The sequence below is a fragment of the Streptomyces sp. NRRL S-31 genome (assembly GCF_000718775.1).
GTDB lineage: Bacteria > Actinomycetota > Actinomycetes > Streptomycetales > Streptomycetaceae > Streptomyces.
Genome location: NZ_JOCB01000061.1, coordinates 1 through 48,392 on the forward strand (window position 1 = coordinate 1; position 48,392 = coordinate 48,392).

A 48,392-nucleotide genomic window follows, 5' to 3' on the forward strand; every position below is an offset into this window, starting at 1 on the left:
GGCCGGCGCCCCGGCCGGAGCCGCGCCGGGCCGGCGCCCCGGCCGGAGCCGCGCCGGGCCGGTGCCCCGGGCCGTTGTCACGGCGCGTGTCCGCCGATGACCTCGTACTGGCGCGTGCCCGCCGATGGCCTCGTACATTGGACACGTGGGCGCCACTGGCTCCGGTGAGCAGCTGAGCGGGGGGCGGGTCGACTACGCCGCCCTGTTCGCCGCCACTCCCAGTCCCTACCTGGTCATCGATCCCGGTCTGGTGATCGTCGGGGTCAACGCGGCGTACTGCCGGGTGACCGGCAGGACGAGCCGGGATCTGCTCGGGCAGTACCTCTTCGACGCGTTCCCCGACAACCCCGAGGATCCGGATGCCGACGGGGTGCGGAACCTCACGGCCTCCCTGGAGCGGGTACGGGCCACGAAGCGGGCGGACACCATGGCCGTCCAGCGGTACGACATCACCGTCGCCGGACAGCCGGGCGTGTTCGAGGAACGCTGGTGGTCCCCGGTGAACACCCCGGTGCTCGGACCGGACGGCGAACTCGCCTGGATCATCCACCGGGTCGAGGACGTGACCGCCTTCGTACGCACCCGGTACCGGCAGCGGCAGGAGGACCTCGTGCACCCGCGACGCCGGCCCGATCCGGGCGTGGAGGCCGAGCTGTACGCCCGGGCCAAGGAGCTGGAGCGGCTGAACGAGGAGCTGCGGCGGGCGCACGCCCGGGAGCGGCAGGTGGCGATCACCCTCCAGGAGGCCATGCTGCACTCGCCCGACCTGGCACGGCACTCCAATGTGGCGGTCCGCTACCTGCCGGCCATCGGCTCGCTGAACGTGTGCGGGGACTGGTACGACGCCGTCGACCTCTCCGACGGCCGCTTCTTCGTCGCCGTGGGCGACGTGGTGGGCCATGGCCTGGAGGCCGCCACCGTCATGGGGATGCTGCGCAGCGCGCTCTCGGCGGCCAGCCGGGCCGTCGCGGGCCCGGCCCAGGCGCTGGAGGTGCTGGGCCTGTACGCCCGCTCCGTGGACGGCGCACTGGCGGCCACCGCCTTCACCGCCCTGGTCGACACCCGGTCGCAGCTGATCATCTACTCCAGCGCGGGGCATCCGCCCCCCGTCCTGATGCGCCCCGACGGCACCTGCCAACTGCTGGACCAGGCCGTCGACCCACCGCTCGGTGCCCGGCCGACGCACGTCCCGCGCCCCCAGGCCGGCACCGCCTACCACCCGGGCGATAACCTCGTCCTCTACACGGACGGCCTGATCGAGCGCCGGGACGAGGACATCGACACCGGACTCCAGCGTCTGACCGACACGCTGCGCCAGTGCCTCGGGCTGAGCCCGGAACGCCTGGCCGACGCCTTGCTGGAGAGCCTGGGCGTCAGCCACGGCGCCCGGGACGACATCGCCCTGGTCGTGGTCGGGCTGTGAACACCTCGCGTGCCGCTCGCCGTTGAGGCCGTCCCCGGACGGCGCCAGCGCCGCGCCGGACGTCGGGTCGGCGTGAGCCACTGCGGGGTGTCAGGGGCGTACCAGGCGGCGCAGGGCCAGGCGCGCGAGTGGTGCGTAGGCCACCAGGACGGGCAGCGCGCCCCGCATCGTGAGCCGCGTGCAGCTGCCGTTCGGGGTCGCCCGCACCTCGTGGTGCAGCAGCAGTCGCGCCGGTCCGCAGCGCACCCGCCAGGTCCAGGCCCGGCGGTCGGGGTCGACGTGGTCGACGACGAACGCGGCGCGGATGCCCGCCACCGACTCGACGGTGCCGCTCAGCCCGGGCACCAGGGTCCGGCTGTGTGCGTGTTCCTGGTGTTCCTGGTGTTCCTGGTGTTCCCGATGGTCCGTATGTTGCCTGTGTTCCGTGTGTACGGCCTTGATCTGCGGTGACCAGCGTGACCACTGGTCGACGCAGGCGTAACGGCGCCACACCGTCTCCGGCGGGGCGGCGCCCGCGGCGCGCAGGGTCAGCCTGCCCATGGTCCACCGGGTCCCCACCGCGCCGGACGGACGGCGCGTGCCCCGCTCATCCGATCTCGTCGCGCAGGTACTCGGTGAGGGCCTTGCCCGGCCGGAACGCCGCCGTACCGTCACCCGCGTGGAAGCTGCCGAAGCTGCCGAGAGTGACGGTCTGCCCGGCCTTCAGCGCCTCGGCGATCGTCCCGGGGTGCTCCACGGTGCCGAAGAGCGCGTCGAGGACCCGGCCGATGTCCTGCGGGCCGAACTGCCGGCCGTCCGGATGCCCGGCGGCACGGCGAGCGGTGGTTTCGATCAGTCGCGACCTGTCCATGATCACATTCCTCGGTGACATCGCAGTGGTAACGCTCCAACTCCTCCCCACCATCGAGGCCGGCACCGCCGATCGCATCTCGCCGACGGCCCGGATCCCGGGCGGCCCGCCGGGGCGACGCGTCCTTGCGCGAGCCTCCCGCCCCCTCCATCCTGTCCCGAGTACATGACAAGGAATTCGTTCGAACGCCACCTGGAGGGGGACGCACATGGAGGACATCCGAGCGACGAAGCGTGTCAGGGCGCGAGCCCGGATGCCGCGCGCCGCCTTTCGCGCCGCGGCCGCGCTGGGGGTCGCCGTCGCGGCCTTGATCGAACTGACGACACCCGCCTCGGCCGGAGGCAACCTCCTCTGGGCGTCGGCCGGCAGTGTCGGCAAGCGCTGGACCGTCTGCGCGCATGACCTCGCGGTCCGTTCCAGCCCGAACGGCCCGGCCTTCGGCTACCTCTACGGCCCTGACCAGTCGTTCACGATCTACGATCCCGGGAACTTCGAGTTCGGCGGCGAATGGGTCCGCGGCCACGCCTGGGGAGGCGTCAACGCGGACGGTTACGTGCAGAACGGCTGGTTCTGCCTCAACAACAGCTGACACGCGCGGCCGGCGCGCGGCGCTCCCTTCCATCGGGCACCTGGAGGCGGTGCGGCAGCGCCGTGCCTGGTTCGAACGGCACGTCGAGGCGCACCTGGTGCTCTGGTGGGTCCCCGCCGGACACCGCCCGACCGTCGACGGGGCCCTGGAGCGACCGGCGCACCTGCGGGCCCACGGGCCGTCCCCGCGCGCCTTCACCTTCGCCTCCCCCTACAACGGCCACCGAAGCCGCCCGGCATCCGCAGGCGGGCGTGGCGACGGTGCAGGGCCCGCCCTTCCTTCCGCATGCCCCGGCCGATGCCCCTCGAGCACGTGGGGCCCGGCCGTTGCGACCGGGCCCCACGCCCACTTCACGTCCGGTGCTCCGCGCCCGGGACGTCCGCGTCTACCAGCGGTACCAGCGACCCTTGCGGCCACCGCTGCCCGCGGGCCGCACGACGAAGCCGAGGAGCCACAGGACCAGCACGATCACCGCGATCCACCACAGCGCCTTCAGCGCGAAGCCCGCACCGAACAGGACCAGAGCCAGCAGAAGAACCAGTAGCAGGGGAACCATCGTCATCAACCTCCTGGCCACCGGATGCCCCTGCGCCGGCCCCGCAAGCACACGCACCACGCGTTACTTCCACGAGATGGAGGGAATCCGCGCGCCGCGCACGATGCCCGTTCCCCCGTACGTCACGCACCACGGCCGGGCATGTCCGCTCACCCCGCGACCGCCTCTCCGGCCGCGGTTCACGGGCCGCCGTTCACGGGCCGCGGTTTACGGGCCGCGGTTTATGGGCCGCGGTTCACGGGCCGTGGTTTACGAACGGGGTGAGAGGTCATGCGACCGCCAGTACCGAATGCCGGAAACCGAGGAAGGTGAACAGCATGTCCGCCAGCGAGAAGGCCCGGGCCAAGGCCGAACAGGCGGTCGGCAAGGCCGCCCAGGCGGCCGGACGCGCCGCAGGCAACGAGAAGCTGATCGCCAAGGGCCACGCGGCCGAGGCCGCCGGCAAGGCCCGCGAGGCCAAGGAGTCCGTCAAGGACACCGGCCGCCCCTGACCGGCGCGCAGCACCCCCACGGCTGAGGGGCGGGCCCGGCACCGGGACCGCCCCCGCCCGACGTCCTCGGCTCGGCGCACGACCGTAAAGCTCGCCGTCACGACAGGATGGTGCGATAACCTGTGACGATGGACGAGGTGTCGGACGAGGGACCGTTCTTCCACGGTACGAAGGCCGAGTTGCAGGTCGGGGATCACCTCGTCGCCGGTTTCCGCTCCAACTACCGGCCCGAGATCGTGATGAACCACATCTACTTCACCGCGTTGCGCGACGGTGCGGGACTCGCCGCCGAACTCGCCGCCGGCGACGGGACCCCGCGAGTGTATGTCGTCGAACCGACCGGGGAGTTCGAGAACGATCCCAACGTCACCGACAAGAAGTTCCCCGGCAACCCCACCCGTTCCTATCGCAGCAGGGAACCGCTCCGGATCGTCGGCGAGGTCACCGACTGGACGCGACAGACACCCGAAGCACTCCGGATGTGGCGAGACCGGCTGGCCGCGATCCGCGCGGACGACCGCGCCGAAATCATCAATTAGTGGCTCGGCTCCCATAGTTGGCTGGGTAATCGACGTGCCGTCCGGTAGTCAGCAGACTGTCTCCAGGGGTCTGATCTTGGAGGTGGTCGTGGAACGTCGGTCGAGTGTTTTCGTCCGTTAGGTCAGCATGGAGGAGGGCTGCCGGTTGCAGAAGATCAGCCGTACCGCGAAGGATCCGGTCCGGCTGCGGCGAGCGATCGTCGTGCTGATGTCCGCCCAAGGACATCACCTCGCTGATGCAGGTCGGTGAGGACTACGTCCGCGATGTCATCCACGCCTGCGGGTTCGAGTGCCGTCCGGGGTCCAGACCCGCCCCGTCACGGTCGCGGTGGGTCTGCTCGCAAAAGCCACCCCTCACCACCGGCGAACTCAATGCCCTGAAACGAGGCACCCACCGTTACCTGGTCGAATCCGAGTTCCCGATGCAGGTCGAGCGAGGCACGGTTCTTAGCGGAGATGAAGCACCAGACTGCCGAATCCCGTTCCCAGATCCAGTCCATGCGCCGCCGGGTCAGCAGCCTCGCTATGCCACGACGTCGCCAGTCAGGATCCACCGTGACACCGGTCAGGTAGTAGCCAGCCGGAGCACCATCCTCAGCATGCTCAGGCAGAAAAGCCGCATTCGCGTACCCGACAACTTCACCGGATACCTTCGCGGTGATCACCAAGCTGCCCTCGCTACGAAGCGCCCGATGGATGCGGTCTGCCCATTCGCCCGCCGAACCACCGCGCGCCCGGGCCTGCAACAAGGCCAGCATCGGCACGTCGTCCTCGGTTGCCTCCGCCACCACCGCGGTCACCGGAGCGTGGCGCTCGGCCGGGTGCGGAAGGTAAGCGGCGAACCGCAAATCCATCCTTGCCATGTCGCCCCTCTCGCCCGCCCGGCGCTGTCCCGGCCCACCACGCTATCGCGGCCGGCGTGGGGCCGATGCCCGGCCAACGATGCGAGCCAAGTCACTAGTTCAGCGGTTGTCGTAGGCCGTGCGAGCGGCGTCGATGTGTGGCAGGTGCGTGATGCTCCATTCGAGCAGCGGCGCGGTGGCCTCGCGCAGGCTCCGGCCCATCGCGGTCAGTTCGTAACTGACGTGCGGCGGCATGACGTCGCGGACCGTGCGCGTCAGGATCCCGTCGCGTTCGAGGTCGCGCAGCGTCACGGTGAGCATGCGCTGGCTGATGCCGTCGATGGCCCGCTTGAGCTCGGTGAAGCGCAACGGCCCGTCCTTGAGCATGCGCACGATCAGCAGCGCCCACTTGTCCCCGACGATCCCGAGGACTTCACGGGCCTGGCACGGGTCCTGCACGGTTACCTCCTGAGAACCGAGGCACCGAAAAGTGCCGTATTGCCCGGGGAGCGTCGCGGGGTCACGATGTTCGCGGTTACCAAAGAGTACCGAGGCACGAGGAGGAACCACACGACCATGGCCACATTCCTGCTGGTACACGGCGCCTGGCACAACGGGCGAAGCTGGGACCGGGTGGTCCCGCTGCTGGAGGCGGCCGGGCACCGGGTGCTCGCGCCGTCGCTATCCGGCTACGGCGACAAGGCACATCTGCTGAGCCCCGAGATCGGGCTCGGCACCCACATCGACGACGTCGTCGGCCTGATCGAAGACGAGCACCTCCACGACGTCGTACTCGTCGGGCACAGCTACGCCGGGATGGTCATCTCGGGAGTAGCCAACCGGGTCCCGAAGCGGATCGCGCATCTGGTGTTCCTCGACGCGATGGTCCCCGAAGACGGCGAGACCGCTGTCGACGTCCTCCCTGTCACCAAGCAGCTCATCGACCTCGCCGTGGACGGCTGGCGGGTTCCGCCGATGCCCGAGTCGCCGCCGCCGCTCGGCTTGTTCGGCGTCACCGATCCCGACGACCTCGCCTGGTTGCGCTCGATGCTGTCGGACCAGCCGGTGCGCTGCCTGCGGGAGCCGGTCCTGCTGGACGAACCGGCCGCGCGCACGATCCCGCGCACACACATCCACTGCCTCGAGGGCCGGCCGGCGGACATCACCCGGCGTCCCGTCCCGGCAGGCGAACGAGTACGCGAGCTGCCGACCGGCCACGACTGCATGATCACCATGCCCGTCGAACTCACCGCGCTGCTGCTCGAGACGGCCTAGAGGCCGCACCCCCTGGGGTGTCATCGGCGTGGGCCTGGGCCACCAGAGCGGTGAACACCCGCTCCCACGTGTCGTCCACCGCCCACATCCGCAACCGGTTGCAGACGCTCCGCCGGTTGCCGTACCTCTCCGGCACAGGCGTCGCCGTCCGGGCCGGCCCTGCCTACACGAAGTGGACCACGATGCGCCCTTCGTTGGCCGAGTCGACCTCGTAGCGCTTGTAGAGCCTCTTCAGGTGGGCCTGGCCGAGCATCGCCAGTACCCGGGCCTTGAGCTGGCCCTTCCCCTTGCCAGGGATGATCTCCACGCGTTCCGCCTTGGTTGCCGCGGCCTTGAAGATGACCTCACGGACAGCCCGGTCGATGTCTCGCTCGTTCCTGAAGAGCGGGTGCAGGTCGAGCGTGAGTGTCATCGAAAGCCTCCTGTTGTCGCGGGTCGTCGCCGGCACCCTCCACCGCGTCGGGAACGAGTACCAGGGTGGAGTAGCTGTGTCAGGGACGCAAAGTACCGCACCGCCCTGGTCCGGCGTTCGGCAGCGTCGTTCGGGGACCGCCCACGGCTATATGTTGCTTGCTCATGACACACGCAAGCATGCCCGACCTCGTCCAGCTCACCGACGCCCGCGACATCACTCCCGAGCTCCGGCGTCAGCTGATCGACTGCTGGATCGCGGTCACCAACTCGGGCGGCGCCGCCGGCTTTCCCTTCCCGCCGGTCCGGGACGACGACGTCGAGCCCGTCGCGGACAAGCTCCTCAGCCGTCTTCACCCGCGACACAGCCGACTCGTCACCGCGAGATTCGACGATGTTCTCGTCGGATGGGTCGTCCTCAACCGCGATCCCCATCGGCTCGTCGGACACTGGGGCACGGTTCACCACCTGCAAACCCACCCCGGTTTCCGGGGTCTTGGCGTCGGCTCCGCGCTCATGCGTGAGCTGCGGAAGATCGCCCGCAACGACTTGGGGCTCGAACAACTCCGTCTCGCGGTCCGGGGAGAGGAGGGACTGGAGGACTTCTACAGCCGACTCGGGTGGCGTGAGGTCGGTCGCTGGCCCAGGGCTCTCCGCCTCGCGCCCGACGACACCCGGGACGAGGTCTTGATGCTCCTCGATCCCCTTTGACGTGCGGTGCCGCGCGGGCCGCCCGCCGGCTACTGGGGCCGTGGGGTGTCGTGGGCGGCCGGGCCCGTCAGGGTGATGACGCCGTTCAGTCCCAGGCGGGTGAGCAGGGCGTACAGGTGTTCGTCGAGCCCGGTCACGGCCAGTGAGCCGCCCAAGGGGTCCAGGCGCTGGTACCAGGCGATGAGCGCGGTCACGCCGGTGGAGTCCAGGTGCAGGGTGCGGGAGGCGTCGAGCGTCAGGTGCCGGCAGCCCTCGTCGATGATCCGGTCGGCCACGGCGCGCAGGAAGGGCGTGGAGTACAGGTCCACGTCCTCCGGCAGAGCCGCGACGACGTGGTCACCGGTGCGCGCGACGATGTGGAGCACCGCTGTACCTCCTGGGCACGGGCTTCACCGCGCTGATGAGAACACGCCAGCGAATTCTCGCTGAGCCGAGTGACCAGGCTACTGGCGACGACGTCGAAAGCGGAGCTGATGCCCGGATCCGGATAAGTTCGGTTCGGCCTCCCGGCGGGCTGTTTGTGGCGTTTGCGTGTGTCTTTCCCAGGCGGGTTGCCACGACGGCGGGCGATGCGGGACGGTTGCCGGAGGACATCTGTTCCCCATGGCAGGAAGGTGGTGAGGTGCGCACCGTGCGTGCCTCCGTTTGTGTCTGCTCCCCGCGGTTCTTCCGCCCGTCCGCCCCTCGCCGGCCAGCAGGTCGGCGCGACGTGGACTGAGGCCCCGTATCCCGTGCTGGTCGTCGACCGGTACGGCCGTCTCGTGCGTGTCAACGACGCCGCCCGGCTGGTGCTGCCGGCCGCCGCGAGCGGCGTCCGGCTGCGCGAACAGGTGCCGGACTGGCTGTCCGACGCCCACCAGCAGATCACCGAGACCACCCCTCCCGGCGCCGCCGGGGACCTACCGCACGGAGACATCGGCGGCCGGTTCTTCGAGGCGCATCCCACCGTCAGCGTCGAGGGCGACGTGGTGTGGTGGCTGGTCGACGACACCGACCGCCGTCTGGCCGAGAGCGCGCTCAGCGACACGCGAAGGCGCTCCGAAGTCCTCTCCCAGGCGTCCAGCACGCTGCTGTCCACGCTGAACGTGCCGCGTTGCATGGAGGTGGCCGCGTCGATGGCCGTGGAGCATCTCGCCGAAGCCGCCGTCCTCGTCGCGCCGCCCCAGGGGCGGCGCTGCCCACTGACGTACGCGCGCCGGGGCGGACCCGTCGTACAGACCACCCGGCAGGTCGATGTCTCCGGAGTGCCGGGGCTGGCGGAGGCCCTCCAGGGCTTCCCGCCCGTGCCGGCCCGCTGGATCAACCCCGACGAGATCCCGGACTGGTTGCTCCCCGAGGGCTTCGCCGGACCGGTCGGGTCCGTGATCGTCGCCCCGCTGCCCGGCCACGGCGTGCCCGCCGGGGCGCTGGTCCTGCTGCGCGCCGGCACCGAGCAGGCGTTCACCGAGGGCGAGGAGGTCTTCGCCCGCCTGTTCGCCGCCCGGGCCGGTGCGGCGCTGTCCGCCGCCCGGCTGTACAGCGAGCAGGCCACGATCACCGCCACGCTGATGCGGGACCTGCTGCCGCCCGCGCTGCACACGGTGCACGGCGTGGAGTACGCCGGCAGCTACCGCGCGTCCAGGGACCACGAGCGCGTCGGCGGGGACTTCTTCGACGTCCACCCCGGAGCCGGTCCCGCCGAGGAGACGCTGGTGGTGCTCGGTGACGTCGCGGGCAAGGGCCTGGACGCGGCGGTCCTGACCGGCAAGATCCGCAACACCCTGCATGCCCTGCTGCCGCTGGCCGAGGACCACCAGTACGTCCTCACCCTCCTCAACGGCGCCCTGCTCACCTCCCACCACACCCGCTTCGCCACCTTGGTGCTGGCTTCGGTGCGCCGCCGGGCCGGCCGGGTGCGGCTGCGGCTGACCAGCGCCGGGCACCTGCCCCCGCTCATCGTCCGCAACGACGGCACGGTGGAGGAGGCCGCCACGCGCGGCACCCTGGTCGGCGCCCTGCCGTCCGTCACGGCGAGCACGGTGGAGACGGTGTTGGCGCCGGGGGAGACGTGTCTGCTGTACACCGACGGCATCACCGAGGCCCGCGGCGGACCGCTGAACGACGAAATGTTCGGCGAGGACCGTCTGAAGCGCGCGCTCGCCGAGTGCGCGGGCATGCCGGCGGAGGCGGTGGTGGAGCGGGTGCAGATGCTGGCCGCCCAGTGGCTGGGCAGCGGGCGGCACGACGACATGGCCGCCGTGGCCATCAGCGCTCCGAAAACCGGTGCGCTGACGGTGGTCGACGGACGAGCGGGCAGTGGACGGACCGGAAGGAGCCGGCAGTGAGTGTGCCCACCGCGACGAACGGTGTGGTCGAACGGTTGTGGCAAGCGGTGGCCGACGGCGACGAACACAGCGCCGCGGCCGTCGTGCACGACGCGCTGGACGAGGGAATGAGTGAAGAAACGCTCCTGCTGGAGGTGATCGCACCGGTCCAGGAGAGGGTCGGTGCCGAGTGGGCCGCCGACCGCATGAGCGTCGCCCAGGAGCACGCCGCCACCGCCATCAGCGAGCGGGTCATCGCCTCCCTAGCCCACCGCCCGGACAGGGACAGGGGCCCGGTGTACCGGGGCCGGGTCACGGTGAGCTGCGTGGACGGGGAGTGGCACGCCCTGCCCGCCCGCCTGGTCGCCGAGGTGCTCACCCTGCACGGCTGGCGCGTGGACTACCTCGGCGCCCAGACGCCCACCCCCCACCTCATCGCCCACCTGCACCTGACCGACCCCGCCGCGGTGCTGCTCTCCGGCTCGCTCCCCACCCACCTGGCGACCGCGCACGCCGCCATCACCGCCTGCCAGGCCGTCGGCGTCCCCGTCCTGGCCGGCGGACGCGCCTTCGGCCCCGGTGGCCGGTACGCGCGCGCCCTGCGCGCCGACCGGTGGGCGGCCGACGCGCGGGCGGCGGTCGCCGTCCTGGAGGAAGGCATACCGCGGCCGGACGCCTCGGCGATCCGGCAGGTGGTGGACGACCTGCCACACCTGGCCGACCAGGAGTACACGATGGTCACTCAGTCCCGGCCCCAACTCGTCAAACAGACCCTGGTCGACCTGGAAGACCGCTTCCCCGCCATGCGCGCCTACAGCGACGCCCAGCACGAACGTACCGCCGAGGACCTGGCGCACATCGTCGACTTCCTCGCCACCGCCCTCTACGTCGACGACCCCGACCTGTTCACCACGTTCCTGACCTGGACCGCCGACATCCTCACGGCGCGCGGTGTGCCCGCCCGTTCACTGCCGGCCGGCCTCGACGTCCTGGCCGGCCGGCTCCGTGACTTCCCCCGCACCCTGAAGCTGATCGAGCAGGGCGTCACCGCCCTGGCCGAGCACGCCACCCGTCCTGTCCCCGGCCCCGACACACGCGCATGACCCATCTGCCACCCACCGGGTTCACCCTCGCCGTCCGCCGCGAGCCGCTCACGCTGACCGTGCGCATCCACGGCGAACTCGACCACGAAACCAGCGACGACCTGCTCGGCGAAGTCACCGGACGGCTGACGGCCGACGGGACACCGCCCCGCCACGTCCACCTGGACTTCGGTGAGACGACCTTCATCGACTCCTCCGGGCTGACGGCCCTGCTGATGATCCACCGCCGTACCAGTGCCGTCGGCGCCGTCCTGCACCTGGACAACCGGCCCGCCCGGCTGGAGCGCATGCTCCAGCTCACCAACGTCCTCGACCACCTCACCGCCCCACCGGCAGCCGCCACGGACCGGCGGGCGGAGCGGGGGGAGCGGGTGCAGCGGGCGGAGAGGGCGGGGAGGCCGAAGCGGACGGAGGGGGCGGAGGAGGACGACGGCCTCACCGGTGCGGGCGTCCCCTGACCCGTGCCCGGCCCTGATACCCGGCTCCCGCACCCGGACCGCCGACGACCGCGCGATGCGCCTCGCGGCGATCGCGCGATGGGCCCGGCTACGGGCGGCCGGCCCCGCTCCCCAGGGCCCTCAACGCGTCGTCCGTGAGCCGGTACACCGTCCACTCGTCCTGGGGACGGGCGCCCAGCGCCTCGTAGAAGTCGATCGCGGGGCGGTTCCAGTTCAGGACCGACCACTCCAGTCGCTCGTAGCCGCGAGCCACGCAGATGCGGGCCAGCTCGGTCAGCAGGGCCTTGCCGTGGCCGCCGCCGCGGGCCTCCGGGCGGACGTACAGGTCCTCCAGGTAGATGCCGTGCACACCCCGCCAGGTGGAGAAGTTGAGGAACCACAGCGCGAAGCCCACGACCTCGCCGTCGGCGTCCTCGGCCACGTGCGCGTAGGCGGCCGGGCGCTCGCCGAACAGGGCTTCGGCGAGTTGCTCCTTCGTCGCCCTGGCCTCGGCGAGCGCCTTCTCGTACTCGGCGAGTTCGAGGATCAGGGTGTGGATGACGGGGACGTCGGCGGGGGCCGCGGTACGGATCATGCCCCGAGTCTCACACGCGGTGCCCGCCGGGCTCCACGCCGGGGGCGGAGGCCGGGACCGGGCGCCGGGTGCTCCGCCGTGGGAAAACGTGTCCCGTTGGGCGTCTTCGTCGTCCCAGGGGGCACATCAGGCCCTTCGGTGACCTGCCGGGAGCCGGTTGTCAGCACTCTGTCGTCAGCTTCCTTTGCGCACCACTGAACGGAACGGAGAACGTCATGAAGCTCACCTCGAAGGCGGCCCGCAAGGCCTCCCTGGCCATCGGTGCCGTGTCCTGCCTGGCCGGCGCGGTGCTGGCGGGTACGGCGGGACCGGCGTCGGCCGCCACCGCCCACACCTTCAAGGTGTGCGCGTACGGCAACTACACCGCCTACGCCACCCTCCCCCAGCAGGGCGGCATCTCGACCGTGCTCATCGCGCCCGGCAAGTGCGAGCAGCTCTCCCTCTCGTCCGGCAGCACGTACGGGAAGGTGTACGGCATCTACAACACCAACCCCGGCAAGAGCTTCTACGTCGGTACCGCCCACTTCAGCTCGTCGACGGGCTGGACGGGCGCGGCGAAGGGGACGACCACGAGCCCCTACCTCGCGAACCTCGGCTGACGCACCGCCCGCCGCGCGTGCGCGGGTGCCCGGCGCTCCTTCGCCCCCGGGCACCCGCGCGCCCCGTCGGCCGCGGCTGCGCCGGTCGTTCTTCGCATGCGGCGCCGCGCGCGTTCCGCAGCCGGACTTCGGGCCGGTCGCCCGGCGGATAATGACGGGGACCCCGATGTGCACTGGTGTTCCTTTGTGGCACAGGACCTCAGAACGCCACTACGCGGGTGGTCCTCCGCCTTGCGATGCACCGAAACCCCCTAGCCCCGCACCGGCAGGGCGAGCCGGCGCGGGCCCACGGTCCCGCGCCGGCCGCCGCGTCGCGCCCCGTCAGAGCCCCTGCCGCAGATACTGCGCCCCGCAGGCGCGGCAGAAGGGATCGGCCTCGGCGGTACCCCACACGTCGGGAGGCCGGGCCTCGGCGGCGGGGTCCAGCTCACGGCCGCACATCGCCCGGGTCTCGCCCGCTCTCACCATGTGCCAGGCTTCCACCTGGGCACCGTCCGCCCGCGGTGCGGCACCCGGCGCGTACTCCGCGCGCACTTCGTATTCCACGGCTGTCCTCCGTTCGCGCGCCCGGTGCCACCGGCCAGACTCGCCGCCGTCAGCCCGGCCCAGGCCCCGGCGCTGACGACCGCTCCGGCACGGCGGAACCAGCCGGGCAGCGCGGCGCCGAAGAAGAGGGCGTCACCGACGTCCGAGGCGATCCGTACGGCGCCCGCCGTGGCCAGCGCCGGGCCCTCGGGCGCGAGGACCATCGCCAGACCGGTGGCCGCGTCCCGCCACGCCAGCGGGCGCAGCACCGTGACGGTGTGGACGCCGACGGCGCCGTGCGGGTCGACCAGTCCCGTGGGGCGGGCCAGCAGTGCCGGCCGGTACGCGGTCGCCACCCCGTAGACGAACGTCACCGCCCCGATGATCCGCAGCAGTCCCGTGCGCATCGTCGCCACCTCCGGAATCCGGGGTCGTCACACACCGTGCCGTCGAGCGGGCCGCGCCGGGTCGCGAGCAGCCGCCACAGGGCCCACCAGGTCACGGCCGCTGGTCGCAGGAGGCCACGATCCCGTAGGTGGTCACTCCGTACAGCAGGTGCGGTACCACGTCCGAGGCCCAGTCCTTCGCCGACCAGCTCGTGGGGTCGCTCACCCCCAGCCGTGCCATCGGCAGGTCGGTCGCGGCCATCGCCAGGACGCCGGTGACCACCCCGCCCAGCCACCACGGCATCCGGATGCCCGTGCCGCGCGCCAGCGAGACGGCCACGCCGATACCGCAGCCGACGGCGATGCCCGACAGCGCGCCCAGCCCCGAGAGCCGGTTGTCGTGCTCGTCACCCGCCCCGGGAACCGGATGCCCGGTGTCCTTCGCGATCCTGTCCACGGTCTCGGCCGGGGTCTGGCTGGACGGTCGGCCCCGCAGCGCCATGTCGGCGTAGGTCACGGCGTTCAGTACGGTGGTGCCGGCGGCACCCGCCACACCGCCGCGCACAATGCTTCGCATCATGCCGGGCCGAGTTCCCCCGCGGCCGGATGCGAACCGGGCCCCGAACTCCTCGCTCCCCGGCCCGGAGCGCCGTCAGCTCGGTGGTGCGGGCCGCACACCGCTCCAGCGGAGTGTGACGTCGAGGTGGGCGCTGGTGTTGGCGCTCGCCAGGACCGCGCCGAGCCTGGCGTCCAGGACGACACCGAAGGTGACCTCCACCTCGTCGGGCCGTTCGGCGACGCTGCGGAACTGGTCGATCATCTCGGCGGCGGCCGCGGTGATCGGCGCCAGCGCCGCGCGCAGGCTCTCTCCCGCGCTCTCCAGACGGGTCCCCAGGCCCACGGCTCCGGTTCCGGTGCGGGCGGGCGGGGCTACGAGGACGACGGTCCCGTCGTCGAGGGAGAACTGGATGGCGTCCGCCATGAAGGCTCCTGGAAGGACTGGAAGGACTGGAGGGACGGGAGGGAGGGACTGGAGGGACTGGCGAGAGCCGGAGGCATCACGGAGGGTTCGGGATGCTACAGAGCGGTCTGGGCGTCGGCGGGGACTGCGGGGAGGAGTACCCCAGTTCCTTCTGGACCTTGTCGAGCGCTGCCAGCAGGGGGGTCAGCTTCCTGCCGTTCGCGTAGTCCAGGACCGCCCGGTAGAAGGCGGCGGACACATCGGGCTCCATCGCGTCGGCGGCGCTGAAGCAGAGCGTGTAACGGGAGGAGCGGAGTATCTCCGCTATCCGGCCCTGGACGGCGTTGTCGTACTGCGTGACCCCCTTGTGGGCGGAGAGGGCGAAGCCGGGTTCGTTCACCCACGTCCGCTGGGCCTTCGTGCCCGCCAGGTACCTCAGGAACTCGTCGGCGGCCTTGTTCCGGGTGAACTTCCCGACGAAGTCCGCCGAGGCCTCCAGGGCGTCACGGGAGGACGGTACGTAGGTGTACCGGCTGTCCCGCACCTGGGCCGACGCGAACGGCATCGCCGACAGGGCACCGTGGCCCAGGGAGCACCCCTTCCCGGCCATGCCCCGGGCGGCGTCGCGGAAGTTGCGCGTCGAGGCGTCTTCGAGGGCGCCCGCCACCGTCCGCCCCCACATGGTCCAGGCGTCCTTCACGGGTCGCTCGTTCCACCCGGCGCGCCCTGACGCCCAAGCGGTGTACGCGTCGATGCCCGCGTCGGAGAGCAGGATGTCGGCGATCCAGTCGGCGCCCGGCCAGCCGGAGGTCGGTCCCGACTCCAGCCCCAGGCACCAGCCGGACCGGGACCGCAGGGCGGCCCGGTTCTCCCCGGGCCGTGCGGTGTGCCTGGCGTCGTACCAGAGGAGGCTCTTGACGTCGGCCTTGACGGGAACCGCGTAGACGTCCCCGTCGTTCATGCCGAGCCCGCGGAAGGGCTGCACGTACGCGTCGGTGTCGATGTCGAGTTTCAGCAGCACCTTCTCCTGGCGGTACTTGGCGATCGCCCCCACCGTGGGCAGCACCGCCAGGTCGGGCTTCGCGTCCGCGGTGGACGCGGCGTCGAGCTGCTGGGTGAGGGCGCGGGTGACCTGCGGTTCGACGTCGATGCCGGGGTGCTCGCGCTCGAAGTCCTTGACGACCGCGTAGAACGCCTCGAACTCGGTGCCGGACCAGGGGACCATGATCGTCACCTTCTCCCTGCCCGGTTCGTCGCACGCGACCGGCGCCAGGAGCAGGGCGAGGACCAGGGCGCAGCGCACGAGTGGTGCCGTGAGTCTTCTCATGGGCGGGGGAACCTGTACTCGGCGAGCCGGGGACGGTAGGCGAGGTACGCGAGGACACCGGCGGCGGCCAGCACGGGCAGCACGATCGCCGAGTGGGGTGGTGCGGCCGTGCACATGGAGACGCCGACCGACGCGGTGGCCAGCAGGGCCACCACGAGCGCGGGGTGCGGGTACCGCCGGAAGCGGTGGACGACGATGTGGCCGGTCGCACAGACCAGCAGCAGCATGACCGCCACCGGTCCGGTGAACAGGGGCCAGAGGAGGCCGGGGTCGCGCCAGCCCGAGTGGCGCTGGTCCTCGTTCGCCCTCTTCTCCAGCGCCGACAGGTCCCGGAGCGACTGTCTGAGGCCGCCCGTGAAGGGGACGGGCTTCCCGCCGTCGTACTGCGGAGGGGTGTCCAGCGCGGCGCGCGCCCTCGCCAGACCCGGCGGACCGTCGAGGACCGCCGTGTCGGCCAGCTGCACACACGTGGCCAGCTGGCCCTGGACGAACTGGATGTGGCTCAGGCCCTGTTCACCGGCCGCGTTGCCCTCGGTCGCCGAGGTGAGGTGGGAGCTGACGCGGGCGGTGGCGTTGGCGAAGCCGCCGCTGGTGCCGATCAGTTCGATGGCGCCGGTCCGGGACACCGCCTTGAGCGCGGCCTCGGCCTCCTCGGCCTGCTCGGACGCCTTGTCGATGTGCCGGATGGCGGCCAGGGTGCGGTCGGCGGCGGCGATCTGCCGCAACGCGCCGTTCGCCACCACCAGATACAGCACCGTCGTCACCGCCACCATGCCCAGCACGCCCGCCCTCAGCCACCGCAAGCCCACGACCGGGTGCGGCGCCCGCGGCCGTCCGCCGGTCACAGCGCGTCCACCGGTCCGCCGGCCGGGCCCGCGTCGTCGAGGCGGTGTCCGCACGCCTCGCAGAACGCGGCCTCGGACGACGCCGACGCCGTACCGCACAGCGGGCAGGCGCGCGGCGGACCGGGGTCGGGGAGCGGCGGGTCGTGCGGGTCGGCCCGCCGGCTCACGGTCTTGGTCGAGTCGACGCCGATGCCCAGCATCTGCCCCCGGGTGACGTCCCGCCGCAGCCGCAGCCGGCCGTCGGGGCCGTCGTCCGCCACCGCGCGCAGCAGCCGCAGGCGCGTGGTGTCCCGCAGGGATTCCGCCAGGCCGACGGCGAGGCGCAGTTCGCGGTCCGCGCCGTAGAGGTCTCCGCGGAACCAGGCGTCGGCGCAGGCCCGCATGGCCATCCCGAGTTCGCGTTCGTTCTCGACGCGGGTGAGGTCGGCGGAGCGGGCGATGCCGAAGCCGGGCGTCGAGCGGCGGCGCACGGTCATGGCCGCGGTCTCGGAGCAGGGCCGGCGGGTGCCGTCGGGGAACTCGGCGTGCAGCGTGACACGGGCGGCGCGCAGGACCTCGTCGACGGGCAGAGTGCCGGGGTCGAAGCGGAGGGAGACCTGGTACTGGCGGGTGTCCGGGGGCCATGAGCCCAAGGGGACGTGCGTCCAGCCGTCGAGCTGTTGGCGTGCCGTCAGCTCCGCCTCGGCCGGGCGGATCTGGCGTACGAACGCCAGCCGGAAGCGGCTGTTGGGACGCAGGGCCAGATAGACCCGGGGCACCACGATCCGCTGGGCGTCGCGCACCAGGCGGGTCAGGTCCTCCGTGAGGTGGGAGACGGTGACGACGGCCTCGGCGGTGCCGTGCAGCGCCTCGGCGATGCGCAGCAGGTCCGTGTAGCGCCACTCGTCGCCCAGGCCCCGCGCGTCGCAGGTGAACCGGTCGACGCACGACGTGAGGACGTCACCGAGCTGCTCCGGCGTTTCGTGTTCGTCCTTGCCGTCCGTGTAGAGGACCGCGTGGCACACCGTGCCGGGGGTGTCCACCGAGGCGAAGAGGGCACGGGCGCGGTCCAGCCACCGGCCGATCGCCGTGCCGCCCTCCGGGAGCTGGCCGATGACCCGGAGCTTGGCCTCCTCCCGGGTCCGGGCGTCGACGGGAGCCAGGCCGCCCGTCGCCGGGAAGATCACCTCGGCCCTGTGGTTGCCCGCGACGATCGCCAGGAGGGTGCCGTCCCGCAGGGTGTCGACGGCCGCGCACAGCGCGTGTTTCGCCTCGTCCAGCTTGCGTCCGCTCATGGACAGCGAGCGGTCCATGACGAGGATCTCGGCACTCGGCACCCGCGGAACCGAACCGGCGGCCCACTCCGCCGTGACGGTGATCAGGGCGTCCGCACGGGCCTCGTCGTAGGGCAGGTCCGGGGGCGAGTCCAGTTCCAGGGCGAAGCTGAGTCCCAAGGGTGACCTGTCCCCCACCGGCACCACCCGATCGTGTCGCTGCGTGATCCGCTACCCAGCGTGCTCACGTCCTCGACGGAACGTGCTACGAGTCTAGCCCCGCGGATGCCGCTCCGGAACGGGAATGACCCGGTCCGCCACGTTTTCGTGTCCACCGCCAACTCAGCGGCGGGCGCAGCCGGTTCGCCAGGTCCACCAACGCCACGTAAGCACGCTCGGTGGACGCGTGCGGGCCCAGGGCACGGATCGCGTCGGACAGTTCCAGCCGTTCACGGGTGCGCAGGAACTCCGCGTACTGGATCTCGGCACGCAGCGCGGCGGCCGCCGCCTCGCTCAGGTCGAGGCCGGGCAGGGCCGCCCTGGCCCGGGCCACGTCGTCCTCGGTCGGCGCCGGGTGCGGAGTGGGCAGGACCATGACACGCAGGCGTACCGCCGCCACCCGAGCCTCGCGTTCGTAGCGGAACTCCCCGGCCAGCCGCTCGGCGACCGCCACCGCCCGCGCGCGCTCGCCGTCCCTCAGCAGCACGCGGGCCAGGCCGAAACCGGCCGCGCCGAGGGCGGGGGTGGTGTCGAAGACCGTGCCGTAGTGCGACCGCGCGACGACGAGGTCACCGCACAGCTCGGCGCAGAGACCGAGGGTGAGAGGCGGGATCAGCTCACCGGGAAGTGCCCTGCGCACCCGGGTGAGCACGGTGGCGGCCCGCTCCGGGTGCCCGTCCGCCAGCTCGATCAGACCGCGGTACCAGTCGGCCAGCCAGTGCCGGCCGGGCAGGTCGGCCGCCTCCAGCCGACGCGCCGCCGCCGTGGCGTCCTTCCTGCGCAGGGCGAGCCGGCTCTCGGCCAGCGCATGGCCGGCCGCGGCCCCGACGCGGGAGTCGTCCGGATCGGACAGCGGAGCGGGCAGGGCGGCCGCGACGTCACCGGGCTCCGGTGCGGAGAACGGCGGGGGCATCCTCAAGCGACCTTCCTCGTCGGACCGCGCCTCCACCCAGTGGGCGAGGGGGCGGGCCGTGCCCAGGCCGCCGTGCAGCGGGTCCGGCGCCGGGCCGAACAGAGCGGAGGGCCGCGCCACCTGACGGCCCGTCGGGGGCGCCGCCACGACCTGCCGGATGACACCGCTGAGCTGCTCCGCGAACTGCCGTGCCGACCTGAACCTGCGCCCCTGCTCGGGGTGGGTGGCACGGGCCAGCAGCAGATGGAGGGAGTCGACGCCCGGTGCGGAGCGGTCCGTCCAGCGGGAGCCGCAGATCCTGCGCAGGGTCTCGCCCAGTCCGTAGAGGTCGAAGCCGGGGCCGGGGCGCTGGTGGTCGGGATCGGTCTCCGGCGGCGCGAACTCCCTCGTGTACTCCGCGACCGGCCCGGTGTCCTTCCGGCTGCGCACCGCCCCGAAGTCGATGAGCCGCACCCGGTCCAGCCCGCCCGCCGGGCTCTCCTCCCGGAAGCGGATGATGTTCTTCGGCTTGACGTCGCAGTGCAGCAGACCCCGGTCGTGCAGGTAGTCGAGCGCCTGGAGCAGGCGGATGCCGTGCGCGAGCAGGGTCTCCAGGCGGTCGCCGTCGCGGGCCTCGAGCGGCACGCCCGGGACGTACTCCAGGACGAGGTGCGGACCCTCCTCCTCGTAGCCCAGGATGCGGACGATGCCGTCGTGCCGGAGCCCGACCAGGACGTCCCGTTCGTGCCGGGCGGTTCTGGCGACCGACCTGCGCAGGGCCTTGAGGACGACGTGGGTCGCGAGGTTGCGGTCGTGGGCGAGGTAGGCGGTGCCGGACGACCCCGAACCGAGGCCGCGGGTGACGACGTAGCGCCCGGCGATGGTCAGTCCGCCCGGCCGGGCGAAGTCGAAGCGGGTGCCGCAGCGCGGGCAGAAACCCTCGATCCGGCCCGGCTCACCGTGGTGGCCGCGGCCGACCGGCCGCCCGCAGGAGGGGTTCGGGCAGACCCGGTGCGCCTCGGCGACCGGTTCCGACGGCTCCGGTGGTTCCGGCGGTTCGTCCGGTGCCTCGGCGGTCCGCACGGAGTCGACCAGACCGAGGCCGTACCAGGGGTCCGGGAGCACCTGCGCCACACCGACGCCCGCCCCGCCCGCCGCCGGCGGTTCTGGGGCGCGGTCCGCCGGCCCGGCGCCGTCGCGCGGCAGCGGCCGGCGGTCGCACACGTCGCAGAAGCCCTGTTCGTCGATCACACCGCGCCCGCAGCCGGGGCGGTTGCACCTCGTACGGCTCATCCGTCGTGTCCCCTCTCCTCGAACCGTCGGCCGACCTCGTCGATGTAGTGCCTGACCAGCTTGCCGGCGGCTCGGAGGTCGATCGGCTCGGTCTGGAGCGCGCGGGCGGCGGGGGCGTGCCGCTCGGCGAGCCGCCGGTCCTCGTCGCCGAAGTACCGCGCCGCCCGGACGCGGTGCAGTTCCAGCAAGGCGCCGAGGTCCCGGTAGGTCGTGATCATCCGGCGCAGGTCGTGCTCGTACCGGGCCAGGGCGGCGCGGGCGTCACCGGCCTGGTCGTGGATCGCGGTCAGCTCGGGGTCGGGCTCCGTCGCCCGGGCCACGGCCAGCCGGACCCGCAGCCGGGGGGTGGCCAGGAGCGGCAGCCGGGGGGCGCCGAAGAACCGGGCGCCCCACTCCCGCTGCAACGCGAACGCGGCGCGCTCCCGCGCGGCGAGCTGGTCGAGGAGCGTCCCCACCTCGTCGGCGTCCACGTCCCGGGCGGCGCCGCCCGGGAGTGGTTCGGGGTCGAGGAGGACGTCGTAGGCCAGGCCGGCCGGTGGCGTGCCCTCGAAGCCGAGGACCAGGCGGATCCCGCGCGACCGGGCCCGCGCGGCCAGTTGCCCCAGCGGCTCCCGCAGGAGGTCCGCGGGGTCCCGGGCCCGGTCGACGCCGCCCACCACCAGGCAGGCGGGCGGCCTCCGGTGCAGCAGTTGCCGCCGCACCTCGGCGGCCGTACCGCCGGGCAGCCCGAACCGGCCCGCGAGGTAGTCGCTGAGGTCGCGGGCCGACTTGCCGCGCGCGTCGTAGGCCGCGTCGATGCTGCCGAGCCGGAGCACCGTGTCCCCGGGGGCGCCGGTCAGCTCGGCGTCCGTGACGCCGGCCCGGGCCGCCGGGTCGGCCGTCCGCACCAGCCGGACGAGCCAGGAGTCGCCCACGGCCGCCGTGCCGCCGGTGCCGACGGCGACGGTGCCGCACCAGTCGCTGTCGAGCAGCCGGGTCAGCTCCTGGGTCAGCGCGAGCCGCAGCGGGTCACCCAGCACATCCCCGGGCAACTCGCCCCGGGAAGCGCCCAGTTCATCGCTGCGGTCACCGCCGGTGAACTCCTCGATCCGGGGCAGGTACGTCAGGATCGTCTCGGTCGGCAGCATCCAGGCCGCCCTCGCGCTCTCGTTGACGTAGTCGGCCACCACGATGCCGATGACCCGGCCCTCGAACTCGCCGTCCCCGGCCACGGCCCCGGCGCCCGAGTATCCCGGCTCGATCCACGGGCCGCCCTGGTCCACCCGGTTCAGCAGGATCCACTCGCCCTGCCGGTGACCGGAGCCCGCCAGCCGCGCCTCCACCCCCATGCCGAACGGCGCGTCCTGCGGGAAGCCGTACATCCGGACCGTGCCGCCGGAGACGGGCGCCTTCCACAACGTGGTCCGGGTGCCGCAGTCGACCGGTTCGTCGAGGACGAGCAGCGCCACGTCGCCGCGCTGCGTGTCCCGGTCGTGCACCCAGGTGCCCGGGACCACGCGTGCGGTACGGACCCACTCCGGACGGCACGCCACACTGCTGATCCGCACGGGGGAGCCGGCGTCCCCGGGTGCCCCTCCGGCGTACCGGACCACATGCGCGCAGGTGAGCACGTGCCGGTCGTCGAGCAGCACTCCGGCACCCTGGGGCGTGCCCTCCCCGTCGTCCACCCGTACACGCCACGGTCGGTCACTGTGCTGATGCAGCGCCATCCGCCCAAGGTAAGGCAACCGGCGCCGCACGGACCCGGGTCGACGTCAGGCGGTCGTCTCCCGCCGTCACCTCCGAACGTCCAGCCCGGCCGGCGCCGCCGCGCCGCGCACGCTCACCCGCACGTACCGGACCGCGCTGCCGTCCGCCCGGTGCCGGCCCCGGCCGTCCGCCGAGACCTCGACGGCCGCGGGGGCGGGAGCGGGACGGAGGCCAGGAGCGGGGCGATGACGCGGGGGCTCTTCACGGGGTGACGATGCGGCGGGAAGGAGGACGACGGGCGGAGCCGGGGGTTTCGTTCGAATCGGGTCGGATCAGGCGGGGGCGTCCGGTGGCCGGAACAGCGTGCGCAGTGCCAGGCCGGCCACCTGGCGCAGCTGGTCCCGGCTGTGACCGCTCGCGGCCTGTACGGCGATGCCATCGAGGACGGTGTGCACCAGCTGGGCGAGGACGGCCGGATCGGCGTCCGCCGGCAGGTCGGCCGCCCGCTCGAAACGCCGGCGGAGCGCGGCCTCGCCGGCCATCCGCCGTGCGATCACCTCCTGGCGGATCGGCTCGGAGTCCGGACCGCAGGCATGGACGCTGTTCACGCTCAGGCACCCGTGGGGCGTGTGCGGCCCGGTGGTCAGCTCGACGGCCCCGAGGACCAGTCGCTCCACGACCTCCCGCGCGGTGGGTGCCGCCAGTGCCTCGGCGGCGAAGGCCCCCGGGCTGGTGAAGTACCGGTCGAGCACCGCGCGGAACAGCTGCTCCTTGTTGCCGAAAGCCGCGTACAGACTGGGCCTGTTGATGTCCATGGCCGCGGTCAGGTCCGACAGGGACGTCCCTTCGTAACCCTGCCGCCAGAACACCTCGAGCGCCCGGTCGAGCGCGATCCGCGGGTCGAAGGCGCGCGGGCGACCACCTGCCATGGCTGCCTCCTGGGGTTTTTTACCTATCGGTACGTTACCCCTTGAACTCCCGCTCCCGCCCCTCTAGTTTTTTACCGTTCGGTATGGAACTGGCTGGGGGACACATGATCAAAGTCGGGGTCGTCGGCGCCAGTGGCTGGGCCGGCGTGTCACATCTGCCCGCACTCGCCGGACTCGACGGGTTCGCGGTGACCGCGGTCGCGACGACCAACCAGGCCAGCGCCGACAAGGCGGCGGCGGCACACGGCGTACCGTTGGCCTTCACCGACGCCCGCACGCTCGCCGCCCACCCCGAGGTCGACCTGGTCGTGGTGTCGGTCAAGGCGGCCGAGCACGCCAAGGTGATCAGGGCCGCGCTGGAGGCGGGCAGACACGTGCTCTCCGAGTGGCCGCTGGGCGTGGACGCCGCCGAAGCGGACGACCTCGCCCGGGCGGCCGGCGCCGCCGGCGTCGTGCACGCCGTGAACCTGCAGGGACACCAGTCCCCGGACGCCCGGTACGTCGCGGAGCTGATCGCCGACGGAGCCGTCGGCCGGCTCGAATCGGTCGCACTGGTCGCCGCGGGCGACCCGCTGGGCGGCCCCCGCATCGCGCCGGAACTGGCGTGGTCCACCGACCCGTCCCGCGGCACCACGCTCCTGACCGTCATGGCCGGCCACTTCCTGGCCACCCTGGACCGGATGGCGGGCCGCCTGACCGAGGTCTCCGCGCGACTGCCAAGCCCCTACGACCACGTCGAAGTCACCGGAACCGGCCGTACGGTGCCCAACGGAGCGCCCGCGCAGGTGCTGCTCCACGGCATCCTGGAGAACGGCGCCACCGCGTCCGTCGCCGTGCACGGGGGCAGCGGCAGCCCGGACGGATTCCTCGTCAAGTTCGTCGGCTCCGAGGGCACCCTGACGGTGACTCCCACCCAGCCGGGCATGTACATGCACTGGACCGACTGGGACATCCGGGTCGACGGCGAGCGGGTGGCGGTGCCGGACGCCTACCGGACCGCTCCCTTCGACCCCGCCGCCGGACCGGTCGCCAACGTCGCGGCCGTCTACCAGGAGATCGCCCGGTCGATAGCCGAAGGCCGCCCGCCCCACCCCGACTTCCACACCGCCGCGGCCCAGCACCGGGTACTCGCGGCCATCGAACGCGCCGCGCGGAGCGGCGCGGTGGAGCGGGTCGGCTGACGCGTCCGGCCGCCGGCGCCGGCCGCGTCCGGCGCCGACACCCGGCTGTGCCACCGCGCCGCGCCGCCGGCGAACGGACAACACGCGACCAGCCAGTGCCGCAGCCGCACGAGGAACTCCCGGACTCCGGGCCCTTGAGGGGGCTGTGTGGTGATCCTCCGTCATGGGGAGACACATGCGGGGACTGGCCCTGACCTTGGCCGCTGCGAGCGGCTGCACCAGCACGTCGAGCAACGAAGCGAAGTCGGCCGCCAGGCCGAGAAAACCGTGAGCGTGGCCAAGGCCACGAAGGACTGCAAGGACGTCATCGACGACTACGACACCACCGGTTGCGAGTCCCAGGACCGCGGTACCTGCTGGGACCAGATGCAGAAGGTCATCGAGCCCGCCCGGACACTGCGGAAGGCGATGAACGCCGACAAGGGCGTCGGCCCGGAATTCTGGAGCGGGGCATACGTCCAGATGGACAAGATGGAGAAGGGCGTAGCGGTCGGCGAGGACAAAGGTGCGACCGCCTTCTCGAAAAAGAAGCAGCGGCCCCGATCGCCGCCGCGGTGTACGTCCACTGCCCGGACCAGAAGGGCAAGCTGCCGGTCGGGTGACGTCGGCCCCGTACTGCCCTTGCTCATGGCTTCCCAATCGGCGGAGGTCACGACCAAGGATTCCGTAGACGATACAGTTGCGCAGTGGAATCACGCGGAATGGCCGGACCAGGCCGAGAATTCATAGTTTCCGCCGCGGCTGCCTGAGCCCCGGTGCTCCTGTTGGTGTGGTCAGGAAACGGGCCACCACTCTCGTTCGAGGATTCCGTGCACGACGGAATCTCGCCACTTTCCCGCCTTCATGACGTGCTCACGAATCAGCCCCTCCTCCACCATGCCGACAGCCGTCATGGTCCTGGCAGAGCCAACGTTGAGTGGCGACCGTGCACCCCAGATGCGGTGAAGTCTCAGATCGTCAAAGCCGACGCTGAGGAGAAGCCGCACCATTTCTACGCCGTAGCCCACGCCCCATACATCGGGGCGCAGCGCGAAGCCTATGGTGGCTCCGCGCTGCTGATGAGGGTCGAGGGCCAGGCGACCGAACCCGATCAACTCGGTTCTATCCCGCTCTGTGACAGCGAGCGCGTACTCTGTGCGGGGCAGTTCAGCGGCTGCTGAGATGGACCGCGTCACCATCCGCTGCACCTCCTCGCGGCTCCGTGGTTCGAAGCTCAGGTGCTCCGTTGCCTTGGGGCTTCCGTAGATGGCAAACACGCCGTCCACGTCGTCGGGGCCGAGTTCCCGCAGAGCCAGGCGCGCGCTTGAACGGTTGATCGGGTGCATGCCGCGGACTCTACCCGCGGGGCAGAGCCGGCCGAGCGCGCGGGAACGCCTCGATCTCCGCGCCCAGGTCCCTCGCGGCGACAGCCGTTCGCGCCGGGCTGCTCATCAGGGCGTGCCGGACCCTCATCGCAGACACGATGATGCCGTTGTTGCGGTGTGAGGCGGGAAGGTCCAGCACCGGGCGGATGGCTTCCGCGGCGCCCTCCACGTCTCCGTGGAAGAGGCGGATGAGCGAGAGGTCGCACTGAGATCCCGCAAGGTCGCCGAAGGCCCAGTTCGGCGCGTCGGGGTCGCTGAAGCCCCTTACGGCCTGCTCCGCCTGCGCAACGAGCTGGGCATCCCCGTGGCGCAGGAGTGCCTCAGCCTCGACGGCGTAGTAGAGCTGCTTCTCCGGGGCGTAGGTGAACAGCCCACCCAACTGGTCGAGGTCGTCATGGACGACGCGCTCTCGGCGATCGGCTGCCTCCTGGTTGGCTGCACGCACGGTCTCCTCGTCGCCGAGCACCGCGGCTGCGCGCGCTTTGAGACCGAGCAGCCACAGGCCGACGGTCCCGCGCAGATCCACCGCCGTCTCGGCGCCCTTGTCGGCGTAGTGGTAAGCGTCCGCCGGCTTGTCCGCCCAGTAGGCGATCAGACTCTTCAGGCCGTCGGTGAGAGCGATGAGCCCGGGGTGCTCGGCGTCTCGGGCGCACGCTGCGGCGACCCGGGTCATGACCAAGGCCTGATGCGGCTCCTCCATGTCGTTGAAGCCCTTGGCCACCAGGAACGACAGCACCGCGGCCTTGACGTTCAGGTCGCGCAGCTGCGAGGGACGAACTCGGCCGCCCTCCAGCAGACGGAACGTCTGATTCTGGGTTTCCAGCAGGTCGGGCCATATGGCCGACAGGGATACGCGCGGGTATTCGGTGACGAGGCGCTGCACCTCGTCGTCAAGCAAGCCGAGCGTGTCTTCACCCACCCGCTCGCGATCGGCTCCCATGAGGAACTCTTTTGCGCGTTGCACTGCCATCGCGCCCGTCCTTTTCATCTCGCGTAGACCCACACCAGGGTCGGCATGGGGTGCGGCCGATGACATGTCAGCCATCGGCGCGCAGTGCGGCTCAGCGCCCTCGGGAACTTCCGTCCACAGCTCGTCGATGCTGTAGCCCAGCATCTTTTCGATGACCGGACGAAAGGCACGCTGTGGTCGGCGACCCTCGTAGAGCCATCCTTCGACTGTCTTTGAGGCCGGCTCTACATCCTTGTGACCGAGGTGCCGGGCAACATCTCTGTACTCAGGAAGGAAGTCCTCCGGACTTCGTATGCCGCGCGTTCTGAGGACGTATCGGAAGAACAACACGGCAGCCTCCCAAGCCATCTGCCTTGCACTTGAATGCTCCGACAGTAGAACGTCTACCCGCCATTCTGCCCCGGTTGAACGGTACTTGAGGCATCCGAGGTTAGTCCGGGGAAGATCCGAGGGAACCCCTCAACTTGCCCGTCAAACCCGAGGTCGGTCTGGGGGTAGATCCGTCTGCGCGTGGTTGCAACGCTCGTCTCAGACCTAGCTGAGAGTGCACGACTGAGCACACACACAGGAGTTCCCGTGAAACCGCCACCCACAACCTCGCGCCCCGAGAGCGGCGTCGCCTCCGGGTCAGCGGCGCTGGCGCAGTGGCTGCCCGGGACACCGGGACAGCGTCGTCAGGCCGCGCAGACCTGTCTGCTGCGATCGGCTGCCGACCCGGGGAAGGCAGCCGGGGAGTGGAGGAGCTGGGGCTTTGCGCTGTTGACTGCCGGCGTCACCTGGGACGCCGTCCGGGCCGACTACGACGTGCTCCACCCGGCCTTCGACCGCAGCACGGACCGCGACCGGCTGGCCGAGCGAGTAGACGAACTGGACCTGGTTGGGCCGGTGTTCTGCGACCCCTACCGGCCTTGTGCCTACTTCCTCGTGCCCCCGGGCACCGACGAGTGGTGGCCCGAGGCCAAGACCCTGACCGTGGAATGTCTGGGAGGCACCCGGACGTGCATCCGCTGGGTGGGTGTCCCGGTACTGGATCGCCTCGCACCGCCGAGCTACTTCTGGCTCGTGCCGCCGGACTGTGCCGCCCGCCAGTACGTGGACCCGAAGCATCTGCACAAGGTGCTGCGCGCCGCCCAGAGCAGCGAGCTGGTGCAGCAGATGGCCGAGGGGGTCCGATGACGGCCGCGATGGCGCGGTGGGACCGCGGAGTCGAGCGGTGGGCGCCGCCTCTGGCCGCCGCCGACCTGGCGCGCATCGTGGAGCGGATGCGGGGGTGGCAGCCTTTCGACGCAGACGCCCTTCTGGACGACACGGGCGATGCTCTGGACGCTGTCGTACCGGCCGACGGGGCAGCGCTCGCCTGGCGCCTGCTGGGGCATCTGGAGAGGCTGGAGACGATCGCGGTCGCCAACCGGGCGCGGGACGAGGATGTCGCCACGGCCGTGCTCCTCGCCCAGGCCGGCGTCCTTCGGTCCCAGGCGCTGGACGCCGACCGGGCGGGGTCGGTGGGCTGGCTACGCCGTATGGGCTGGACGGTCCTGCTGCTGCACGAGCAGCTCGTCGCCGCCGGATGCGTGCGGGAGGCAGCGTGACCGCGTCGTCCATGGTGCTGGAGCCCTGCCGCCTCGACGATCCCCCGGCGCACGGTGCTGTCCTCGTCAGCCGGATCGTGGAACTCCACGGAGACCAGAGCACCATCCAGAGTTCCATCCGGCTGGCCCGCCTCTTCATACGGACCACCGCGACCGCGCTGTGCTGGCCCGGTGATGTCCTGTGGGCCGTCGAGGTCGGCGCCCGCCTCGTGAGCAACGGGCTGCGGCACGGCATGCCGGCCTGGACTCCGAGGAGCGAGCGGCGGCTGGTGCTGTCCGTCGCGGTGACGGACACCGACGCACTCGTCATCGACGTGTCCGACATGAACCCGCTCTTCCCCGACTTCCCCGCCGCCGCACGCGGAGAGAAGGGCCGCGGTCTCCAGCAAGTCGCCCTTCTAGGAGCCCGGGTCGAGTGGTTCCTGCCCCACGTCGGCGTCGGCAAGACCGTCCGGGCCGTCATGCCCCTCCACCCGCACCACCTCTGACACCGCTCAGCCCACCCCCGACCGAGGAAGAGACTGCCGTGTGCACCGCCACCGAGCCGCGCCTGGCCCCCTACGTCACCTTGCGTGACCGCGAGAAGATTGCTGCGGGCACGCTCGCCATGGACCTCGCCGCCCCCGGCCGGCCCCGGCTCTACTACCGAGACGAGCACCCCGCCGACCGGGACAACCGCGCCGTGCTGTGGGTTCGCTACTCCCAGAGGCAGCGCGACCCGCACGGCACGCCCACCGGCCGGCCACGCCCGCACCTCCTGCATCCTCTGCGGCAGCGCGAGACGATGTTCGGCCTGAAGTGCGCGGTCTGCCTGGCCCCGGCCCGCACGCCGCTGGGATGGATCTTCCTGAAGGGTCCCGACGAGCTGTGGTCCCAGGACGACCTGGTGCTCACCGCGCATCCGCCCGTGTGCCCTGAGCACGTGCAGGAGGCGGCGCACGCCTTCCCGCACCTGAAAGGCCGCCCGCTGGTGTACCTCAGCGCAAGCGCGCCGTCGTACGGCGTCCACGGCACGGTGTGCGAGGTCGACCGTAGCCCCGAGCACGAACTGCGCTTCGAGGACACGACCCGACTCCTGCCATACGGCCACCCCCGCCTGCCCACGTTCCTGGCAGGACAGATGGTCCGGCAGTTGGCGGACTTCGAGGTCATCACCGTCAGGGACCTGATGAGCATCCTGCGCTCGGCCGCGGTGATCGCCGCCTGACTCCTGCTCGGTGGCCGTGTTCGAGGCCGCGCTACCGAGCAGGTCCCACTCCCGGCGCGGGGCAAGCCCGATCCGAAATTCCCCCCGGGTCGAGCCCCGCGTCGGGGCCCACACCCCCTGCCGCCCCGGCGCGGCAGGGGCATCAACTCCCGGTGCCAGCCCACCCCCTTCCGGGCTGGCACCGGGCCCCTCACCACGAAAGGCCACCGGATGAAAGCCTCCACCGCCGTCCTCGTCGTCGCGGCCGTCGGAGCCATCGGCATCTACCAGCGAGCCCGGCACGGGAAGCAGGCGCTGACGCTTCAGGCCGCCGTCCTGCACCAGGCGCTCTGCCGGGACGAGGCGGCCAACCCGGCGCTGTACGCCGACCACGAGCAGGGCGACAACCCGGAGGTCACCAAGGAGTCTCGGATGGCTCACGCCAACGCGTGGATCTCCCTGCTGAGCGTCCAATTCAGGGCCGGTCTGCTCGACCAGCCGGCGCTGCGGAGGCAGGCGCTCGCGCTGATGTGGCTCGACCCCGTCCGCGACTACTGGGCCGAGCACGGCGGCCACCGTGAGGACGTCGCCAACGACTTCGTCGACGAGACGTTCAACCAGGCGATGGAGGGCGCGTACCTCGTGCGCATCCACAAGGACTCCGCCCCGACGACGTCAGCCCTCGTCGGCTCCGAGTGACGGCTGCCCGCTCGGCGGGCCGGCAACCGCCCCACCGAGCGGGAGAGCGGGCGCCGGCCCGTTCACTGCCTGCCCCTCAGCACGCCTGCGCGAGTGCCGTAGGCACCCACCGATACCAGCGATAGGAAAATCGTCCACAAATGCAGTACATCGTCCACCAGGAAGCCGGTTCCGTTCACGCGGCGCTCGGGCAGCGCCTGGAACGGATCGTCGCCGAGACCGCTCCGCTGGTCACGGCCGTGACAGGTCTTCCGCTGCCGGAGCCCGTGGTCATCCGCACCATGAAGGTCCGCGACTGGAGGCGTGCGCACCGACGCAGCTCGAAGCAGCACCTGGTGGAGGAGGCCCTGCGCCTCGGCGTGACGTCACGGACCGAAGCCCAGGTGATCCGCCGTGCCAGGTCCATCAGGCGGCGACTCTTCTGGCCGGCGATGCTCGGCGAATCCGTGGCGTTCGAGGCAGGACATCCCGAGGTGATCATCCTGCCCGAGGCGCTTCAGCACGCGGGCCGGCTCGACGACGGCCCGGTCCTGCACAAGTTGCTCGGGCACGAGATGACGCACCTGGCCCAGTACGCGGCCAGCGGGGGCGCGATATGGGAGGCGCAGGACACGTACTTCCCGGACGTGCGGGGCACTGCGGACCGGGACTACGGCTACCTGGTCGAAGGCCACGCCTACTGGGCGGACCGGCAGATCACCGCCAGACTCTTCGGGGAGCCGGTGTCGACTGATGTACCCAGCCCGACCGCCTCCGCACGCTACCTCAAGCTGTTCAACAGCCCGCTGCGCACAAGGGTCGTGGAACGCCAGCGGCGGGCCACCGACAACGTGGCCGAGATCATCACCGGCTTCGGTCTCGACACGTTCAATCTGGTCTGGACCAGATCCGAGCTGGTACCGCGGACCTCCGACACCATCACACCCGAGGCGTGGAAACGACGCTTCGACCCCCGCGACGAACAGGAAACGTCCTCCCAGCAGCCCCGTGCGGAGAAGGCGTGAACACCCCCTCGAGCGCTGAACCTCTTTCCGGCATCATGAAGCGCGCCCTCGAGTACCTGGCCGAGGGACACGGTCGAGAGGCCACAGCCTGGAAGCTGGGTGTCTCCCGGCGGACGTTCTACCGCGAGGCAGACGAAGCTTGCCGACAACTGGGCGTGCGGGGCCTCAACTTCGCCGCGCTTCTGAACCGCGCGATCAGCAAGAAGCTGATCACCGTGGCGCCGCGGGACCATGTCACCCTCACCAAACTCCAGGACGAGATCCTGCACCTGATAGCCGCGGGGTACCACACCCCTGAGATCGCCAAGCTCTGCGGTATGTCCCCCAGCGGGGCTAAATATCACGTCACACGGATCGCTAGGGCCCTGAAGGCAACCAACCGGCTCCATGCGGTGGCGCTGGGCTGGCAGTGCGGCATCCTCAGCCGAGATGTCTCCGACGCGAGCCAGACCAACTCGCGCTCCACCATCGACGAACCGACACAACGAGCACGCGCCCTCCGCGAGACCGCGTAGGCGCGTCCCACAGTCCCCTGCCCGGCGGCCGGGATGTCACCGGCTCGGCCGTCGGGCAGGCAACAAGGCACCACCCCCATCGAGGAGAGGAAGCCGCATGTCCCAGGTTGAGATGCCCACCGTGGACGCCGTCGCCGGCGCCGCGGTTCGGATCCTGGACAGGATCAAGAGCGACACCGAGTTCGGCACGTTCCGGGCGGCGTCGCTGGAGTACTCCGAGGACTGGCAGTGCTTCACCGGGTTCCCGGTCGTCGACCAGTGGTCTCTGGAGAGGGACGCCGCGCCGCTGTTCGAGGAGGGCCTGCGCGCCCTCGCGTTGAAGGCCGCGGTGTTCGAGGCCACCGGCGACGACAAGGCGTCGGAGATCGCGATTGCGGTCCCGGTCGACGAGATGACGCACGCGATGCTCGCGCAGGCGCAGCTGTTCGCGCGGGTCGCGGCGCGCACGGGCGTCGGCATTATCCACCAGACCGACCAGGAGCACACCGACTACCGCGTCGGCGGGTACACCCACGACTGCTACCGCGCGGCGTGGGGTGAGCCGCCGGCCCGGTACTGGCTCGACCACGAGGAGGTCGTCCGGCGCCGCAGCGTGCTCGCCGCCCTGTACGAGAGCATCGGCATGGGCCGGTCCGGCCGGGAGCACAGCATCGACTTCGCCGTCGCCGCGGCCTAGGCGAGCGCGGCGCGCAGTACACCGGTGATGTCGGTGGTGGGGTCCGAGGCGAGCAGGATGTCCGTTGCCTGCCGGATCACGTCGTCGCAGAACTCCGGTGGTGCTGCTTCCAACGCCGCACGCACCCATGCGGGAACCTCGCCGGCCTCTACCGGCGGCGGGGTTTCCCACGGCAGCGGCAGGCCGTCGGTGGCGTACGGGGCGGCGGGCAGCCCTACCCGTTCGGGGTGCACGCACACCGGTACGCCGGCCGCGGTGTATCGGTGGCCGGTCTCCGGGTCGAAGGGGCAGTCCCGGGAGGGCCGCTCGGCCACGTCGAACCGGCCGCCAGCAAGGCGCAGAGAAGGGCACACGCCACACACTGGTCGACCATCCCGTGCGAACGGTTCACCCTGCTCCGTCATCCTCACACCGCCTTCAGCCGCTGGGTGGTTAGCACGGTAGCCGAGTGGGCCGGCTCTTGGGCCGCATGCCGGAACACAGAACCCTGGGCACGCGCCCGCCCGAGCGCGGCCTGCCCACAGTTCCCTGTCCGACGGCCGGCAGGCCACTGAGCCCCGGCCGCTATCCGCGTCGGCGAAAGCACAGCCGCGGGTGCTTCGTCCATCCCGTCACCCTGGAGTGTGAACCTTGCCCAAAGCTGCTGTATATCGCGGTGTCGAAGGCGCCTACCTCGACCTGCTCCGCCTCGCCACGGAGGACTTCGAGCGCCACATCAACGCCCGCGGTAACCCCGCCCGGGAGGTGACCGGGGTCAGCTTCCGGCTGACCAACCCGAGGCAGCGCCTGCCCTTCCTGCGTACGCGCGAGGTCAATCCCGTGGCCCAGGTCGCCGAAGCGCTCTGGCACCTCGCGGGCCGCCGCGACCTGGAAATGATCAACTACTACGCGCCGTCCAGGGGGCTCCGCAGCACCGGCGGTGTCGCCCTCAACGGCTCCGCCTACGGCCTCCCCCTCCTGCCGGACGGAGACAGCAGGGCGCCGTTCGATGACGTCCTGAAGCTGCTGCGTGGCGAGCGAGACAGCCAGCGCGGCTACCTGCCGGTCATCTCAGCGCAGGGAGCCACCGGCCAAGCCCCTCCGGATGTCGCCTGCCTGGCCAGCCTGCACCTGCTGCCCCGAGCGGGTCGCCTGCACATGGTGTGCACCATGCGCGCCACCGACCTGGACCGTGACCTGCCGGCCGACGTCTTCAACTTCACCGTGATCCAGGAGTACGCGGCCGTCCAACTGGGTCTGCGCCTCGGCACCTACACCCATGTGATCGGTGCCGCGCACGTCAGCGACCGTGACGCGGACCGCGTCCGCCGCGTCCTCAACGAGGCGGCGACCGAATGGCAGACCACCTTCCTCTTCCCGGTCATGCCCCAGGACACCACCGCAGGCACCATCAAGCTGGTCCTGGAGCACGAAGAGGCACTGCGCCTGAACGAGATCCGGTACAGCGCGGAACACATCGCGCGCCTGAACCTGCCCCCGTACTGGCAGCAGATCGTGGCGCTCTTCGAGGCGTACCGGCAGATCCGGCACGGCGATCAAGCCGCTGTCGACCCCGGCGTCCTCGACCTGCTCGACCCGGGTATGTGCTGGCTCCTGCGCTGCAAGTGGCCGACCCACACCGGGAACAGCGCGGAAGCCGCGGCGGCCCGGCGAACGCCCAGGACGAGCCGATGAGCGGCGACGGGCTGCGGGGCATGGACCCCGACGCCGTGCAGCTCGGCCTGGTCCACCACATCCTGGCTGAACTGAGTTCCTGCCGTGCCGGTTCGACGCCGGTACGGCAGGGCGAGCGCGCCTGTCCGATCGCCGCCACATGCACCGGCTGATGCCGCTAATTTCGTGGCCGTGGAGCGTCGAACGGCTGTGACGCGAGAGGCTACGGCGAGCACTGTCGGCACACCGAGGAGCAACCGATGAGTTCCGTTCTGACCGTCGACCATCCTGCCTGGCAGGAGTATGAAGACGGCACACGCGCGCGTGCAGTCCGTACTTCTTCCGGTATCTGGGTCTTGTCCCATGACCGGTACGGCCTGCGCATGGACTGCGTGGATGGCACCGAGGACGTCAAGCCGGAGTTCGTCGCCACCGACCCCGCGCACCTGCCGCCCCTCCCTGAAGTCCTTCACGGAGGTCTCGCCGCGCTCGGTGTCACCCAGCGGCTCGCCAACCCGTGGCTGTGGGACGCGATCACCACAGCGATCCTGCGGCAGGTCGTTCGCGCCGACCAGGCCCGCAAGCTGTACCACGCCTGGTGCAGCGCCTACGGCACCACCGTCGAGGGCTCACAAGGTCCGCTCGCCGTAGCGCCCGCGCCGGACGTGATCCTCGGTCTGTCCGACGAAGAGTTCGCCGCCGTCGGGGCGAAGTTCCACCGCACCGCCCTGCTGGCTGCCGCGGAGGAGTACCAGCGGGCCCGCCGCGACTGGGAGTGCCTGGACGCCGGCGCCCTGGCCACCGGGCTCACCCGGATCCCGCGTATCGGCCCCTGGACCGCCGCGGCGGCTGCCGCGGACTACACCGGCGACTTCAGCGTCTACCCGCACGACGACCTGGCCGTGCGCACCTGGGCCGCGAAGATCGCCCCCGACTACCCCTGGCCCGGCAAGAGAGACAAGGCGTTCGGTCCGCTGTGGACCGGATGGGCCGGGGACGACCGCACCGCTCTGCACACCCTCACCATCGCGACCCTCACCTGGGGAGCGCACGCCAGATGAGTTGGAGGACCCATGCAGCAGTTACCCCTGATCGCGGGCGCCGACAGTCGTCACGCGCTGGACGCCCTGTTCATCAACGCGCCGTTGCGTGACTACGAGTTGCGCCCTCGGACCAACGACTACACCCTCCCCGTGCTCGGTATGGCGTACATCGCCACCTATGCACAGCAGCGCGGCTTCAACGTCGGTGTGCTCGACGCCGAAGCGCACGGTCTGAGCATCGGGGCGACGGCCCGGATCATCAACGAGGCCAAGCCGCGCTGGGCCGCCATGAACCTCCTCGCGCCCACCTACGAGATGTCCGCGAGGATCGCTGACCAATTGGAGGCGGGCATCGCGCTGATGGTCGGCGGACACCACGCCAAGGCCATGCCGGACCGGGTCCTCGCCGACCCCCGCATGCGCCACCTGCGCGCCCTGGTCCTCGGTGAAGGGGAACTGCGCGTCGCTGCTCTCCTGGAGGACGAGCAGAGCCGGCGCACGCTGCCGGGTGTCCTGTGGCGTGACCAGTTGCTCGGCACCCGGGCCGCCGGCATCCCGACGGACCCGAAGACCGGCGCGGCAATACTGAGCCCCGACATCAACAGCCTGCCGTACGTGAACCGCGCCTTCCTGCCCCAGGACCCCTACCAGGCCGCGCCGACGGCGACAGACCGCCGCCTGGCCGGCCAAAGGCTCTGGCTCGGAGGGATCAGCCCTCAAGGGCACTGGGAGGCCAACATCGTCGGCAGCCGCGGATGCCCCTACAACTGCACGTTCTGCGGTGCCGCCGTCTCCGCCAACCCCGACATCACGATCCGCGTGCGACGCCCCGAGAACATCATCGGCGAGCTTGACCAGCTGCACGACGAGTACGGCGTGACCGCCTTCCGGTTCGTGGACGACCTGTTCCTTGGCGTGGGCCGGGTCATCGACGAGCAGATGGACGCGTTCACCCGCAACAGGATCGGCGACCGGTACGTGTGGGACGCCACCGGCCGGATCAACGTCCTGGACCGGCTCATCGACGCCGACCTGCACCGTCTTGTCACCAACGGGCTGCGTGAAGTTGCCCTCGGCATCGAGTCCGGCAGCGACCGCATCCTGTCCGCGATGGACAAGCGGATCACCGCGGAGATGACCGAGCGCGTCGCCCGTCGGCTGGTCGCCCACGGCGTCGGTGTGAAGGGGTACTTCATCCTGGGCTTCCCCGGCGAGACCCGCCCCGACCTCGACGCCACCGTGCAGCACATCCGGAACCTGTGGGCCATCTCCGACCAGCACCCGGGTGACGTCCGCGCCAGCGTCTTCGAGTTCCGCCCCTACCCGGGCACGCCCGTATGGCAGGCCCTCACCGACGAGCGCGGTTACGCCCCGGACGACCTCCTCGCCTACGGCGACGTCGACCTCACCCGGGACGGCGCCGACGAGTCCATGCGTCAACGGGACGAGTTCAACTTCTCCGTCGGCATCCAATTCGGTGACGTGCCCCTGTACGAGGTCCGCTCCACGCTCGCCATGCTCACCCGCGAGCAGCACGAGCGGAACCAGGGCGAACTGGGCAAAGCCGCATGACCAGGGGCCGCAAGGGGTTCTTCGTCTCGATCGACGGGCCGAGCGGCGTGGGGAAGTCCACCACCATTCGGGAGTTGCAGGCGCTGCTCGCCGCGCGGAACATCCCTGCCCGGTGGACGGCTGAGCCGCCCCGCGGGGACTTCCTCGGAGACTTCACGCGCGCTCATGGCGGACAGCTTCACGGTCTGGCCCTGGCCTGCCTCGTCGCAGCCACCCGTTACCGGCACGTCGAGACCACCATCGCCCCCGCGCTCAGCCGCGGTGAGCTGCTGGTGTCAGACCGGTACGTCGCGTCGACCCTGGTCCTCCAGCGACTCGACCATGTGCCGATGGACTTCCTGCTCCTGCTCAACGAGCACGCCCCGAAGCCCGACCTTGCGGTGATCCTAACCGCCTCCCCCGGCACCATCGCTGACCGTGTCGCCCGGGCCGGCGTCACGCACCGCTTCCGGGCCGATCCCCAAGCGCCCGCACGGGAAGTCGAGCTGTACCGGAACGCCGCGGACATCCTCGTCGGCCTCAAGTCCAAGGTGCTCGTGATCGACAGCACGGCCCTCCCTCAATCGGAGGTCGCACGCCGAATCGCCGACGCACTACCCACCGTCCCACTACCGTCAGATGCTTCAGCCACCACCCCGACCACTCAGGAACCATGAAGAAACCGGCACAGCCCACCATCGACACCCACGTCCTTCTCCGCGACGGCGACAAGATCCTGCTCTCGCAGAGGGGCGGCCCCTACGGCTACCGCCGATGGCACCTGCCATCCGGCAAGCTCGACCGGGACGAATCTCTCACCGCCGGGGCAGTCCGCGAGCTGTTCGAGGAGACCGGGGTCCAGGCCGCCCCGGAGCACCTGGTGCTCCGGCATGTGGTGCACCACCGGCAGGAGGACGGTTCCGACCGGATCGGCTTCTTCTTCGAGGCCACCGAGTGGGAGGGGGCACCGATCAACAAGGAGCCCGAGAAGTGTCTGGCTCTCCAGTGGTTCGCTGACCATGACCTGCCTGCGGACATCATCGAGTACCCCGCTTCAGGCTTGTACGGCTGCCTCAACCGCTCCAGTGCCCTGACGCTGCACGGCTGGCAGTAGCCGCATGGCGGCATCCGCCCACCGAGGCGTTCCAACGCGCGACGCCTCGGTGGTTCTGGGCGGTCACTCCTCGTCCGGTCAAGCACCGGACCGCGAACAACAGGTCGCACCTGCAAGAGGTCCCGGTCCCCTGGCCTCGTGCCGGAGACCGAACCGCCTGCCGTACACCGAGCGCCCGGCTGTGGCCCTGAACCAGATCGGCGTCCGGCCGGCCTGGAGGAGAACCGGCACTGCCCGGCGCATCGACGACGCCCTTCTCGCCGCACGCGACGAGCCGTACGTCACACTGGTGGTCAATCCGGCCACATGACGCCGCGGCCCCGTCGTGGTCCCACCGCGCCGTCGGCCGGGTTCCTCCCCGGCACAATGAGCCGCATGGCCGTAGACAAGCACGTGACGTTCACACTGCCGCCAGGCGCCACGGGCTTCTTCCGGCCGGGGGACGGGCCGCCCCCGGAAACCGACTGGCGGACGTTCCGGGCGGCGCTGTACGCGGCCGCCCGGGCGGCCGGGGGCCGTGTGGGCGAGACGGAGGAACAGTCGTACCCCCGTACCTTCCACACCGCGGTCATCGAGGGCGCCGACGAGCGCGTCGTGCTGTGCCACGTCCACCACCCGTGGATCGCGTTCGCCACGGAACGCCGGGACTGGTACACCGAGCAGTTCCTCGACCCGCCACCGTGGGCCCGTACCTTCACCGACCTGGGATTCGTCGTGCTCGACCGCGCGCGGCTCACGCTGCCGCTCCGCGCGGTCGACACCGCGGTCCTCACCCCGCGTGACTGGCGCCTGATCCGCTCCTACGGCATCACCACACTGGGCGGAGTGCTCTTCAACGCGTGGGACTGACTGCCGGGCGGGACCCCGTGCCCGACGCCGGGGGGTGAAGGTCGCCACCTCCCAGCTCTGACCGGCGCCGCCGGTGTCGTGGGCGTCGGGCGGATGCCGGTCGTGAACCGGGCGCCCTTCGGCACAGGGGTTCACCCGCGCGGACCGTGCTGCTTCGATGACAGGGTGAACAGGGCGAGGGGAAGCAGCCGGACGGAGACCGGGGCAGGGTGCGACGGGACCGGGGCACGGCGCTCGGCCGGTGCCGCGCGGCGGGCCGAGGGGGAGAGGTGACCGACGCGGAGAACGCCGAGAACGCGGAGAACGAGGAGAACGAGGAGAACGAGGAGAGCGGGGGTGTCCGGGCGCTGCGCGCCTGGGCGACGGCCGCCACGAAGCGGGCGCTGCGGCTGTGCGCGTCCGGCCCCGCCGTCACGGCCGGCCCGCATGTGTACGACAGCTCGGTCGCCGAACTCGAAGAGCTGGTGCGGCTGCTGGCGCACGACGCGGAACTGCGGGCCACGTTGACGGTCCAGCTCGGCTCCGTCCTCACGATGCGGTACCTCGCCCGGGGCGGCCCGGCACCGGACCGGGACCGCGCCCGGCGGTTGCTGCGGGAGGCCCGGGACCCTTCCACGGCGACCGGGGCGGCGACGGACGCGGACGACAGACGGTGGGCCGCGCTGTTCCTGCTGAGCCTGACGATGCCCGCACCACTGGCCGGGGCCGGGGCCGCCCAGGCCGACTTCTCCGCCGCTCTCGACTGGCGCGCGTACGAGGAGCCCGGGGAGATGGCGGCCATCGCGGCCGAGATGCCGGTACTCGTGGCCGAGGCCCTGGAGCTGCCGCTGGCGCCGGAACTGCACGGCCGGCTCCGGCAGGTGAGCACCATGTTCGCCGCTCTCTCGGGGCCCGACGGGCCCGGTGCCCTGCGCCGGTTCGTCGACTCGTTGCCCGACGGCTTCCCCGGGGTGGAGCAGTTGCGGCTGATGGCAGACGGGACGGCGACCGCCGCCGGCCCCGGGCCCACCGTGCGCGTGGACGACCCCGGGCGTCCGGATCCGGCTGCCCCTCCGCGCCCTTCCGGCTCGCGGGAGGGCCGGCCGCCCCGCACGTCGGTCGCGGAGCCCGACGGCCCCGACGCCGTTGCCGCGGACGCCGACGGCCCCGATGCCGTCGCCGCGGATGCCAACGCCCCCGATGCCGTTGCCGCGGATGCCGACGGCCCCGACGCCGCTGCCACGGACGCTGACGACCCCGACGTCGCCGCCGTGGACGCCATGATGCCCTCGTTGTTCGACGCGCTCGAGGCCGTGCGGGGCAATGACCCGGAGGCCGTCAACCGGGCACTGCGACGGCTGCGCGCCGTACACGAACAGCTGCCGCCCGGCCAGGAGGCGAGTGTCTTCGTCGAGAACTTCATGGGCGTACTGCTTCAGTCGGGGGCGGCTGTCGGCGGCAACCTCCGGGACCAGTCCCTCGGCCACGAGTACGTGACGGCGCTGGCCGATCGGATGCAGGCGTTCGCAGCGGAGTCCACGACCGCGGTGACCGCCGAATTCGCGGTCGCGGTCCGCGTCCAGCCCCTGATGAGCCGGATCGACGCGGCCTACAAGGCGGAGGACGCGGCGACGGTGCGAGCCCTCCTCGGCGAGCTGGAGGCGCTCGAGGCGGACACCCCGCCGGACAACGGATGGCGCTTCCAGCTCCTGCTGGCGCTGGCCCAGGGCTGCCTCTGCCTCGGCAACCTCACGAACGACCCGGACCTGCGGTTGCGCGCCGCCGCCTACTACGAACAGAGCGTGGCGGCGGCGGAACACGCACCCGCGATCGTCAGGGAGTCGCTCTCCCGGCACGCGGCCGCCTTCGCTGCCGTACGAGCCCGGGTGACCGGCGATCCCGCCACGCTCCGGCCCGCCACCGCCGTGCCGCCCGACGCTCCGACGCATCAGCGGTGGGACATGGCGCAGTCCTTGATGGTCCGGTACACCCTCACCCGTGACCTGCCGGACCTCGACACCCTCATCACCGAACTGAGGCGGGTCTGCGACGACGTACGGCAGGGCCGGGGGACCCAGTTCGCCGCCAGGGCCCAGTGGATGACGGCGGAGGCGTACCGGGCCCGCTGGCAGCACATGCGGGACCCGGCGGACCAAGCCTCCACCACGGCCACGGCCAAGGAGGCCCTGAACACCCTCGCCGCCGACGTGTTCCTGCAATTGGGTTCGGAAGACGGCGTGTTGACGGCTCGCTCGGGCGCCGCGCGCAGTGTCACAGCGGCCACCTGGGCCGCGTCGCACAACCAGGCGGAGGAGGCCGTGGCGGCCCTGGAGCTGGGCCGCGCCCTCGTGCTGCACGCCGCGTCCACCTCGCGTACCGTGCCCGAACTCCTCGACGCGCGCGGGCAGCGGGAACTCGCCGAAGCGTGGCGGAAGGCCGGCGCGGACGGCACCGGGGAGCCGGACGGGCCCCCCGGCGAACTGCCCAGCACGCTGCGGCGCCGGGTCCTGGAGGCGCTCGGCTACCGGCGGCATGGCCTGTTCCGCACGCCCACGCTGAACGAACTGGCGGACGGTGTAGCCGAGGGCGGAGCGGACGCGCTGGTCTATCTGCTGCCCGGCGAAGGCGACGCACCCGGCGTGGGCATCGTCGTCGGGGCGGACTTCGGCGTCGGCATAGGCGGCCTTCCGCTGCTGTCCGGCACCGGGAGCGGTCCCCTGGAGCGTTACCTCGACGCCGCCGCCGCACGGTCCTCGCGGCTCGGCGAACCGGACGCCGAACGAGCCTGGGAGGAGGCCCTGTCGGCGCTCTGCGACTGGGCGTACCCGGCGGCACTCGACGACATCCTCACGGCCGTCACCCGGCACCTGACCGCCGACGGGGGCCGCCGCGCGGGCCGTTCGGGCCCGCCCAGGATCGTCCTCGTGCCGTGCGGCCGTCTGGGCGTCGTGCCCTGGCACGCCGCGCGCCTGCCCGCGGCGGCGCCCCACGACTACGTCTGCCAGATCGCCGTCATCAGTTACGCGGCGTCGGGCGGCGAGTTCCTGCGCACGGTGAAGCGCACTCGCCCGGACCCGGCCGGCGCCGCGGTCCTGATCGCCGATCCCCGGCAGGAGCTGACCCACGCCGAACGGGAGGCCACTGCGCTCCGCGAGGCGTTCTACCCGCAGGCACGCCTGTACGGCGAGTTCTACGATCCACCCGTCGAGCCGGTGGCGGCCGGCACCCCGGACGAGGTCCTCGCGCTCCTCTCCGAGACCCCCTCGCTGCTGCACGTGGCCTCGCACGGCTCCGCGGGGGTGCGGCCGACGGCGTCGGCGCTGCATCTGGCCTTCCCGGACGGCGCCGACACGCTGCCGGCCGAGGAGGGCGGCCCCGGAGCCGAACCGGACCTGGGCATGCTGACCGTGACCCGGCTCCTCGACCGGCCCTGGCACGAAAGCCCCTCCACGCAGGGGCCGTTGGTGGTCCTGAGCGCCTGCGAGACCGACCTCAGCACCCGTGACCACGACGAGGCCCTGACCCTGACGACGGCGTTCGTCTCGGGTGGGGCCCGCAATGTGGTGGGGTCGCGGTGGACGGCCCAGGACGGCGCCTCGGCGTTGATGATGGCGGTGTTCCACCACTACCTGACCGTAGAGGGACAGGCACCGGCGGACGCGCTCAGGGCGGCGCAGCTGTGGATGCTCGACCCGCGCCGGGAGGACCCGGGCTCGCTGACCGGCGAACTGCTGCGCGAGATCCGACGCCCGGGCCTCGAACGGCTGCCGGTCTGGGCGGCGTTCATCCACCAGGGACACCCGGGACCGGCCCGCACGGCCCCCACGACGGCCCGACCCGCCCCCACCGGACGACCCGGGTGACCCACACGGGCCGCGCAGCCCCGTCGACGGTCAGTCCGCCGAGGCCGACGGGTGGGTGTGCGCGGCCTGGAGGAGTCTGACCGCGCCGCGGACCGCCGCGGTGTGCGGGGCGGGGACCGTGCGCAGGGTGGTCGGGAGGCGGGTGGCGAGCCGGTGCCGGATGTCCGGGCGCAGGGCGCCTCCGCCGGCCAGCAGGATGTCGCGGCGCAGGGCGTCGGCGGTGAGGGAGGTGTGGTCCTGGTGGAGCATCGCGGTCAGCATCCGGGCGACGGCCTCGGCGATCTGCCCCGGGGTGGTCGTGTCGTCCAGGTCGCTGGTGCCCAGGGCGGTCCGGCGCGCGTCGGTGACGGCGCCGTCGCTCAGCAGCACCACCTCCGTGAGGTGGGCGCCGACGTCCACCACCAGCAGCGGCCGGGAGAGGTCCGCGCCGGCGGCCAGGGCGATGCCCCGGGCGCTGGGCACGGTCAGGACGCTGCGGGGCCGCAGCACGTCGACCGCGGCGCGGGCCTGGGTGCGGTAGGCGAGCCCGTCCAGGACCGGAGCCGTGACGATGACCATGGGGCGTACGAGTCGGGGCAGGCGGTCCGCGAGCAGGCGCCGCAGCATCCGGGCGCAGCCGGGGGTGTCGATGATCGTGCCGCGCTGGATGGGATGGACCGCGCCGGTGCCGGGGATGGTCACGGTGGGCACGTCGACGACCACGCCGCGGCCGGCGATCCAGACACGGGTGCGGGCGCTGCCCATGTCCAGGGCGATGCCGCAGCAGTGCCGGCACAGCGGCCAGGGCCGGTGCCGGGAGGGAACGGCGTACGGGTGGCGCGCGTCGGTCACGGGGCGGCCTCCTTGGCCTGCTGGCAGCGGGCGCAGTAGCGGGCCTGCGGCACGATCGTCAGGCGCTCCGGGTCCACGGGGCGCCGGCACAGGTGGCAGATGCCGTAGGAACCCTCGTCCATGCGCCCGAGGGCCGCTTCGACGTCGGTGAGGACCATGCGGGCGGACGCGGCGAGCTTGACACTGACTTCGACCTGCGCGGCGCACTGCCGGGCCGGCCGTTCCCCGGCCCGGGACGCCGGCGGTCCGGTCAGCCGGCGCAACTGCTCCTGGCGGAACAGGCGCTGCTCGTTCAGGTTCTCCCGCAGTGCGGCCAGGTCCTCGGCCGACAGGGCGGTCGTGTGCCCGCCGATGGTCTGGTGGTTCACCTTGTCACCCCTCGTCATGGCGCGGCGATGAAGCCGTGTGCGTACGGACCGCGGTCAGGCGGCGCGGAGCCGGCAGGCGACGCAGTGACGGGTGTACGGGAGGATCTCCAGCCGTTCCGCGGGGATCGGCTTGGCGCAGGCCAGGCAGGTGCCGTAGGTGCCCTCCTCGAGGCGGGCGAAGGCTTCCGCGATCTCCTCGAGGATCTGCCGCACGGCGGTCTTCTGTTCGGCCAGCAGGGGATCGTCCGTGCTCCGGCCGGTCTCGTCGAGCGCCTTCAGCTGAGCCAGCCGGGAGGTGTGGGCGTGCTCCAGGCGCCGGCGCGCCTCGTGCGGGTGGAGACCGGCCCCGGCCCTGGTGACATCGAGCGACATGGTTGCTTCCCTTCTCAACGCCTTGTGCACGACGGGTGTGACGGGGCGGGCGGCCCGGTGGCGCGTCCGGACCGCCCGCCGACGGGGGGTGCCCTCCACCCTGGCCGGTCCGGCGGCGCCCGGCTATCGGGCGCGGACCCCATTCGCGCGGGGGCGAGAGATCCATATTCGCGCGGGGGCGAGAGCTCCATACGATCCGTACGGCGCTGCCGTGGGCCGTTGTGACCAGGGGAAATGAGGTCTGGGCCCCATGGACGGCGGGCGCGGGCAGGGGCAGCCTGGTCGCAGGCCCACCGAAGCGCTCCGGCACCATGGACCCCGATGGCGGTGCCGCGGTGCCTGACTGTGGAGGCGAACCGATGGCGTGGTGAAGGGGAGGCGCGAGCCGGTGTCGTTGTTCTGGCGGATCTTCGCCCTGAACGCCGTGGTGCTGGGTACGGCCACGGCACTGCTGCTGTGGGCACCGGTGACCGTGTCGGTGCCGGTGGTGCTCACCGAGGCGGTCATCCTGGTCGGCGGCCTGGTGGTCATGCTGGTGGCCAACGCCGTACTGCTGCGGCTGGGCCTCGCCCCGCTGGACCGCCTGACGAAGCTGATGGCCACCGTGGACCTGCTGCGCCCGGGCCAGCGCCTGGCCGCCCAGGGGGGCGGCGAGGTCGCCGAGGTGATCCGTACGTTCAACGCCATGCTGGACCGGCTGGAACAGGAGCGGGCCGCCAGCAGCGCCCGGGTGCTGCTGGCCCAGGAGGGCGAGCGCCGCCGTATCGCGCAGGAACTGCACGACGAGGTCGGACAGAGCATGACCGCGATCCTGCTGGGGCTGAAACGGGCCGCGGACGACGCCCCCGAACCGCTGGGCAAGGAGTTGCGGGAGGTGCGGGAGATCACCCGGGAGAGCCTGGACGAGGTACGACGCCTGGTGCGCCGGCTGCGTCCCGGCGTCCTGGACGACCTGGGGCTGGTCAGCGCGCTGACCTCGCTCACCGAGGGCATCGCCACCCACACCGGGATGCGGGTCAGCCGCCGTTTCGACGCCGAACTGCCCGCCCTGGACCCGGAGACCGAGCTGGTCCTCTACCGCGTCGCGCAGGAGTCGCTGACCAACGCCGCCCGTCACGCGGACGCGGAACGGGTCACCGTCGCCCTGCGGAACACCGACGACCACGTGGTGCTGGCCGTCACCGACGACGGCTGCGGCATCGCGGCCCCGAGGGAGGGCGCCGGCATCCGCGGCATGCGCGAACGGGCCCTGCTCATCGGCGGCAGCCTGGAGATCACTCCGGCCGCCCGCGCCGGCACCCGGGTCACGCTCACCGCGCCCGTCTCCAGGAAGCAGCCCTGACCATGCCCGACCACCCCACCACGACCACCGGCTTCGACTCCGGCACCGGCACGAGGACGATCCGCATCCTGCTCGCCGACGACCACGCGCTGGTCCGCCGCGGTGTGCGGCTCATCCTCGACCAGGAGCCGGACCTCGAAGTGGTCGCCGAGGCCGGTGACGGTGCCGAGGCCGTCGAACTGGCCCGCACCCACGACGTCGACCTCGCCGTGCTCGACATCGCCATGCCCCGGCTGACCGGCCTCCAGGCCGCCCGCGAACTGGCCGCGATCAAGCCGGCGCTGCGCATCCTGATGCTCACCATGCACGACAACGAGCAGTACTTCTTCCAGGCCCTCAAGGCGGGGGCCTGCGGGTACGTCCTGAAGTCCGTCGCCGACCAGGACCTGGTCGCCGCCTGCCGGGCCGCGATGCGCAACGAGCCCTTCCTCTACCCCGGCGCGGTCACCGCGCTGATCCGCAACTACCTCGCCCGCGTCCGCCACGGCGAGGAGACCCCCGACCGGATCCTCACCCCTCGCGAGGAGGAGGTCCTCAAGCTCGTCGCCGAGGGGCACTCCTCCAAGGAGATCGCCGAACTGCTGTTCATCAGCGTCAAGACCGTCCAGCGGCACCGGGCGAACCTCCTCCAGAAGCTCGGCCTGCGCGACCGCCTGGAACTCACCCGCTACGCCATCCGGGCCGGCCTGATCGAGCCCTGACCGTCCGCCCGACCCGACAGCAGAAGGCCGGCAGAAAGGCCGGCGGAAGAAGGGGCCGGAGGGACGAGTCCCCCTGCGCGTCATCCGATGCGCTCCTGGGTGTTACCTGTGAGTAATCCCGGATGGTTTGATGTGCGGCGCCACTCAGCCCCTTCATCGCACAGGGAGAACCAGTGACGCCCTTCGCATCGCGCCGCGCCCTCGCCGCGGCCGTGCTAGCCCTCGCCCTGCCCGCGGCGGCGCTCGCCGGTCAGGCTCCGGCCTCGGCCGCCGAACCGGCACCGGCGCTCAAGGTCCTGACGTACAACGTCTTCCTCATGAGCAAGAACCTGTACCCCAACTGGGGACAGGACCACCGGGCCGCGGAGATACCGAAGGCGTCCTTCTTCCAGGGCAACGACGTGGTGGTGCTCCAGGAGGCGTTCGACAACTCCGCCTCGGACGCGCTGAAGCGCGCGGCGGCGGCCCAGTACCCGTACCAGACACCGGTGGTGGGACGCGGCCGGGACGGCTGGGACGCGACCGGCGGGGCGTACTCCGCCACCACGCCCGAGGACGGCGGGGTCACCGTGCTGAGCAAGTGGCCGGTGCTGCGCAAGGAGCAGTACGTCTACCAGGACGCGTGCGGCTCCGACTCGTGGTCCAACAAGGGCTTCGCGTATGTGGTGCTGAACGTCGGCGGCGCCCGGGTGCACGTCATCGGCACGCACACGCAGTCCACGGACTCCGGATGCGGGGCGGGCGAGGCGGTGCGGGACCGCAGCCGGCAGTTCAAGGCGATCGACGCCTTCCTAGACGCCAAGCGCATCCCCGCGGACGAGGAGGTCCTGGTCGCGGGCGACCTCAACGTCGACTCGCGCGGCGCCGAGTACGCCTCGATGCTCGCCGACGCGGACCTGGCCGCGGCGGACGCGCGCACCGGGCACCCGTACTCGTTCGACACCCAGGAGAACTCCATCGCCCACGACCGCTATCCGGGCGACCCGCGCGAGGACCTGGACCACGTCCTCGCCCGCGCGGGGAACGCCCGCCCGGCACGCTGGCGCAACGAGGTCGTCGAGGAGCGGTCGGCTCCCTGGACCGTGAGCAGCTGGGGCACGTCGTACACGTACACCGACCTCTCCGATCACTATCCGGTGCGGGCGTACGCGGGTTGACGCGGCGCGCGCGGGCCGGTCCCCGGACACCGGGGCCGGTTCGCGCCACCGGGGCCGCCGCGGGGCGACGCGCCCCCGGGGGCACGACCGGTGTCAAAGGTGTCAGAGGGGCTTGCGCGGGGTCCGGGGCACGGGTGCCGTCGTGTGAATCTGTTGCCCATGTCGATCATCGCAACCACCGTGGTGCTGCTCATAGCCGCTCTGCACGTCTGCATCCTGGTCCTGGAGATGTTCCTGTGGACCGGCCCGAGGGCCCGGGCCGCCTTCGGGACCAGCGCCGGGTTCGCCGCCGAGACGAAGGCGCTCGCCGCCAACCAGGGGCTGTACAACGGTTTTCTCGCCGCCGGGCTGGTGTGGGGCGCGGTGGCGTCCGACCCGGTGGGCTTCCAGGCGAAGGTGTTCTTCCTGGCGTGCGTGGCCGTGGCCGGCGCGTACGGTGCCGCCACCTCCAGCCGGAAGATCCTCTTCGTGCAGACCGTTCCGGCACTGATCGGTCTGGTGCTGGTACTGGCTGCCCGCTGAGCGGGCGAAGTCCGGTGACGACAACCCGTGACAACAGCCCCGTGATGACAACGCCACCACCGGAGCCGTCCGGTGCTTGGACGGCGTGTCCCAAGGTCTCACGGATTCGCGTGATGTCACGGCCTGATCCGGACTGGCACAGTGTGTCTGAAAAAGTACTGGTGAAGGGCGGAAATTTTTTATGTCACCGGACTCGTCAACCCTCGGCCCCGCGCTCCCGGACATCCTCCACACCACGGACTCGGTGCCCGCCCGGCACCGACGGGCCTACTGGCGCGAGGCGCTGTCCCAGGCGTCCTGGGCGGACCGGGGGGTGCCCGACGAGGTGGGGCGCGGTGCGGTCGCGGCGTGGATGCTGGGCCCGCTCCGGGCCGTCGCGGTGGAGGGCGATCCGTTGCGGGCGGTGCGGACCCGGCGGCTGATCGCGGCCAGCGACAACGAGGATTTCGTGGTCGTGAAGCTGCTGAGCAGGGGCGTCGCACGGATCGAGCAGGACGGCCGGGACGCGGTCCTGGAGCCGGGGCAGCTCTTCGTCTACGACATGGCGCGGCCCGTCCAGCTGACCTTCCCCGAGCGGTTCCGGACGAAGTCCCTGGTGCTGCCGCGCGAGGTGCTGGGCCTGAGCGAGTCCGACCTCCAGCGGATCACGGCCGTGCCGCTCGGCTCGGAGTCGGCGCTCGGGGCGCTGCTGACACCGTTCCTGTCCCGGCTGGTCGACACGGCGTCGACGTATCCGCAGCGCACCGGCGAGTCGATCGCCCGGAACGTGGTGGACCTGGTGCAGACCCTGGCCGAGGAGCGTCTGGGCCGGAGCGCCCCG

General features: G+C 71.7%; 56 protein-coding genes and 3 pseudogenes. 35 read left to right on the plus strand and 24 right to left on the minus strand.

Annotated elements, in window-relative coordinates:
- Positions 1–145: 145 nt before the first annotated feature.
- The gene (locus IF37_RS0123155) at positions 146–1,423 is read left to right on the plus strand and encodes a SpoIIE family protein phosphatase (protein WP_253915822.1); all 1,278 of its coding nucleotides are present in this window, start codon (positions 146–148) and stop codon (positions 1,421–1,423) included.
- 90 nt (positions 1,424–1,513) lie between these two features.
- Here the strand turns inward: IF37_RS0123155 and IF37_RS0123160 are convergent, their stop codons facing one another.
- Both IF37_RS0123160 and IF37_RS0123165 read right to left on the minus strand, forming a co-directional pair.
- Positions 1,514–1,963 carry an SRPBCC family protein gene (locus tag IF37_RS0123160; RefSeq protein WP_030745619.1) on the minus strand — a complete coding sequence of 150 codons (450 nt, stop codon included), beginning with the start codon at positions 1,961–1,963 and terminating at the stop codon, positions 1,514–1,516.
- Between the two features lie 46 nt (positions 1,964–2,009).
- Positions 2,010–2,273: an HU family DNA-binding protein gene (locus IF37_RS0123165; protein ID WP_030745622.1), complete on the minus strand. Its 264-nt coding sequence runs from the start codon at positions 2,271–2,273 to the stop codon at positions 2,010–2,012.
- Positions 2,274–2,481: 208 nt separating this feature from the next.
- On the opposite strand from IF37_RS0123165, the gene IF37_RS0123170 reads away from it, so the two are divergent.
- Together IF37_RS0123170 and IF37_RS43745 are read left to right on the plus strand one after the other, a co-directional pair.
- A complete protein-coding gene (locus tag IF37_RS0123170; protein WP_052845308.1) occupies positions 2,482–2,862 on the plus strand; it encodes a hypothetical protein in 381 nt (126 codons plus the stop codon).
- A 34-nt stretch (positions 2,863–2,896) separates the two neighbouring features.
- Positions 2,897–3,076: pseudogene (locus IF37_RS43745) on the plus strand (DUF3291 domain-containing protein); the annotation flags it as partial.
- 171 nt (positions 3,077–3,247) lie between these two features.
- Here IF37_RS43745 and IF37_RS0123175 read toward each other — a convergent pair.
- Positions 3,248–3,418 carry a hypothetical protein gene (locus IF37_RS0123175; RefSeq protein WP_030745624.1) on the minus strand — a complete coding sequence of 57 codons (171 nt, stop codon included), beginning with the start codon at positions 3,416–3,418 and terminating at the stop codon, positions 3,248–3,250.
- Between the two features lie 317 nt (positions 3,419–3,735).
- Between IF37_RS0123175 and IF37_RS42370 the strand changes: the two genes are divergently transcribed.
- Entirely contained in the window at positions 3,736–3,909 is a 174-nt protein-coding gene (locus IF37_RS42370; RefSeq protein WP_079165837.1) for a CsbD family protein, read from the plus strand.
- Positions 3,910–4,037: 128 nt separating this feature from the next.
- Positions 4,038–4,448 (plus strand): NAD(+)--rifampin ADP-ribosyltransferase, encoded by a 411-nt coding sequence (gene arr, locus IF37_RS0123185; protein ID WP_030745627.1) that lies wholly within the window; start codon positions 4,038–4,040, stop codon positions 4,446–4,448.
- Between the two features lie 317 nt (positions 4,449–4,765).
- Here the strand turns inward: arr and IF37_RS0123190 are convergent, their stop codons facing one another.
- Together IF37_RS0123190 and IF37_RS0123195 are read right to left on the minus strand one after the other, a co-directional pair.
- Complete coding sequence (locus IF37_RS0123190; protein ID WP_030745630.1) at positions 4,766–5,311, minus strand: GNAT family N-acetyltransferase; 546 nt, start codon at positions 5,309–5,311, stop codon at positions 4,766–4,768.
- A 99-nt stretch (positions 5,312–5,410) separates the two neighbouring features.
- The gene (locus IF37_RS0123195; protein ID WP_030745633.1) at positions 5,411–5,749 is read right to left on the minus strand and encodes a helix-turn-helix domain-containing protein; all 339 of its coding nucleotides are present in this window, start codon (positions 5,747–5,749) and stop codon (positions 5,411–5,413) included.
- 117 nt (positions 5,750–5,866) lie between these two features.
- On the opposite strand from IF37_RS0123195, the gene IF37_RS0123200 reads away from it, so the two are divergent.
- Positions 5,867–6,565, plus strand: coding sequence for an alpha/beta fold hydrolase (locus IF37_RS0123200; RefSeq protein WP_030745636.1), 699 nt, complete (start codon positions 5,867–5,869; stop codon positions 6,563–6,565).
- Between the two features lie 163 nt (positions 6,566–6,728).
- On the opposite strand, the gene IF37_RS0123205 is transcribed toward IF37_RS0123200, so the two are convergent.
- Entirely contained in the window at positions 6,729–6,977 is a 249-nt protein-coding gene (locus IF37_RS0123205; protein WP_030745642.1) for a Smr/MutS family protein, read from the minus strand.
- Positions 6,978–7,156: 179 nt separating this feature from the next.
- On the opposite strand from IF37_RS0123205, the gene IF37_RS0123210 reads away from it, so the two are divergent.
- Positions 7,157–7,687: a GNAT family N-acetyltransferase gene (locus IF37_RS0123210; protein ID WP_052845309.1), complete on the plus strand. Its 531-nt coding sequence runs from the start codon at positions 7,157–7,159 to the stop codon at positions 7,685–7,687.
- 29 nt (positions 7,688–7,716) lie between these two features.
- Here the strand turns inward: IF37_RS0123210 and IF37_RS0123215 are convergent, their stop codons facing one another.
- Complete coding sequence (locus IF37_RS0123215) at positions 7,717–8,052, minus strand: STAS domain-containing protein (RefSeq protein WP_052845311.1); 336 nt, start codon at positions 8,050–8,052, stop codon at positions 7,717–7,719.
- A gap of 366 nt (positions 8,053–8,418) precedes the next feature.
- On the opposite strand from IF37_RS0123215, the gene IF37_RS0123220 reads away from it, so the two are divergent.
- From IF37_RS0123220 to IF37_RS0123230, 3 genes are read left to right on the plus strand one after another with little or no spacing between them, the layout of a single operon-like run.
- Positions 8,419–10,011, plus strand: a complete 1,593-nt coding sequence (locus IF37_RS0123220) for a PP2C family protein-serine/threonine phosphatase (protein ID WP_030745648.1) — start codon at positions 8,419–8,421, stop codon at positions 10,009–10,011.
- Positions 10,008–11,093 carry a B12-binding domain-containing protein gene (locus IF37_RS0123225; RefSeq protein WP_030745650.1) on the plus strand — a complete coding sequence of 362 codons (1,086 nt, stop codon included), beginning with the start codon at positions 10,008–10,010 and terminating at the stop codon, positions 11,091–11,093. Before IF37_RS0123220 ends, IF37_RS0123225 begins: the two co-directional genes overlap by 4 nt.
- Positions 11,090–11,551: an STAS domain-containing protein gene (locus tag IF37_RS0123230; RefSeq protein ID WP_063886403.1), complete on the plus strand. Its 462-nt coding sequence runs from the start codon at positions 11,090–11,092 to the stop codon at positions 11,549–11,551. The genes IF37_RS0123225 and IF37_RS0123230 overlap by 4 nt, the downstream gene beginning before the upstream one ends.
- 88 nt (positions 11,552–11,639) lie before the next feature.
- On the opposite strand, the gene IF37_RS0123235 is transcribed toward IF37_RS0123230, so the two are convergent.
- Positions 11,640–12,125, minus strand: coding sequence for a GNAT family N-acetyltransferase (locus IF37_RS0123235; RefSeq protein ID WP_030745656.1), 486 nt, complete (start codon positions 12,123–12,125; stop codon positions 11,640–11,642).
- Between the two features lie 215 nt (positions 12,126–12,340).
- On the opposite strand from IF37_RS0123235, the gene IF37_RS0123240 reads away from it, so the two are divergent.
- The gene (locus IF37_RS0123240) at positions 12,341–12,724 is read left to right on the plus strand and encodes a hypothetical protein (RefSeq protein ID WP_030745658.1); all 384 of its coding nucleotides are present in this window, start codon (positions 12,341–12,343) and stop codon (positions 12,722–12,724) included.
- Between the two features lie 321 nt (positions 12,725–13,045).
- Here IF37_RS0123240 and IF37_RS0123245 read toward each other — a convergent pair whose 3' ends face one another.
- The 10 genes from IF37_RS0123245 to IF37_RS0123290 all read right to left on the minus strand — a co-directional run bounded on the left by IF37_RS0123245 (position 13,046) and on the right by IF37_RS0123290 (position 23,043).
- Complete coding sequence (locus tag IF37_RS0123245; protein ID WP_367647114.1) at positions 13,046–13,192, minus strand: hypothetical protein; 147 nt, start codon at positions 13,190–13,192, stop codon at positions 13,046–13,048.
- On the minus strand, positions 13,186–13,656 hold the full coding sequence (locus tag IF37_RS0123250; protein WP_063886404.1) for a hypothetical protein: 471 nt from the start codon (positions 13,654–13,656) through the stop codon (positions 13,186–13,188). The genes IF37_RS0123245 and IF37_RS0123250 overlap by 7 nt, the downstream gene beginning before the upstream one ends.
- A 91-nt stretch (positions 13,657–13,747) precedes the next feature.
- Complete coding sequence (locus tag IF37_RS0123255; RefSeq protein ID WP_030745665.1) at positions 13,748–14,215, minus strand: hypothetical protein; 468 nt, start codon at positions 14,213–14,215, stop codon at positions 13,748–13,750.
- Positions 14,216–14,287: 72 nt separating this feature from the next.
- The gene (locus tag IF37_RS0123260) at positions 14,288–14,617 is read right to left on the minus strand and encodes a CU044_2847 family protein (RefSeq protein ID WP_052845313.1); all 330 of its coding nucleotides are present in this window, start codon (positions 14,615–14,617) and stop codon (positions 14,288–14,290) included.
- Positions 14,618–14,693: 76 nt separating this feature from the next.
- Positions 14,694–15,923: an ABC transporter substrate-binding protein gene (locus tag IF37_RS0123265; protein ID WP_079165838.1), complete on the minus strand. Its 1,230-nt coding sequence runs from the start codon at positions 15,921–15,923 to the stop codon at positions 14,694–14,696.
- Entirely contained in the window at positions 15,920–16,726 is an 807-nt protein-coding gene (locus tag IF37_RS44535) for a hypothetical protein (protein WP_158727371.1), read from the minus strand. Before IF37_RS44535 ends, IF37_RS0123265 begins: the two co-directional genes overlap by 4 nt.
- A gap of 38 nt (positions 16,727–16,764) precedes the next feature.
- Positions 16,765–18,201, minus strand: a complete 1,437-nt coding sequence (locus IF37_RS0123275) for a VWA domain-containing protein (protein ID WP_030745676.1) — start codon at positions 18,199–18,201, stop codon at positions 16,765–16,767.
- 85 nt (positions 18,202–18,286) lie between these two features.
- The gene (locus tag IF37_RS0123280; protein WP_106981835.1) at positions 18,287–20,425 is read right to left on the minus strand and encodes a tetratricopeptide repeat protein; all 2,139 of its coding nucleotides are present in this window, start codon (positions 20,423–20,425) and stop codon (positions 18,287–18,289) included.
- Positions 20,422–22,134 (minus strand): trypsin-like peptidase domain-containing protein, encoded by a 1,713-nt coding sequence (locus IF37_RS0123285; protein WP_079165839.1) that lies wholly within the window; start codon positions 22,132–22,134, stop codon positions 20,422–20,424. The genes IF37_RS0123280 and IF37_RS0123285 overlap by 4 nt, the downstream gene beginning before the upstream one ends.
- 312 nt (positions 22,135–22,446) lie before the next feature.
- On the minus strand, positions 22,447–23,043 hold the full coding sequence (locus IF37_RS0123290; protein WP_030745684.1) for a TetR/AcrR family transcriptional regulator: 597 nt from the start codon (positions 23,041–23,043) through the stop codon (positions 22,447–22,449).
- Between the two features lie 104 nt (positions 23,044–23,147).
- On the opposite strand from IF37_RS0123290, the gene IF37_RS0123295 reads away from it, so the two are divergent.
- Together IF37_RS0123295 and IF37_RS0123300 are read left to right on the plus strand one after the other, a co-directional pair.
- Positions 23,148–24,224, plus strand: a complete 1,077-nt coding sequence (locus IF37_RS0123295) for a Gfo/Idh/MocA family protein (protein WP_030745687.1) — start codon at positions 23,148–23,150, stop codon at positions 24,222–24,224.
- A 147-nt stretch (positions 24,225–24,371) separates the two neighbouring features.
- Complete coding sequence (locus IF37_RS0123300) at positions 24,372–24,953, plus strand: hypothetical protein (protein ID WP_158727372.1); 582 nt, start codon at positions 24,372–24,374, stop codon at positions 24,951–24,953.
- A 44-nt stretch (positions 24,954–24,997) separates the two neighbouring features.
- On the opposite strand, the gene IF37_RS0123305 is transcribed toward IF37_RS0123300, so the two are convergent.
- Together IF37_RS0123305 and IF37_RS0123310 are read right to left on the minus strand one after the other, a co-directional pair.
- Entirely contained in the window at positions 24,998–25,549 is a 552-nt protein-coding gene (locus IF37_RS0123305) for a GNAT family N-acetyltransferase (RefSeq protein WP_030745694.1), read from the minus strand.
- Positions 25,550–25,559: 10 nt separating this feature from the next.
- On the minus strand, positions 25,560–26,702 hold the full coding sequence (locus tag IF37_RS0123310) for a hypothetical protein (protein ID WP_253915823.1): 1,143 nt from the start codon (positions 26,700–26,702) through the stop codon (positions 25,560–25,562).
- A 432-nt stretch (positions 26,703–27,134) separates the two neighbouring features.
- Between IF37_RS0123310 and IF37_RS0123315 the strand changes: the two genes are divergently transcribed.
- From IF37_RS0123315 to IF37_RS45915, 8 genes are all read left to right on the plus strand, one after another.
- The gene (locus tag IF37_RS0123315) at positions 27,135–27,734 is read left to right on the plus strand and encodes a hypothetical protein (protein WP_158727373.1); all 600 of its coding nucleotides are present in this window, start codon (positions 27,135–27,137) and stop codon (positions 27,732–27,734) included.
- Positions 27,731–28,147, plus strand: coding sequence for a hypothetical protein (locus tag IF37_RS0123320; RefSeq protein WP_030745702.1), 417 nt, complete (start codon positions 27,731–27,733; stop codon positions 28,145–28,147). The genes IF37_RS0123315 and IF37_RS0123320 overlap by 4 nt, the downstream gene beginning before the upstream one ends.
- Positions 28,144–28,635 (plus strand): hypothetical protein, encoded by a 492-nt coding sequence (locus tag IF37_RS0123325; RefSeq protein ID WP_052845315.1) that lies wholly within the window; start codon positions 28,144–28,146, stop codon positions 28,633–28,635. The genes IF37_RS0123320 and IF37_RS0123325 overlap by 4 nt, the downstream gene beginning before the upstream one ends.
- 38 nt (positions 28,636–28,673) lie before the next feature.
- Positions 28,674–29,354 (plus strand): hypothetical protein, encoded by a 681-nt coding sequence (locus IF37_RS43755; RefSeq protein ID WP_030745708.1) that lies wholly within the window; start codon positions 28,674–28,676, stop codon positions 29,352–29,354.
- A gap of 210 nt (positions 29,355–29,564) precedes the next feature.
- Positions 29,565–30,032, plus strand: coding sequence for a DUF6082 family protein (locus tag IF37_RS0123335; protein WP_030745711.1), 468 nt, complete (start codon positions 29,565–29,567; stop codon positions 30,030–30,032).
- A 140-nt stretch (positions 30,033–30,172) separates the two neighbouring features.
- Complete coding sequence (locus IF37_RS0123340; protein ID WP_030745713.1) at positions 30,173–31,036, plus strand: hypothetical protein; 864 nt, start codon at positions 30,173–30,175, stop codon at positions 31,034–31,036.
- Positions 31,033–31,551 (plus strand): helix-turn-helix transcriptional regulator, encoded by a 519-nt coding sequence (locus IF37_RS0123345; RefSeq protein ID WP_030745716.1) that lies wholly within the window; start codon positions 31,033–31,035, stop codon positions 31,549–31,551. The genes IF37_RS0123340 and IF37_RS0123345 overlap by 4 nt, the downstream gene beginning before the upstream one ends.
- A 97-nt stretch (positions 31,552–31,648) precedes the next feature.
- A complete protein-coding gene (locus IF37_RS45915; RefSeq protein ID WP_030745719.1) occupies positions 31,649–32,227 on the plus strand; it encodes a hypothetical protein in 579 nt (192 codons plus the stop codon).
- On the opposite strand, the gene IF37_RS0123355 is transcribed toward IF37_RS45915, so the two are convergent.
- Positions 32,224–32,580, minus strand: a complete 357-nt coding sequence (locus IF37_RS0123355) for a hypothetical protein (protein ID WP_253915824.1) — start codon at positions 32,578–32,580, stop codon at positions 32,224–32,226. The genes IF37_RS45915 and IF37_RS0123355 overlap by 4 nt on opposite strands.
- A 277-nt stretch (positions 32,581–32,857) precedes the next feature.
- On the opposite strand from IF37_RS0123355, the gene IF37_RS39615 reads away from it, so the two are divergent.
- From IF37_RS39615 to IF37_RS46405, 9 genes and pseudogenes are all read left to right on the plus strand, one after another.
- Positions 32,858–33,901, plus strand: coding sequence for a thymidylate synthase (locus IF37_RS39615; protein WP_052845317.1), 1,044 nt, complete (start codon positions 32,858–32,860; stop codon positions 33,899–33,901).
- Positions 33,898–34,053: a hypothetical protein gene (locus IF37_RS44540; protein WP_158727374.1), complete on the plus strand. Its 156-nt coding sequence runs from the start codon at positions 33,898–33,900 to the stop codon at positions 34,051–34,053. Before IF37_RS39615 ends, IF37_RS44540 begins: the two co-directional genes overlap by 4 nt.
- Positions 34,054–34,263: 210 nt before the next feature.
- The gene (locus IF37_RS0123370) at positions 34,264–34,941 is read left to right on the plus strand and encodes a hypothetical protein (RefSeq protein WP_253915825.1); all 678 of its coding nucleotides are present in this window, start codon (positions 34,264–34,266) and stop codon (positions 34,939–34,941) included.
- A 12-nt stretch (positions 34,942–34,953) separates the two neighbouring features.
- On the plus strand, positions 34,954–36,495 hold the full coding sequence (locus IF37_RS0123375) for a radical SAM protein (RefSeq protein WP_030745730.1): 1,542 nt from the start codon (positions 34,954–34,956) through the stop codon (positions 36,493–36,495).
- Entirely contained in the window at positions 36,492–37,151 is a 660-nt protein-coding gene (locus IF37_RS0123380; RefSeq protein WP_037856924.1) for a thymidylate kinase, read from the plus strand. Before IF37_RS0123375 ends, IF37_RS0123380 begins: the two co-directional genes overlap by 4 nt.
- Complete coding sequence (locus IF37_RS0123385) at positions 37,148–37,588, plus strand: NUDIX domain-containing protein (protein WP_030745734.1); 441 nt, start codon at positions 37,148–37,150, stop codon at positions 37,586–37,588. Before IF37_RS0123380 ends, IF37_RS0123385 begins: the two co-directional genes overlap by 4 nt.
- 163 nt (positions 37,589–37,751) lie before the next feature.
- A pseudogene (locus IF37_RS42395) lies at positions 37,752–37,892 on the plus strand (GNAT family N-acetyltransferase); the annotation flags it as partial.
- A gap of 71 nt (positions 37,893–37,963) precedes the next feature.
- Positions 37,964–38,437: a hypothetical protein gene (locus IF37_RS0123395; protein WP_037856925.1), complete on the plus strand. Its 474-nt coding sequence runs from the start codon at positions 37,964–37,966 to the stop codon at positions 38,435–38,437.
- Between the two features lie 269 nt (positions 38,438–38,706).
- Positions 38,707–42,279 (plus strand): CHAT domain-containing protein, encoded by a 3,573-nt coding sequence (locus IF37_RS46405; RefSeq protein WP_052845318.1) that lies wholly within the window; start codon positions 38,707–38,709, stop codon positions 42,277–42,279.
- A gap of 30 nt (positions 42,280–42,309) precedes the next feature.
- Here IF37_RS46405 and IF37_RS0123405 read toward each other — a convergent pair whose 3' ends face one another.
- The 3 genes from IF37_RS0123405 to IF37_RS0123415 are packed head-to-tail and all read right to left on the minus strand — an operon-like array spanning position 42,310 to position 43,850.
- The gene (locus IF37_RS0123405; RefSeq protein ID WP_030745741.1) at positions 42,310–43,110 is read right to left on the minus strand and encodes a rod shape-determining protein; all 801 of its coding nucleotides are present in this window, start codon (positions 43,108–43,110) and stop codon (positions 42,310–42,312) included.
- The gene (locus IF37_RS0123410; protein WP_030745743.1) at positions 43,107–43,496 is read right to left on the minus strand and encodes a TraR/DksA C4-type zinc finger protein; all 390 of its coding nucleotides are present in this window, start codon (positions 43,494–43,496) and stop codon (positions 43,107–43,109) included. The genes IF37_RS0123405 and IF37_RS0123410 overlap by 4 nt, the downstream gene beginning before the upstream one ends.
- A 36-nt stretch (positions 43,497–43,532) precedes the next feature.
- Positions 43,533–43,850, minus strand: a complete 318-nt coding sequence (locus tag IF37_RS0123415) for a TraR/DksA C4-type zinc finger protein (RefSeq protein ID WP_030745745.1) — start codon at positions 43,848–43,850, stop codon at positions 43,533–43,535.
- Positions 43,851–44,238: 388 nt separating this feature from the next.
- Between IF37_RS0123415 and IF37_RS0123420 the strand changes: the two genes are divergently transcribed.
- The 5 genes and pseudogenes from IF37_RS0123420 to IF37_RS0123440 form a co-directional block, all read left to right on the plus strand.
- Positions 44,239–45,192 (plus strand): sensor histidine kinase, encoded by a 954-nt coding sequence (locus IF37_RS0123420; protein ID WP_030745748.1) that lies wholly within the window; start codon positions 44,239–44,241, stop codon positions 45,190–45,192.
- A 2-nt stretch (positions 45,193–45,194) separates the two neighbouring features.
- Entirely contained in the window at positions 45,195–45,893 is a 699-nt protein-coding gene (locus IF37_RS0123425; RefSeq protein ID WP_030745751.1) for a response regulator transcription factor, read from the plus strand.
- Positions 45,894–46,066: 173 nt separating this feature from the next.
- A complete protein-coding gene (gene sph, locus IF37_RS0123430; protein WP_030745754.1) occupies positions 46,067–47,050 on the plus strand; it encodes a sphingomyelin phosphodiesterase in 984 nt (327 codons plus the stop codon).
- Positions 47,051–47,209: 159 nt separating this feature from the next.
- Entirely contained in the window at positions 47,210–47,572 is a 363-nt protein-coding gene (locus tag IF37_RS0123435) for a DUF1304 domain-containing protein (RefSeq protein ID WP_030745757.1), read from the plus strand.
- Between the two features lie 181 nt (positions 47,573–47,753).
- Positions 47,754–48,392: pseudogene (locus IF37_RS0123440) on the plus strand (AraC family transcriptional regulator); the annotation flags it as partial.

What these genes read in the sequence shown, in the direction of transcription:
- IF37_RS0123280 (WP_106981835.1), bottom strand. Translation starts at nt 20,425, where the DNA reads ATGAGCCGTACGAGGTGCAACCGCCCCGGCTGCGGGCGCGGTGTGATC.
- IF37_RS0123245 (WP_367647114.1), bottom strand. Translation starts at nt 13,192, where the DNA reads ATGGTGAGAGCGGGCGAGACCCGGGCGATGTGCGGCCGTGAGCTGGAC.
- IF37_RS0123395 (WP_037856925.1), top strand. Translation starts at nt 37,964, where the DNA reads ATGGCCGTAGACAAGCACGTGACGTTCACACTGCCGCCAGGCGCCACG.
- IF37_RS0123425 (WP_030745751.1), top strand. Translation starts at nt 45,195, where the DNA reads ATGCCCGACCACCCCACCACGACCACCGGCTTCGACTCCGGCACCGGC.
- IF37_RS0123305 (WP_030745694.1), bottom strand. Translation starts at nt 25,549, where the DNA reads ATGCACCCGATCAACCGTTCAAGCGCGCGCCTGGCTCTGCGGGAACTC.
- IF37_RS0123340 (WP_030745713.1), top strand. Translation starts at nt 30,173, where the DNA reads ATGCAGTACATCGTCCACCAGGAAGCCGGTTCCGTTCACGCGGCGCTC.
- IF37_RS0123160 (WP_030745619.1), bottom strand. Translation starts at nt 1,963, where the DNA reads ATGGGCAGGCTGACCCTGCGCGCCGCGGGCGCCGCCCCGCCGGAGACG.
- IF37_RS42370 (WP_079165837.1), top strand. Translation starts at nt 3,736, where the DNA reads ATGTCCGCCAGCGAGAAGGCCCGGGCCAAGGCCGAACAGGCGGTCGGC.
- IF37_RS0123410 (WP_030745743.1), bottom strand. Translation starts at nt 43,496, where the DNA reads ATGACGAGGGGTGACAAGGTGAACCACCAGACCATCGGCGGGCACACG.
- IF37_RS0123385 (WP_030745734.1), top strand. Translation starts at nt 37,148, where the DNA reads ATGAAGAAACCGGCACAGCCCACCATCGACACCCACGTCCTTCTCCGC.
- IF37_RS0123210 (WP_052845309.1), top strand. Translation starts at nt 7,157, where the DNA reads ATGCCCGACCTCGTCCAGCTCACCGACGCCCGCGACATCACTCCCGAG.
- IF37_RS0123285 (WP_079165839.1), bottom strand. Translation starts at nt 22,134, where the DNA reads ATGGCGCTGCATCAGCACAGTGACCGACCGTGGCGTGTACGGGTGGAC.
- IF37_RS0123260 (WP_052845313.1), bottom strand. Translation starts at nt 14,617, where the DNA reads ATGGCGGACGCCATCCAGTTCTCCCTCGACGACGGGACCGTCGTCCTC.
- IF37_RS0123250 (WP_063886404.1), bottom strand. Translation starts at nt 13,656, where the DNA reads ATGCGCACGGGACTGCTGCGGATCATCGGGGCGGTGACGTTCGTCTAC.
- IF37_RS0123230 (WP_063886403.1), top strand. Translation starts at nt 11,090, where the DNA reads ATGACCCATCTGCCACCCACCGGGTTCACCCTCGCCGTCCGCCGCGAG.
- IF37_RS0123370 (WP_253915825.1), top strand. Translation starts at nt 34,264, where the DNA reads ATGGACTGCGTGGATGGCACCGAGGACGTCAAGCCGGAGTTCGTCGCC.
- IF37_RS0123240 (WP_030745658.1), top strand. Translation starts at nt 12,341, where the DNA reads ATGAAGCTCACCTCGAAGGCGGCCCGCAAGGCCTCCCTGGCCATCGGT.
- IF37_RS0123200 (WP_030745636.1), top strand. Translation starts at nt 5,867, where the DNA reads ATGGCCACATTCCTGCTGGTACACGGCGCCTGGCACAACGGGCGAAGC.
- IF37_RS0123435 (WP_030745757.1), top strand. Translation starts at nt 47,210, where the DNA reads ATGTCGATCATCGCAACCACCGTGGTGCTGCTCATAGCCGCTCTGCAC.
- IF37_RS0123335 (WP_030745711.1), top strand. Translation starts at nt 29,565, where the DNA reads ATGAAAGCCTCCACCGCCGTCCTCGTCGTCGCGGCCGTCGGAGCCATC.
- IF37_RS0123170 (WP_052845308.1), top strand. Translation starts at nt 2,482, where the DNA reads ATGGAGGACATCCGAGCGACGAAGCGTGTCAGGGCGCGAGCCCGGATG.
- IF37_RS0123310 (WP_253915823.1), bottom strand. Translation starts at nt 26,702, where the DNA reads ATGCTGGGCTACAGCATCGACGAGCTGTGGACGGAAGTTCCCGAGGGC.
- IF37_RS0123165 (WP_030745622.1), bottom strand. Translation starts at nt 2,273, where the DNA reads ATGGACAGGTCGCGACTGATCGAAACCACCGCTCGCCGTGCCGCCGGG.
- IF37_RS45915 (WP_030745719.1), top strand. Translation starts at nt 31,649, where the DNA reads ATGTCCCAGGTTGAGATGCCCACCGTGGACGCCGTCGCCGGCGCCGCG.
- IF37_RS0123205 (WP_030745642.1), bottom strand. Translation starts at nt 6,977, where the DNA reads ATGACACTCACGCTCGACCTGCACCCGCTCTTCAGGAACGAGCGAGAC.
- IF37_RS0123265 (WP_079165838.1), bottom strand. Translation starts at nt 15,923, where the DNA reads ATGAGAAGACTCACGGCACCACTCGTGCGCTGCGCCCTGGTCCTCGCC.
- IF37_RS0123415 (WP_030745745.1), bottom strand. Translation starts at nt 43,850, where the DNA reads ATGTCGCTCGATGTCACCAGGGCCGGGGCCGGTCTCCACCCGCACGAG.
- IF37_RS0123255 (WP_030745665.1), bottom strand. Translation starts at nt 14,215, where the DNA reads ATGATGCGAAGCATTGTGCGCGGCGGTGTGGCGGGTGCCGCCGGCACC.
- IF37_RS0123295 (WP_030745687.1), top strand. Translation starts at nt 23,148, where the DNA reads ATGATCAAAGTCGGGGTCGTCGGCGCCAGTGGCTGGGCCGGCGTGTCA.
- IF37_RS0123320 (WP_030745702.1), top strand. Translation starts at nt 27,731, where the DNA reads ATGACGGCCGCGATGGCGCGGTGGGACCGCGGAGTCGAGCGGTGGGCG.
- arr (WP_030745627.1), top strand. Translation starts at nt 4,038, where the DNA reads ATGGACGAGGTGTCGGACGAGGGACCGTTCTTCCACGGTACGAAGGCC.
- IF37_RS0123235 (WP_030745656.1), bottom strand. Translation starts at nt 12,125, where the DNA reads ATGATCCGTACCGCGGCCCCCGCCGACGTCCCCGTCATCCACACCCTG.
- IF37_RS0123375 (WP_030745730.1), top strand. Translation starts at nt 34,954, where the DNA reads ATGCAGCAGTTACCCCTGATCGCGGGCGCCGACAGTCGTCACGCGCTG.
- IF37_RS44540 (WP_158727374.1), top strand. Translation starts at nt 33,898, where the DNA reads ATGAGCGGCGACGGGCTGCGGGGCATGGACCCCGACGCCGTGCAGCTC.
- IF37_RS0123290 (WP_030745684.1), bottom strand. Translation starts at nt 23,043, where the DNA reads ATGGCAGGTGGTCGCCCGCGCGCCTTCGACCCGCGGATCGCGCTCGAC.
- IF37_RS0123175 (WP_030745624.1), bottom strand. Translation starts at nt 3,418, where the DNA reads ATGGTTCCCCTGCTACTGGTTCTTCTGCTGGCTCTGGTCCTGTTCGGT.
- IF37_RS0123380 (WP_037856924.1), top strand. Translation starts at nt 36,492, where the DNA reads ATGACCAGGGGCCGCAAGGGGTTCTTCGTCTCGATCGACGGGCCGAGC.
- IF37_RS0123190 (WP_030745630.1), bottom strand. Translation starts at nt 5,311, where the DNA reads ATGGCAAGGATGGATTTGCGGTTCGCCGCTTACCTTCCGCACCCGGCC.